Here is a 57343-nt window from a genome sequence, read left to right as displayed (position 1 = left end):
CCAAGATCACCATCGGCCGCAACGCCGCCGAAGGCAGCGGGCAACTCTTGCCGTTCATCATCTACACCCTGACCAACGTGGTGCTGTCGAACGTCAGCGTCAGCGGCGGTACCGGAGGCAAACCGGTGGAAACCGTTTCCCTGAACTTCACCAAGATCAAATGGGAACTCACCGCGCAGAAGGACGACGGCACCAAGGAAGGCACCGCCGCGTCGACGTGGGACATGGCCGCCAACAAGCTGGTCAGCTAACCCGGCGCCCCGGCCATGGCAGGCACCGGCATGCTTCCCCCGCTGTTCGAACGCCTCGCATCCAGCGAGGCTGAGGGCGCGCGGGAATTTGATCGCCAGGATTTGCTCGACTCGGTGCACGCCGAGCTCGGGCGCCTGTTCAACACCCGCCGTGGCCCGCGCACACTGACCACACCCCCGAGCGTGATCGACTACGGCGTCGCTGACTGGAGCGCTCTGCAACAGCAGCGCAGCGACGACCGACGTCGACTGGCGCGAGACATTCGCGAAGCCATTACACATTTTGAACCGCGCCTGCGTCTGGGCGATGTTCAGGTCAATCCGTTGCCCGAACACCCGCAGCAAATGAGCATTCGCCTGCTCGGCGAGTTGCGCAGCGGCCACCAGCACTGGCCGGTGGCGTTTGTCATCGAGCCTGGCGGCCAAGGGCTGGAGGTGCGCCATGAGCGACTCGATTGACCCGCAACTGCTCGACTACTACCAACGCGAACTGACCTGGCTCAGGCATGCCGGCAGCCAGTTTGCCGAGCGCTATCCAAAAGTCGCACGGCGCTTGGAACTGTCCCCCGGCGAATGCCCGGACCCGCATGTCGAGCGATTACTGGAAGGTTTTGCGCTGCTGGCGGCGCGTCTGCAACGACGACTGGACGATGACTACGCCGAGTTCAGCGACGCACTGCTCGAACAACTTTACCCGTTGGCCATGCGCCCGTTGCCGTCCTGCGCCATCGTGCAATTCGAACCGGATCCGAGCAAAGGCAACCTCGACGAAGGCTATCCCCTGCCCCGCGACACGCCGTTGTTCGTCACCACCAGCAAAGGTGAAAGCATCCACTTTCGCACCAGTGCTGCGGTACTTTTGTGGCCGGTTGAAGTCACAGAGGCCTTGTTGCTTGGCAGCGATGAAGCCCAAGCCCTAACGGGTGTGGCGCAGTCTCGCTCAGCGTTGCGCCTGAGTCTGCGCTGCCTGGGTGACAGCCAATGGGCGGAACTGGGCATTGAGCAGTTGCGTATTCATCTGGCGGCTTCGCCGGTGATCAACGCGGGGCTGTATGACTTGCTCGGCGCCCATGCAGTGCAGGTGCTGGCAGGGTCGCCGGGCAGCGTTCCGGTGACCGTTGAAGGCTTGCCGAAGATCGTCGGTTTCAGCGACGACGAAGTGCTGCTACCCGACGAAGACGGCGTGCATCCGGGCATGCGTCTGCTGGCCGAGTACTTTGCCTTCCCGGACAAATTCCACTTCTTCGATCTGCCACTCAGTGGCGTTTCCAGCGACAGTCAGACGCTGTATCTGTACATCGTTTTCGACCGTGCGCCCACCAGCCGCCTGCATTTGCAGGCCAGCGACATCGCCCTCGGTTGCGCCCCCGCCATCAACCTGTTCCCGCGCACCTCCGAGCCGCTGCGCCCCGATGGCACCCGCAGCGAATACCGCTTGATCGCCGACAGCCACCGCGAGAACAGCGTCGAAATCCACAGCATTCGCGGCATGCGTGCCAGCTCCAGTGCCGGCGTGCAGCGCCTGCCGGCGTATTACGGCAGTCAGCACAGCGGCGGTGATCAACAGCGTTACTGGCATGCCCGGCGAGTCAGCGGCATGACCCCGAACCGGCTCGGCAGTGACCTGCTGGTGAGCGTGGTCGACACGCGTTTCGAGCCGCAAACGGATCTGCCCGACTACAGCCTCACTGCCGAATTGCTCTGTACCAATCGTCATTTGGCTCAGAGCCTGGCCGCCGGCACACCGCTGGGCTTCGAACGCCCCGGCCCGGTCGCGTGGGCACGCCTGCGCAATCCGCCAAGCCCGCAGAGCATGCCGCGACTGGACGGTGATTCGCGCTGGCGGCTGGTGTCGCAACTGACCCTCAATCACTTGTCGCTGGTCGAGGGCCCGCAGGCACTCGACGCATTGAAAGAGATTCTGCATCTGCACAACCTGCGTGACGAAGCCAGCGCTTTGCGCCAGATCGAAGGGTTATTGAGCCTGAGTTGCGAGCGAGTGATCGGCCATGTCGGCGTCGATGCCTGGCGCGGTTGGCGCAATGGTCTGGAGGTGCAACTGCAGCTTGATCCGCAGCATTTTGTCGGCAGCAGCGCAGTGCTGTTTTCGGCAGTGCTCGCGCAGTTTTTCTCGGTGTACGCCACGGCCAATCGCTTTGTGCGCACGGTGTTGATGCAGGCCGACAAGGAGGTCAAGGCATGGCAACCCCAAGCCGGCATGCCCCTGTCGCTCTGACCCTGAGCCAACGACTGCGCCGCGATCCGCAAGCGTTCGAGTGGTTGCAGGCGCTGCTCTTGCTGGAGCGCGAACAACCACAGGCCGAAACCCTCGGCAGCGGCACTTCGCCCCAAGCGGAGGCCTTGAAACTGCGAGGACCGTTGACGCCGTTGTTTCCCACCAGCCAGATCGAAAATCTGTGCGAAGAGCCCGGCGAACCGCTGACCCTCGACACGCCGATCTTCGGCCTCGGCGGCCCCGACGGCCCGCTGCCCTACGCCTATCAGGAATGGCTGCAACAACGCGCCCGGGCCAAGGATCATGCGCCGGCCGAATTCCTAGATCTGTTTCAGCATCGCCTGCTCAGCCTGCTGTACAAGGTGATGCGCAAACACCGGATCGCTCTCGGTTTTGTCACGCCGGGTGCTTCGCCGGTACAGGCGCAACTGCGCGCACTGACCGGTTTACTGCCCAAATCCTTGCAGGAACGCCAAGCGGTTCCCGACTGTGCGGTGTTGGCCTGTACGGCGTTGTTTGCCGATGGCCGCCGCTCACTGGCCGGGTTCGCCGCGATTGTCCGCGAGCAGTTTGAAGTGCCGGTCGAACTGAACGCTTATGAGGGTGCCTGGCGCGAGATTCCGCCCGCCAGCCGCAGCGTGATCAAACCCGGTGGACGCAATCTGCAACTGGGGCGCACGGCCGTGGCCGGCATTCGCGTCTGGGATGAACACGCTGGCATTCGCCTGACGCTGGGGCCGTTGCTGTCGGCGCAGGCCGGACGTTTCCTGCCGGACGGTGAGGCGCACCCGGCGCTGGCGAGCCTCGCCGCGTTGTACTTCGGGCCAGACCTGGATGTCACGCTGGTATTGCTGGTGCGCGGTTCCGGGCCGATGAAACTGGGGCGTCAGGCCCCGGCGCTGTTGAGTTGGAACGGTGGTTTGCAACGTCAGGCCAGCCTTGCAGTGCAACGCATCGAAACCCGCCTGCGTCAGCTGGAGATCACCTGAAATGGAACTGGCCAGCCTGATCGGACGCCTCAACCCGGACAACCGCCGCGCCCTCGAACGCGCCGCGCAACGGTGCCTGCAACGCGGGCATCACTTTGTCGAGATTGAGCATTTGCTGCTGGAGTTGCTGGATATCGAGGGCGGCGACTTTGCCTTTTTGCTGCCGCGCTTCGGTCTGGAGCGTGATGCGCTGAGCGCTGAAATCAACAAGGCGCTGGAACTGTTCAAGGCTGGCAGCACGCGCACGCCAGCGCTGTCGTCGCACACCTTGGGCTTGCTCGAAGATGCGGTGGTGCAGGCCAGTGTGCTGGGACTCGACAGCATTCGTTCGGGGCTGCTGCTATTGGCGTTGATTGACCGCGATGAGCGCCGCAGCCTGCTGCTCAACAGTGCCTCGTCGTTACTGCGCATTCCCAAAGAAGCGCTGCGGGCGAACTTGCTGGAGTGGACCGAAAACTCCCGTGAACATGTCGGCCCACGTTCCGCGGTTTCCTCTGGACATCCTGCGCCACGACAGGATTCGGTGCTGGATCAATACACCCAGGACCTGACCGCCGACGCCCATGCCGGGCGCATCGATCCCATCGTGGGTCGCGATGGTGAGATTCGCCAATGCATCGACATTCTTTTGCGGCGCCGGCAGAACAACCCGATTCTGGTCGGCGCACCGGGCGTGGGCAAAACCGCCGTGGTCGAAGGCCTGGCCCTGCGCATCGCCGCCGGCGACGTGCCGCCGTCGTTGCAGGAAGTCAGTTTGCGCGTGCTTGATCTCGGTCTGTTGCAGGCCGGCGCCGGGGTCAAAGGCGAGTTCGAACAACGGCTCAAAGGCGTGATTGACGCGGTACGCAGCGCCGACAAACCGATCATTCTGTTCATCGACGAAGCCCACACCCTGATCGGCGCCGGCGGTGCCGAGGGCGGCAGTGATGCGGCCAACCTGCTCAAACCGGCATTGGCCCGAGGCGAGTTACGCACCCTCGCCGCGACCACGTGGATGGAGTACAAAAAATATTTCGAGAAAGACCCGGCCCTCGCCCGCCGCTTTCAGTTGGTTCAAGTGGAGGAACCGGACGAAATCACCGCCGTGGAAATGCTCCGCGGTGTCGCCGCCAAACTTGAACAGCACCACGGCGTGCAGGTGCTCGATGCGGCGATCCACGAAGCGGTGAAACTGTCGCACCGCTACATCTCCGGCCGTCAGTTGCCGGACAAAGCCATCAGCGTGCTCGATACCGCGTGCGCCCGCGTTGCCCTCGGCCAGCACGACGTGCCCCCACCACTGGAAAGCCTGCGCCACCGGCAAAACAGCCTCAAGGATGAAGTCGAGCGCTTGCGCCGCGAACAGGCCACGGGGCTGGATCACCGTGAGCGCATTACCCTGCTGGAAAGCGAATCTGGCGGCAACGTTCAAGCCATCCGAGAACTGGAAACCCGTTGGGGTGAAGAGCGTGTAGCCGTGCGCGAGCTGCTCGACACTCGTCGTGAGTTGCTCGACTTGAGCGAGCGCGCCGACAGCGACAAACCCGACGAAGCGACTGACAGCCGCATCGATCATCTGGCCGCTGAACTGCTGCGTCTGGAAGCCGGTCTCGATGCGATTCGCCAGGACGATCCACTGGTGCCCGAGCAGGTCGATACCAAAACCGTCGCCGCCGTGATCGCCGGATGGACCGGCATTCCTGTCGGCAAAATGCTCGCCGACGAAGCCCATGCCGTGCGCACACTTGGCACCCGCATGGGCCAACGCGTCATGGGGCAAAGCACCGCGCTCAACACTATCGCCCAACGCTTGCAGGCCTATCGCGCCGGCCTCACCGACCCGCAAAAACCGGTCGGGGTGTTCCTGCTGGTCGGCCCTACCGGCGTCGGCAAAACCGAAACCGCTTACGCGCTGGCCGATGCGTTGTACGGCGGCGAACGCAACCTGATCAGCATCAATCTTTCCGAGTACCAGGAAGCCCACACCGTCAGCCAACTCAAAGGCGCGCCGCCCGGTTATGTCGGTTATGGCAGCGGTGGCGTGTTGACGGAAGCGGTGCGGCGCAAACCCTATTCCGTGGTGTTGCTCGATGAGATCGAGAAGGCCCATCCCGATGTGCTGGAGGCGTTCTACAACGTTTTCGACAAAGGCTTGATGGAGGACGGCACCGGATTGGTGGTGGACTTCAAAAATACCGTGATGCTCGCCACCAGCAATGTCGGTGCCGAGTTACTGCTCGACACGCCCGTGGCACAACTCGGCTGCGAAGCCTTCAACGAAGCCCTGCACAAAGTCCTGCTACAAGCCTTCCGCCCGGCATTTCTGGCGCGCATGACCGTGGTCGCGTATCGACCACTGGATGAGGCGACACTGGAAGGGATTGTGCTGGCGAAACTTGAGAAGTTGCGCGGGCGCTATAAGGCGGCGACCGGCAAGCAGTTTGAGTTTGATGCGGGGATTGTCAAAGCCGTGCTCGCCAAGTGCAGTGCGGCGGGTGCGCGGGATGTCGAGAATGTGTTGATGACGCAAGTGACGGGGAAGTTGGCGGAGTGGGTGTTGGAGTAGTCCCCATCGCCCTTCGCCGATGTACGAAAACCGTGATGAAAGGAAGGTACTCTTCCAAAACTGACAAGGATAATGTCATGAAAAAAAGCCTGAAATTACCGATGAGTCTGCTGGGAGCCTGTGTCGCAATACCGTTGTCCGCACCAGCGGACACCCGACATTTGGAAAACGAGTTGGTGGGCAAGGTGTCCTTCCTGACCTCTACGGTCGAAAAACTCAATGGCGCGAACTTGCAGATTGACCCCTTTCTGACCTCGCCCATTTCCCCGCCGCCGAACTACAAGGGGCCGCTGTTCACACTCAGCCATGATTATCCGACCCAATTACCGACCGGCACTTCCTTCCCGTGGAGCAAGACGACCGGCAACGGCAAGATCACCCAGGCCAACGCCGGTGCCTACGTTCAGGCGCTGAAAGATTACGTCTCCCCGGACATGCGAAAAATCGTCTACGACTACACCAACTGGAACTACAAGGGCAGCGGCTGGTACGACTCGATCTGGCTGGGCATAGAGCGTGAGCCCATTCGTGGCGTGTATGTCGGGTCAGGGTTTCCTGCCGGCACACTGACGGATCAGACCCTGCCCGTGACCACTTATGTGCTGACACTGTACGACACCCGTGCGGCGAAAACCCTCGGCGATATCTGGGGCAAAACCCCTGAACGCGCAATGAATCCGGTGCTGGAAACGAGCACCACGCAGTTTGCCGAAGGCAGCGTCATCATCAAATTTGCCATGGTCAGTGCCTGTGGCAGCGATTGGGCCCCCATGGAAGGCGCCGCCCAATGGGAAATCTACGCACCGGTGAACACCAGCAATGGCAGCGCGCTGAATAAAACACAATGCGTCGGCAAAGACTTCAAGGGCACCACCACTCAACCGGCGATGACCAAGGTGTCGCTGATGCAGTTCGACATCATCGTCAAGGACAGTGTCGCGGCCCCGCAAACCGGATGGGTGTTTTCGACCCTGGTCTACGACAAGAACGCGCCGGGCAAAGACGCCTGGGACAAGATGATTCCGCTGGGCGCCACCTGGGGCGGTAACCCGGACGTCATCAACACGGCGCCAACCGCGCTGACGCCGCCCGTCACGGTCAATCCGAAGCTCAGCGAAAACTGGATCAATCCCCAGTCGCCGGCTTATTCGGTCTCAACCCTGGGATGGGACGGCCGATTGTCAGGCCCGAACGACGGTGCCGTCGTGACACCAGCCTGGACCGGTTCGCACTATTACCCGGCCGGTCTGGCCAGTGCCGGATGCCTGGGATGCCACAGCAGCGCCCAATATCCGATGACCTCGTTCTTGCTGCCCACCTCCAGCCAGCCACCACAAACCATCGATCCGCCACTTTCGGGCAGCGACCCTGACGCGGCACTGGTCATGGCCGAACCCGGATCGAAACTCTGGATGAGCTGGTTCCAGAGCCGCGACGGCAAGACCCCGATGGGCCCCGACACCTCAGCAGGTGCAAAACCGGTGGCGCTGGATTACGACATGGTCACTGCGTTCAAGGCGATCCCGATGTGGCAGCAGGCCAAGGCCGCTGAGGCTAAAAATGCCGGGAAGTGACTGAATCAAAGGGGACGTATCCACGGGGACGGATGGGTGTTGGCCGTTTGCCAGACAAATAAATCCGTCCCCTTTTTAAGAGATAGGCTTTCAAGGGAGTGCGTGACGTGGCCGAGTATGTATTCACCGTGAAGTTGCCAGCCGCTCGCAGTGGCGGAACACCGGATTGTGATAAATGGACCTTCCACCACGTGCTGCCGTGGAAATATTTTTATTGCCTTGGCAGCCTGCTCGGGTATTACCAGACGGCGGTGATCCTTAACTACAGCCAGTTGACCGGTGGTCCCCCCGATGTAGCCAACCGCACGACACTCAATACCAAGTTCAAGGACATCGTCCAGTGCAATAAAGAGATCACCTTGGTGAAAAGCCTGCTGGGTATGGTTGAGGCACAGAGGTTGCTCAATGGTCTCACGCGGACATCCAACGGGGTGGCCGATCGACTGGCCACGGAAACCGTTTCCGCCAATATTTCCAAGTTGTTCGTCGAATGCACCAGCCCGGTGTTCGGCGGTTTTCCAGGCATGGAGGGCAAGCAGCGCAACGACGATCCTGAATCGACCATGGAAAAGAACCGACCTTTCAACGGCAATGCCACATGGTGGTCGGCGCTCCAGGCCATCGGGGCAAAACTCGAACTGTCCAGTTACTGGGCACCTAACGAGCGAAATGGCTGTAAGGACATCAAAAGCGCCGGTTACGGCGACAAGGTGAAGTTCAAACTCACTGACGCGCATTTCAACGATGAAATCTTCGCCCACCTCAGAACACTGGTCACCCCCGGTTTCAACACCACAGTGCTCCCGTTCGATGCCAAATCCTGGCTCAGTCACTACAACGGCTCGACATGGTCGTTCAACATCACCGACAACCAGTTTCAGGTTCCCGAATATGGAGCCGATCTCTCGGGCCTGCGCTTCTCGGTATCTACGATCGACAGCCATGCCGGGCGGAAAAAACATGTGGCGTTCACCCGTTGCCCCACCATCAACAACGAAATGAACCAGCTGCGGCCTACCAAGGAGACATTGAAAACGTTGAACAACCACGCCTGAAAAAATCAGCCGGATGACAAACGCTTTGCAGCAAAGAAGGTCCTAGTCATGAGAATCGGAAGCTTCAATGTCGAGAAAAACGGCAAGTCCTCAACGTTGGACAAACAGACTCAGGTCGACGTTTTTGTCTACAACTGTTGCTCAAGCAATTGCTGGAACGCCGACATTGTTTTCCTGTGCGAAATACATTCGGCGCAAATCGACAATTACCGACAGAACCTTGCGGCCATATACCCTTCCTACAACGTTTACTCTTTCACGGGAGGCTATTCCAACGGCTATATCGTCATGGTCAAAGGCTTTGAAGAACTGCGTGTAATCAGCCAAGGCAGCCTGTTTGCCCTCAACAGGGATCTGATCGCCGTGGAAGTGCATGGTGTCGGGGGCTATACCGGTTACGTGTTCCTGGCGCACTTCAAATCCGGACAAAGCGGGGTGACCAAGAGCCAGCTCAAGTCCTGCACCGCTCTGGGCGGTAAGTGGGTGGCGACGGGGGACCTGAACCTCGACTACAAGAACGTTGGCAAACTCGACAGCGCCGGACTTGCCTATGAATGTTGGGGAGGCCTGCAAACACAGAATAAGGGCGGAATTCTCGATTGGGTGCTGGCGTCGGCGGATGTAACTGTGACGCCTGTTGACCTCACCGGGCTGGCGCAAGTATTCGATATGTCTGGCCCCGACCACCGACCTATTCTGTTTGACGTCACCGGTTGAGTTCACCCTGCACTGTCAAAGAGGATCGTCGATGCCCCGCTCCACCGACAGCAACACCACCCTCTCCCTCACCGCTACCTCGCTGTCGGCGCTTTATCCTGAGTCATTGTCCGGCGATGAAGCGCTCAATGTGCTCGGCTCGCAAACCCTCAACGGCCTCAACGACGGCACCGCCCTCACCCTGACCAGCGCCGTTGCCAGCCACGTCACGACTACCCTGCACAACGACGCGCAACTGCGTCCGTTCGATGCGCTGGTCGCTGAAATCCGCCAGCTCCCCGCCGACGCCACCGCCGAGCGCTATCAGCTTGTACTCAGGCCATGGCTCTGGTGGCTGACCCTGGCCAGCAACAACCGCGTGTTCCAAAACCTCGCCACCTCGGACATCGTGACCACGATCTTCAACGCACACGGCTTCAGCGATTTCAAACTGTCGCTGACCGGCAGCTACACCCCACGCGAATACTGTGTGCAATACGGCGAAACCGATTTCGCCTTCGTCTCGCGGCTGCTGGAAGAAGAAGGCATTTTCTGGTTCTTCACCCACGACGACGGCAAGCACACGCTTGTACTGGGCGACAGCAACGACGCTTTCGTGCAGATCCCTAATGGGCCGAAGGTCAAGTATCTGGGCCAGCAAATGGGCGGGCGCGAGCTGCACGGCATCCGCTCAGGCCAGGTGTGTTTGCAAGCGGTGGCCGGGGTGTACAAGGCGACGGATTACGAGTTCACAACGCCCGCCACTTCACTGTACGGCCAGGCCGAAGCGGTCGCCGGGCCGCGTGCGATCTACGAACATCCGGGCGGCTACAACACCAAGGCGCGCGGCGATACGTTGACCAAGCAGCGCGTCGACGGTTTGCGCAGTGAAGAAAAACGCTTTGTCGGCGAAAGCGACTGTCGCTGGCTGATTCCGGGGCACTGGTTCACCCTCGACGGCCACGACGATGCAAGCCTGAACATCGATTGGGTGGTGACGCGGGTCACCCATGACGTCAGCCATGAAAGCTATCGCAACCGTTTCGAAGCGATTCCCAAAGCCACGCCGTTTCGCCCGCAACGGGTCACACCAAAACCGCGCATGCACCCGCAAACTGCAATTGTGGTGGGCAAGTCCGGCGAAGAAATCTGGACCGACGAATACGGCCGGATCAAGTTGCAGTTCCCTTGGGATCGTGATGGCAAAAATGACGAAACCAGTTCCTGCTGGGTGCGCGTGGTGTTGCCGTGGAGCGGCAAGGGCTTCGGTATGCAGTTCATCCCGCGCATCGGTCAGGAAGTCATCGTGACCTTTATCGACGGCGATCCGGATCGGCCGCTGGTGACCGGGTGCGTCTACAACGGCGACAACGCCCTGCCCTACGCCTTGCCGGCCAATCAGACGCAATCGGGGATCAAGACTCAATCGTCAAAGGGTGGCGGCGGTTTCAACGAACTGCGCTTCGAGGACAAGAAAGACGCCGAAGAGGTGTTTTTGCAGGCGCAGAAAGATCTGAAGATCAACGTGCTCAACGACACCACGGCCACCGTCGGCCACGACGAAACCCTCACCGTGCAGAACGCCCGTACCCGCACGGTCAAGGACGGCGACGAGACCGTGACCCTGGAAAAAGGCAAACGCAGCGTGACGATCCAGACCGGCAGCGACACGCTCGATGTGAAGGACAGTCGCACGGTAAAAGTCGGCGCTGACCAAGATCACAGCACGGGCGGTAATTACACCGACAAGGTCACGGGCGATTACAGCCTGACCGTGGACGGTAACCTGACGATCAAAGTCAGCGGCACCCTGACCCTGCAAAGTGGCGGCAGCTTCACCATCAAGAGCGGCGCCGATCTGGCCACTTCGGCCAGCACCTCGATCACCCACAAGGCCGGCACTGCCTTGACCAATCAGGCCGGTACATCGCTGGACAACAAGGCCGGAACCACCCTGACCAACGATGCCGGGATCAGCCTGACCAACAAGGGCGCGGCCTCGCAGACCGTGGACGGCGGCGGCATGCTGACCATCAAGGGCGGGCTGGTGCAGGTCAACTGACAGGGAGCAACCATGGCGATCACACCGCTGGACTTGCAGCAGACTGACAAGCAGCTCAAGGGGCGTTTGCAGGACGGTCAACTCGATGGCCCGTTGCAAATCAAGGATGACGGGCGCAAGCAGGCCGATTTGAATTACAGCCAGGGCGAGTTGCAGGGTACGTCGCTGCTCTATCACCCCAATGGCAAGGTCTCGGCGCAGATGCCGTTTGTGCGCGACAAGCTGCAAGGGGTTGCCAGTTTTTACGCGCCGCAAGGTTTTTTACAACGCAAGGCAACGTATCGGAGCGGGTTGTTGCACGGTGAGGCGTTTAATTACTTTACAGACGGGCAAGTGGCCGAGGCGGAGTTCTATCGCGATGGCGTGCGTGAGGGACGCTATCAGCGCTTTCATCCCAACGGCAAACCGGCGGTGCAAGCGCGGTATATGAATGGGCAGTTGATCGAGCCGGAGCAAGGATTCGCCGAGGATGGGCGGCCGTTGGGCGCGGATGGCAAGCCGATTTCGCGGGTGCGCTGGTGGTATCAACGCTGGATGGATCCGCAGCAGGCCTGACGTTTCAGGGTGTATTGACTGGCCCTTTCGCGAGCAAGCCCGCTTACCCATTGGAATGCAATCAAACGTGGGAGCGGGCTTGCTCGCGAAGAGGCCGGTACATCCAACGCAACAATCAGGGAATCAGCATCTGCATCTGCCCCGGCATGACGATCTTGATCACCCCCGCCCAGGTGCACATCAACGTACTGTTGGCATCGATCGCTGGCATCCCGCCGAGCAGCAAGGTCGGCGCGCCGCCGGGAATCCATGGCGAAGCGGTTGCCGGAATGCACGGCATCGGCGTCAGTACGCCCAGCGCAGCAGCGGTCGCGGCCGCCACCGTCGGATTGGCCATGCTCATGCACACCCCGAACGGCAGGATGTTGACCAGCGGAATGTAATCCATGATGTTCGCCGCCGGCATCCCGCCGGTCAGCGTGCGATTGACCGGCAACACGTTGAGCGCCGACGGTGCGGCGCCGAAGCTGCATTGCAAAGTGGCAGTGGCACAGACTTGCGGACAGCCCATTTCCCGACTCCTTGTTGGACACGGCATACCCGCTAAACCTTAGCCTGCTGCGGCCCACCCTGCACATTCCCAAAGGTGATTATCCGGCAACACGCTAACCTATAAGACCGACCCGCGCTTGTGACCGCCCGAGCGCCCCATTAGATTAGCCAATGATGTCTGGCCTCCAAAATAAGCAGAAGGGATAAGCATGGCGCTTACTGACCAGTCCACCCGTATCCGCTCTGGCGAAGAACTCGATGCCAGCCTGATTGATCCGTACCTCAAGGCACACATTCCGGGCCTGAGCGGCTTGCCTGCGATCAGCCAGTTTCCCGGCGGCGCGTCGAACCTGACTTACCTGCTGGAATACCCCGAACAGGAGTTCGTGCTGCGCCGGCCGCCGTTCGGTCACAAGGCCAAATCCGCCCACGACATGGGCCGCGAATTCCGCATCCTCAATCAATTGCGCGACGGTTTTCCGTATTGCCCGAAAGCCTACGTGCACTGCACCGACGAATCGGTGATTGGCGCCGAGTTCTATGTGATGGAACGGGTCAACGGGATCATCCTGCGCTCGGAACTGCCGCCGGAACTGGGTCTGGATTCAGCGAAAACCGAGGCGCTGTGCAAGAGCTTCATCGACCGTTTCGTCGAACTGCACCGTGTCGATTACAAGGCCTGTGGTCTCGGTGATCTGGGCAAGCCTGAAGGTTACGTTGCCCGCCAGATCAAAGGCTGGAGCGAGCGCTACGAAAAAGCCTTGACCCCGGACGCACCGCACTGGGAAGCGGTCAAAGCCTGGCTCAACGACAAGATGCCAGCCGACCACCCGACGTCGAGCATCGTCCACAACGACTACCGTTTCGACAACGTGATCCTCGACCCGAACAACCCGATGCAGATCATCGGCGTACTCGACTGGGAACTGACCACCCTCGGCGATCCGCTGATGGACCTGGGCAACACCCTCGCCTACTGGATCGAGGCGGGCGACCCGGCGCCGGTGCAACTGATGCGCCGCCAGCCGAGCCACGCCCCGGGCATGCTGACCCGCCGCGAGTTCGTCGACTACTACGCCGAACGCTCAGGCATCCAGATCGACAATTTCGACTTCTACTACACCTACGGCCTGTTCCGTCTGGCCGGGATCGTGCAGCAGATCTACTACCGCTTCTACCATGGCCAGACCCAGGACAAACGCTTCGCGCAGTTCATTCACATGAACAAACTGCTGGAGCAGATGAGCTTGCAGGTCATTTCGAAATCGAGCCTCTGACGGCCCACACCCAGGAACCCTTATGTCCAAGACTCAGTTGTTCGACCTCGACGGCAAGATCGCTTTCGTCTCCGGCGCCAGCCGTGGCATCGGTGAAGCCATCGCCAAACTGCTCGCCCAGCAAGGCGCCCACGTCATCGTTTCCAGTCGCAAACTCGACGGCTGCCAGCACGTCGCCGACGCCATCATCGCTGACGGCGGCAAAGCCACCGCGGTGGCCTGCCACATCGGTGAAATGGAACAGATCAGCCAAGTGTTCGCCGGGATCAAGGAACAGTTCGGGCGTCTGGACATTCTGGTGAACAATGCCGCCACCAACCCGCAGTTCTGCAACGTGCTGGACACCGATCTCGGCGCGTTCCAGAAGACCGTCGACGTGAACATCCGTGGCTACTTTTTCATGTCCGTGGAAGCGGGCAAGCTGATGCGCGAAAACGGTGGTGGCAGCATCATCAACGTCGCCTCGATCAACGGCATCTCACCGGGGATCTTCCAGGGCATCTACTCGGTGACCAAAGCGGCGGTGATCAACATGACCAAGGTATTCGCCAAGGAGTGCGCGCAATTCGGCATCCGCTGCAACGCCCTGCTGCCGGGCCTCACCGACACCAAGTTCGCCTCGGCGCTGGTAAAGAACGACGCGATTCTGAAACAGGCGCTGACGCAGATCCCGCTCAAGCGTGTGGCCGACCCAAGTGAAATGGCCGGTGCGGTGCTGTACCTGGCCAGTGATGCGTCGAGCTACACCACAGGCGTTTCACTGAACGTGGACGGTGGGTTCCTGTCCTGATCCTGGCGGTCAATCAATAACCCTGTGGGAGTGAGATTGCTCGCGCCCACAGGGGATCTGTATCAGGCCAAGACCCTTGGCAATTGCCCGCCGACATTCAACACCACCCTGCCCACCTGGCCTGCCACCGGCACAATCCACCCAACCCGGGAATTGCGCCCCACCGGCGCTATTGGGTGATGCAACGGGTAGTGGTGATGTGACGAGTCACTTGCCCGTCGGCATACACATCACCGGCTACCTCAGTGTTCTCGAGGACCTGGCAGGTACGTTCCGGCGGCGGAGGTGGCATTACCGGTGGCGGTGGCGGCGCACTGGCACAACCGGCCAACAGCGCCACAGAAAAAACCAACGACAACGGCGAACACACGCGTTTCCCAAGATTGTTCATAGGACGACCCGCGAAAAGAGAGACAAACTCCCGCGACCAAACCGAACACGGAAGACCTGACCACTCATTCTTTATAGCCGAGCCCCTCGCAAGCGCCAGTAAACCGGCCACATCAGGGAAGATTGGCTGTCGATTTTGCGTTGAGCTCCCGGCGCAGATAGCGATTAGAACCTGCTTCGCCAGTCAGGTCGCTTTCGTGAGCAAGCCCGCGCCCACAGGGACCGGGGGCATCTGATAGAGATTGGTCGGCTACCACAGCTGCTATTTGTGCGCCCCGAAACGAAGGAACCCCGAGCCCAAGCCAGCAGCCCGCCCACACAAAAATCTATGCCAGATCAGGATCCCGCGAAGTCCCCAAAGAATTGCTCTCCAGCTCATACCGCAACTCTTCAATCAACGCCTCGACAGACTCCGGCGTGCGCAAGGTATTGAGTTTCAAACCACTGATCACCAAATCCACCTGCCCGGAAACCGGGTGATAAAGCTTCACCGTCAGCGAATGATCACCATCCACCGAACACTCACAAGCCAGCGGCGAAAAACTGTGTTCAAGCCGCGCGCGCAACTGCGCAAGATTCATCATTGGGGGCTGTTCCTTAAGCTGCCTCACAGGGACACGATCCCAAGCCATAACAGGCTCGTATCGCACCCCACCAGACTAAGAACAGCCTCCTCACAGCAACACACGAATTTGCACCTGTCGAGCTAGTGCATTTGCACCTTATCGCTGGCCCTTGCTGCGCCAATCGCCCGAAAACAAGCCACGCTCGCGCGCCCAGACAATCGCCTCACTGCGGCTGTGCACATCGAGTTTGGAATACACCGTCGCCACATGATTACGCACCGTGTTCGGTGCCAGTTTCAGCCGCGCCGCGATCTCCTTGTCCGCCAGCCCCTCGCAGATCAGCCCCAGCACATCGCGCTCGCGTGCGGTCAGATCGGTGAACGACACACTCGGCAATTGCGGCGAATTGACCTTCTTCACATTGGCCAGTTTTTCGATCAGCGTGCGACTGAACCACGAAGCGTCCTTCATCACCTCTTCAATCGCCGCCACCAGTTCAAGCTCGGTACGCTTGCGCTCGGAGATGTCCATCAACACCAGCAGATAGCACGGCATGTCCTGAATATTGACCGTGTCGGCAGACAGCGCGCATTCGAGCAGATCCGCATCCTGCTTGCGCACGCTTACATCGACCCGATCAACCCGGCCATTTTTCTCCAGCGCCGCCAGCAACCGTTCGCGCTCACCGGTGTCGTTGATAAAGTTCAGTTGCGTCACGGTTTTGCCCGCGACGTCATCGCTGGCATAGGCCAGGGTATCGAGGAACGCTTGATTGACGTCGATGACCCGTTGCTCGTCGGCGCTGCAGATCAGAATCGGCACCGGTGTCAGGCGAAAAGCCTTGGCAAACCGCTCTTCACTCTGGCGCAGCGCCACTTCAGCCTTGCGCCGCGACTCCATGTCGACGAAGGAAAACAACATGCATTGCTCGTCATTGAGCAGCAGCGGTTGCCCGGCAACGATCACTTGCTTGGTTGAGCCATCGGACAATCGCAGTTCAGCCTGCATCTGCGGAATGGTCGCAACATCGCGCAGGCGCTGGATGGCCAGGTCTTTATGCTCGGCCTGCTCAAGGATGTCGATTTCATAGGCCGAGGTGCCAATCACCTGATCGCGGGTGTAGCCAGTCATCTCCAGAAACCCCGGATTGACCTTGATATAACGCAAATCGCTGAGACGGCAGATCACCGCCGGCGCTGGATTGGCGTTGAAGGTCTTTTCGAAACGCTGCTCAGCGTTGGCCCAATCAGTAACGTCACTCATGATCAGCACCAGCGACTCGGGCTGGCCATCACGGTCGGTCAGCACCATGCTGCGCACGCTGTGAACCCAGATGCGCTCGGGGTCATCCACGGCGAACACCTCGATCAACACGTCGCTGAAGGCTTCGCAACGCGCGGCACGGCTGATCGGATAGTTCTCGGGCGGCACCGGGTGATTGTTGCGGTAACGCAGGCTGAAGCGCTGAGCGTACTCATCGGCGTTCTTGCCCAGCTCACCGATCCGGTTGACGCCGTGCATGGCCAACGCCGCTTCATTTGCCCAGAGGATGCTCTGATCAAGCTCAAGCAGAATCACCCCGTCGGACAACCCGGCGATGATCTGTTGCAACTGACGACGATTGGTTTCGCGGGTCAGGACTTCCTGGCTCATTGGATCTCCACAAGTGATACGGCCATGTGAAGATTACGACCGCAGCGGCGCGTGATCGTGCGAAGCACCTGCGAGGGTCCGTCATAAGACTGCATGCTGATTTATCCGGCCTCCTCGCGGGCAGGCCCGCTCCCGCAGGGATCAGTGTTCCACCCACTCACGCAACGTATCGAGAAACAGCTTGAGCACCGGCGAAGCATCGTCCGCCCGATAGGTGGCGTACAGCGGCACTTCCGGCAGCGGTGGCGTCAGCGCCTTGAACACCAACCCCGGCGGCGACAGTTGTTCGATGGACGCCGGCAACAGCGCCACGCCAAACCCGGCCTGAACCAGACTGAGCAAGGTCTGCACCTCGATGACCTGCTGACGAATCTTCGGGGTGAACCCGGCGTGGAGGCAGCACTGATAGAGAAAATTGGCAAACCGCGACTGTTTCAGCTCCAGCGCAACAAACGGCTCCTGCGCCAGATCCGCCGGGGCCAGTACTTTGCGACGGGCCAACGGATGATCCACCGGCATCACCACATGAATCGGTTCATAGATCAGCAGCTCATTGCGCAACTGCGGATCGTCATAACCCACGCGAAAAACACAGGCATCGATGCGTTTCTCCTTCAACGCCTTGACCTGCGCCGCCGGAGTCATCTCATGTAAACGCCAGGAAACCTGCGGATAGCGCTCGCGAAACAGATGCAGGGCTTTGGGCAGCACACCCACCATGACCGAACTGATCATGCCGATTTCCAGTTCACCCAACTGACCGCGCCCAGTCTGACGGGTCAAATCCAGCGCCCGCTCCAGCTGTTCGAACACCAGCGGCGCCTGCTCCTTGAGCATTTGCCCCGCCGCTGTCAGCTCGACTCGGTGATGACTGCGTTCGAACAACGGCGTGCCGAGCTCTTCTTCCAGCAGGCGAATTTGCTGGCTCAGCGGGGGCTGACAGATGTGCAGCCGTTCGGCGGCGCGACCGAAGTGCAGTTCATCGGCCAATGCCATGAAATACCGCAGCAGGCGCAGGTCCATGGCGGCTTATCCCAGGCTCAGTGGCGTTGAACGTTGACGAACGCCGGTCAGCGCGAACAACGCGTTAGCGATGGCTGGCACCACCGATGGACTGCCCAGTTCACCGACACCCCCAGGTTTACCTGGCTCGCCATCCAGCACGACGATGTCGGTGGCCGGCATGTCGGACATGCGCGTCACCCGGTAGTCGTGGAAATTGCTCTGCACCACCCTCCCCTGTTTGATGTCGAGCCGATCAAACAATGCATGCCCAAAGCCCCACATCAGGCCGCCGTAGATCTGCTCTTCAACGCCGCCCGGCGACACCGCCAAACCGCAATCGACCACACAAGTCAGCTTCTGCACTGTGGCCTTGCCATCGACTGTCGCCACCCGTGCCACAACGGCGATAAAACTGGTGTAGCCCTGATTGGTGGCGATCCCCAGCGCGGTGCCCGGTGGCAACGGCTGGCCCCATCCAGCGCGCTCGGCAGCTTGTGTGAGCACCGCCACATGCCGTGGCCGCGCCTGCATGTTCGCCAACCGGAATGCCAACGGATCGGCACCCGCCGCATGGGCCAGTTCGTCCATGAAGCTTTCCACGGCGAACACGTTAGGGATGAAACTCACCGAGCGATACCAGCCGCTGGGCACGTTGCTCTCATGCCTGACCCAGTTCAGTTCCAGGTGCGGCGCACGATAGGCGAAGTCCCACGCGGTAATCGCTTCGGTGGTGCTGTAATCCATGTGATCCGGGCGCTCGAAGTAACCCGGTTCCCACTGTTCCGGCGAGGCTGGCGACACCGCATGCAGTTGCAGCGCGGCGAGTTTGCCCTGGGCGTCCAGCGCACCTTTGACCCGGTGCAGGGTTGCCGGGTGATTGAACAGCGCGTGCATTTCGTCTTCACGGCTGTTGAGCAGCTTCACCGGCACACCGGTTTTCTGCGCCAGATAGGCCACTTCAAACAGCCAATACTTGGCCTCCCGCGCACCGAAACTGCCGCCGGACACCCACTCATGGATGGTGACGTTGGCCTTATCGATACCGCACACAATTTGCGCGGCCTCCAGGGCCGAGGACGGCACCTGCACACCGCCCCAATAGGTGATCGCTTTGTCCTTGACCTGCGCAGTGATACAGATCGGTTCCAGCGGGTTTTGCACCTTGTAGGGCATCGTGTAATCGGCTTCGATCAGCTTCGCAGCGGCCGGCCATTGACCACTGACATCGCCATGGATCATGGCTTTGACGGTTTGCGCTGCCGGATCGCCGATGGCTTTGGCCTGCGCACTAAACAACTGGTCGCTGTCGAACCCGGCCAGCGGCGAATCGCTCCACTGGACCTCCAGCAGCTTGCGCCCCTGCTGCGCCGCCCAGAACGTATCGGCCAGCACCGCGACACCCTCCAGATTGCCGCCGAGCACATCGGGTCGCCCTGGGACGGCAATGACTTTGCGCACACCCGGCACCTGCAAAGCCGCCGCCGAATCTATGCTGAGCACCTTAGATCCAATCACTGGCGCACGCTGGATCACCGCCACCAGCATCCCCGGCAACTCAACGTCGATGCTGTACTTGAAACGTCCGCAGACCTTGGCCGCCGCGTCGCGTTTATGGCGCAGTTTGCCGATGTACTTGAACTGCGATGGATCCTTCAGCGTGACCTTTTCAGGTGCCGGCAGATGCGCCGCCACACCAACCAGTTCGCCGTAACCGAAGCTGCGTTTGCTTGCTGCATGAACGACCCGGCCTTCTTCGGTGGCACAGCTGTCGGGGCTGACTCTCCACTGTTTCGCTGCCGCAGCGATCAACAACGCCCGCGCCGTTGCACCGGCCATGCGCAGGCGGTCGTATTCCAGCGACACACTGGTGCTGCCACCGGTGGAGAAGACTTTCCAGATCGGGTGAATGTAGGTTTCGAAGAACGGATCTTCCGGGGTGATCACCTGCACAGTCATCGGGTTGACGTCCAGTTCCTCGGCCACGCACGCGGCCAGCGCCGTTTGCGTGCCGGTGCCGGAATCGTGCTTGTGCACCACCAGTTTCACCGTGCCGTCGGGGAGTATTCGCACCCAGGCGTTGGGTTCGAATTCGCTGGCCGATGCAGGGGCTTTCGGATCAGTCTCCGCGACGCCGGACGGCAGATACAAAGCAATCGCCAGCCCAGAGGCAACCGTCGCCGCTTGCTTGAGAAATACCCGGCGCGGCAGTTCGATACCGCGATCGTCGATGAGGCTCATCAGGCCTCCTTCGGCGCATTCGCCGCACGCTTGATCGCTTTATTGATCCGCCCGTAAGTGCCGCAGCGGCAGATATTCCCGGACATCGCGTTGCGAATCGAATCGTCGGTCACTGCCGCGCCCGTGTTGAGCAACGCGGCCGCGGACATGATCTGCCCGGATTGACAGTAGCCACATTGCGGCACATCTTCGGCGACCCAGGCCAGTTGCAGCGGATGCGTTTCCGTTGGCGACAAACCCTCGATGGTGGTGATGCTGTGGCCCGCGACGGCGGCCACGGGCAACTGGCAGGAACGCACCGCGACACCGTCAAGATGCACGGTGCAAGCACCGCACAGGCCCATGCCGCAACCGAACTTGGTGCCGGTAAGTTTCAACTGATCACGCAGTACCCATAACAAGGGCATGGAGGGGGATGCCTCATCCAGCTCGCGTCGTTCGCCGTTAACCGTGAATGCAATCATTGTCAGGCTCCAAAAGAGCGGCCCGTCTTTGTGCGGGCCTGGTGACCGATTATTGGAACCCTTGGCAACACGCGGCCAGCGACGATTTCTGCCAACCGGTGTAAGCAGGACTAACAACATGTACAAGCGATACCCGTCGGTGCAGTCCATGAGCGCGTTTATCCACGCAGCGCGCAGCGGCAGTTTTTCCAGTGCTGCACGCAAACTCGACCTGACTCATAGCGCTATCAGCCAGCAAATCCGTACGCTGGAAGATTTTATCGGCCAGCCACTGTTCGTGCGTGAAGGTGGCGGTAGCAATCTGACGGACGCTGGGCAGTTGTTTGCCAGTGTGTTGTCGGACGGTCTGGCGCAGATCGACCGCGCATTGTCTTCGGTAAAAAATCGCAGCATGGCGCAGCGGCTGACACTGGATGTGGACACTGAGCTGGCGCAGAGCTGGCTCAATCCGCGCTTGCCGCAATTGCTCGATGGGCTGCCAGACTACGAGGTGACACTGCTGTCGATGCCACGCAGCGATCGCAGCACGTTCGAGCGGGTGGACCTGGCGCTGCGTTATGGCTATGGCGATTGGGATGACTGCGAGATGACGCAGATTTGTGGCGACCGGGTGCTGGCGGTGGCCTCGCCCGAGTTGCTGGAACGACATGGCTTGCAGTTGTCGCTGAGCCCGGCGCAGGTTCTTGAGCTGCCACTGTTGGGCTACACGCGGCGTTCGTGGATCCCGTGGCTGGATGCGGCGGGCTTGCCGCCGACTGAGCCGCCGGCGCGGATAATTTTCGATAATGCGGCCAATCTGATCGCCGCCGCCGAGGCTGGCGTGGGTGCCGGACTGGTGCGCGGTTTACTGGCCGCCGATGCATTGCGCAGTGGACGGTTGGTCGCGCTGAACGAGGCGCAGATTGCGGCGCATTACAACCTCTATGCAGTGTGGCCGCAGGGGCAGGCTGAGCGGGTGGCGCCAGTGGTTGAGGTGATCAAGCAGTTGGCGTTGCACACCCCGTCATGACGCTATCGATGGCAGGCCCCACACACATTTTGAGCGCTGGACTCAGGTAAAAAACCGGCGGGGGTCTTTGGGGCCGCCGCCGGGAAGGTAACCTAAATGCCGAAACGGTCGCGTAGTGAGTAGTAAACGGCGCCGAGGGCGGTCAATGGTGCGGAGAAGGTGCGGCCGCCGAGCATGGGCATGTGTGGCAGGGAGGCGAAGGCGTTGAAGCGTTCGGCGTCGCCACGGATCATTTCCGAGATCAGTTTGCCGGCCAGGTGCGAGCAGGTGACGCCGTGGCCGCTGTAGCCTTGCATGTAGTAGGCGTTTTTCTCGATGCGGCCGAATTGCGGCATGCGTGACATGGTCAGCAGGAAGTTGCCGGTCCAGCGGTAGTCGATTTTCACGTCTTTGAGCTGCGGGAAAGTCTTGAGGATCTTCGGGCGGATCAGCTGTTCGATGTCGTCCGGTTCACGCGCGCCGTAGACTACGCCGCCGCCGTAGAGCAGGCGGTTGTCGGCGGTGAGGCGGTAGTAATCGAGCAGATAGTTGCAGTCTTCGACGCAGTAGTTGTTGGTGATCAGGCTGCGCGCCTGCTTCTCGGTCAACGGTTCGGTGACGACGATTTGCGAACCGCACGGCATGCTTTTCGCGGTGACGCGGTTGTCGAGACCTTGCGGCAGGTAGGCGTTGCCAGCGATCAACAGGTACTTGGCGCGCACCAGGCCTTTGGCGGTGCGCACGACATTCGGCTCGCCGTAGGTGATTTCCACGGCAGCCGATTGCTCGTAGATCTTGCCGCCCAGACGCGTGATTGCGGCGGCTTCACCGAGGGCCAGGTTCAACGGGTGTACGTGGCCGCCCTGCAAGTCGAGCAGGCCGCCGACGTAGGCGTCGGAGCCGACTTCACGACGGATGTCCGCCGCGCCGAGCATCTTCAGATTACGGTTGCCGTAGCGTTCCCAGTTGCGCTTCTGCTCGGCCAAACCGTTGAGCTGCTTCTTGTTCATCGCCGCGAAAATGCCGCCCGGGCGGTAGTCGCATTGGATGTCGTAGTCTTTGATGCGCGAACGGATGATGTCAGCGCCTTCGAAGATCATGCTGCCGAGGATTTCTGCGGTCTTGTCGCCATAGCGCTCTTCGATTACGTCGACGTCGCGGCTGTAGGAATTGACCAGTTGACCGCCATTGCGGCCGCTGGCGCCGTAGCCGACTTTCGCCGCTTCCAGCACCGTGACTTTATAGCCGGCTTCGGTCAGGAACAGCGCCGAGGACAGGCCGGTGTAACCGGCGCCGATGATGCAGACGTCGCAGTCCACCGCTTCTTCCAGTATCGGGAAGTCGATGACTTCGTTACGGGTGGCGGCGTAGTAGCTGTTTACGTGTTGTTGTTTCATACGTTTCTCCGATGGCCGCCAGGCACTGGCGACCGCCGCTGTAAAAGAATTAGAGCTTGATCCAGGTCGCTTTCAGCTCGGTGTACTTGTCGAACGCGTGCAGCGATTTGTCGCGACCGTTACCCGACTGTTTAAAGCCACCGAACGGCGCGGTCATGTCGCCGCCGTCGTACTGGTTGACCCACACACTGCCGGCGTGCAGGCCACGAGCGAAGGTGTGTGCCTTGCTCAGGTTGCTGGTCCAGACCCCGGCGGCGAGGCCGAAGATGCTGTCATTGGCGATGTGCAGTGCTTCATCCACAGTGTCGAAGGTGATCAGCGACAGCACCGGGCCAAAAATCTCTTCTTGGGCGATGGTCATGGCATTGGTCACGCCGTCGAAAAGCGCCGGTTGCACGTAGAGGCCACCGGTTTCTTCGAGGGTGCGTTGGCCGCCAGCGATCAGCTCGGCGCCCTGCTCGCGGCCGATGCTGATGTAGCGCAGCACGTTGTCGAGTTGACGCTGATCGACCAAGGCGCCGACGGTGGTGGCCGGGTCGAGGGAGTGACCGGGTTTCCACGCTTGCAGCGCTTCCACCAGCAGCGGGATGAATTGCTCGCGGATCGAACGCTCAACCAGCAGACGCGAGCCGGCAGTGCAGACTTCGCCCTGGTTGAAGGCAATGGCGCCAGCCGCCGCTTGTGCTGCTGCGCGCAAGTCCGGTGCGTCGGCGAACACCACGTTAGGGCTCTTGCCCCCGGCTTCGAGCCAAACGCGTTTCATGTTGCTTTGGCCTGCATAAATCATCAGTTGCTTGGCAATCGCCGTGGAGCCAGTAAAGGCCAGCACGTCGACGTCCATGTGCAACGCCAGCGCCTTGCCGACGGTGTGACCGAAGCCCGGCAGGACGTTGAACACCCCCTTCGGAATGCCCGCGTCCAACGCCAGTTGAGCGATGCGGATGGCGGTCAGCGGCGACTTTTCCGAAGGCTTGAGGATGAACGAGTTACCCGCTGCCAGCGCAGGTGCGAATTTCCAGCTGGCCATGATCAGCGGGAAGTTCCACGGCACGATCGCGGCGACTACACCGGATGGCTCGCGGGTCACCAGACCGAGTTGGTCGTGGGGCGTGGCGGCGACTTCGTCGTAGATCTTGTCGATGGCTTCGGCGCTCCAGCGGATCGCGTTGGCGGTCGCCGGGATGTCGATGCTCATCGAGTCGCTGATCGGTTTGCCCATGTCCAGGGTTTCGAGCAGCGCCAGTTCTTCCTGGTGTTGCAAAATCAGATCGGCGAAGCGGATCAGGATGCGCTTGCGCTCGGCCGGGGCTTTTTTCGCCCACACGCCGGATTCGAAAGACTGGCGCGCGACTTCAACAGCGAGGTTGGCGTCGGCTTCGTCGGTGCTGGCCACGGAGGCGAGGAAACGGCCGTCCACGGGGCTCAGGCATTCGAAGGTGTCGCCGCTGATGGCCGGGCGGTATTGGCCGTTGATAAAAGCGCGGGATTCGATGGTCAGGGACTGGAAGCGTTGTTCCCAGTCGTTGCGGGTTGTAGTCATTGTTGTGGCTCGACAAGGGGGGATTGGGGTGATGGCAGGCGGTCGCCCACTCATCAAAACCTGGTAACCGTATCCCCTGTGGGAGCGGGCTTGCTCGCGAAAGCACCATGCCAGACAAAATGATTTTGAATGACACACCGCATTCGCGAGCAGGCCCGCTCCCACATTGGGTCGGTGTTGGTCTGCAAATCAGACCGTATGCAGATACCAGTTGTACTCAAGGTCAGAGATCGAGTTTTCGAACTCGGCCAGCTCGCTTTCCTTGCACGCGACAAACACGTCGATGTACAGCGGGTCGATGTAGCGGGCCATGACTTCGCTGTCGTCCAGCTCACGCAATGCGTCGCGCAGGTTGTTCGGCAAGCTCTGCTCGTTCTGCTCGTAGCTGTTGCCTTCCACCGGCGCGCCTGGCTCGATCTGGTTGGTCAGGCCGTGGTGAATACCGGCCAGCACCGACGCCATCAGCAAGTACGGGTTGGCATCGGCACCGGCCACACGATGCTCGATGCGCACAGCATCGGCGGAACCGGTCGGCACGCGCACGGCCACGGTGCGGTTGTCGATGCCCCAACTCGGCGAGTTCGGCACGTAGAACTGTGCACCGAAGCGGCGGTACGAGTTGACGTTCGGGCAGAGGAAAGCCATTTGCGCAGGCAGGGTCTCCAGCACACCGCCGATCGCGTGTCGCAGCGCGGCGTTCTGCTCGGGATCCTCGCTGGCGAAGATGTTGTTGCCTTCTTTGTCCAGAATCGAAATGTGTACGTGCAGTCCGTTGCCCGCCTGGCCCGGATACGGCTTGGCCATGAAGGTGGTGTCCATCTCGTGGTCGTAGGCAATGTTCTTCACCAGACGCTTGAGCAGGACGGCGTAGTCGCACGCCTTGATCGGGTCGGAGACGTGATGCAGGTTGACTTCGAACTGCGCCGGGGCGCTTTCCTTGACGATGGCGTCAGCCGGGATGCCCTGCTCTTTCGCGCCTTCGAGGATGTCTTGCAGGCAGTCAACGTACTCGTCGAGGTCGTCGATCAGATACACCTGAGTCGATACCGGACGCTTGCCGGAAACCGGTGAACGCGGCGATTGCGGACGGCCGTTCACGTTGTCCTGGTCGATCAGATAGAACTCCAGTTCGAACGCCGCGCAGAGGGTCAGGCCCATTTCATCGAACTTGCGCACGACATTGGCCAACACTTCACGCGGGTCAGCGAAGAACGGCTGGCCTTCGATCTCGTGCATGGTCATCAACAATTGTGCGGTTGGGCGCTTCTGCCACGGCTCGATGCTCAGGGTGCCGGGGATCGGGTAGCAGATGCGGTCAGCGTCGCCGATGTCCAGCCCCAGGCCAGTGCTTTCGACCGTGGAGCCATTGATGTCGAGGGCGAAAAGCGAGGCCGGCAGGTTGATGCCTTTCTCGTAAACCTTATGAAGACTGGTGCGTTCGATGCGCTTGCCGCGCACCACACCGTTCATATCCGCAATCAGAAGGTCGACGTACAAAACCTCAGGATATTTCTTAAGGAATGCGTTTGCTTCGTTGAGTTGAACGGCACGCAGAGGGACCGACATGATGCACCTATTTAGCTGTTAATTATTATGTTCACTGCTGTTTCGCCGAGCCAGTCAATCCGAAAGGCAAAGTGAAGTCAATAGCGAACACTCGACCGTTCAGCCTTTATTTTTAGGGTTTTATTTAACACTTACGTGCCAACACAGGCGCCAGACACCCATAAACCGTGAAGACTGGACGAGCGGCGTTTAGAATTTTTTACATGGCAGTTGTTAATTAAAATCAACGAGGCTAAGCTCCGGAAAAGCTCGTTCAAGTGTCAAACTTCGAGGTGAATAAAAATGGCATTCAAGCCATTGATCGGCGTTACAGCGTGCGTCAAACAGATTGGCCTGCACCCCTATCACATCAGCGGCGACAAGTACTTGCGTGCTGTCAGCGTCGCGGCTTTGGGGCTGCCGGTGGTCATTCCTTCCCTTGGCAAGCTGACTGAAATCGAAGACCTGCTCGGTCAACTCGACGGTCTTTTGCTGACCGGCTCGCCCTCGAATGTGGAACCTTTCCACTATCAAGGCCCGGCCAGCGCCCCCGGCACGGATCACGATCCGGCGCGGGACGCCACCACCCTTCCTCTATTGCGTGCAGCCATCGCGGCGGGCGTTCCGGTGCTGGGCATTTGCCGTGGCTTCCAGGAAATGAACGTCGCGTTCGGCGGCAGCCTGCATCAGAAGGTGCATGAGTTGCCGGGCATGCTCGATCACCGCGAAGCCGACAGCCCGGATGTGGCCGTGCAATACGCACCGGCCCATGCGGTCAGCGTCCTTGGCGGTGGCGTGTTCGAAGCACTGGCGTTGCCGGGCGAGTTCCAGGTCAACTCGATTCACAGTCAGGGCATCAACCGCCTCGCTCCCGGCCTGCGTGCCGAAGCGGTGGCGCCGGATGGCCTGATCGAGGCGATCTCGGTGGAGCACAGCCCGACCTTTGCCCTCGGTGTGCAATGGCACCCGGAATGGCAGGTACTCGATAACCCGAACTACCTGAGGATTTTCCAGGCGTTCGGCGAGGCTTGCCGGCAACGGGCGGCGCGACGCAACCAACGCTGACCCAACCCAGGATTTCATCACTGTTTACTGCCCCCACGGGGTCGGCGGCTGCGCGTGTGTGCATCCGTCATCCGTGAAAACAACAAACCGTAATAACAACAAGTACGACCCAGGCAGCCAGGACGGCGGCGCCAACCAAGCCGGATCGGTAAGAGCAGTGCCCGTCAGGACAACGCAAAACCCTGTGGGAGCGGGCTTGCTCGCGAAAGCGGTGTGTCAGGCAACAACGATGTCGATCGACACGACGTATGCGCGAGCAAGCCCGCTCCCACAAGGGGATGTGATCCGACAGGCAATGCACTTACAGCTCTGCAATCCACTTTTAAGCCAGGCCACATTGGCCCGGCGACTGAAACCTGTTGGGAGTTTCACATGGCAAACGCCTCCAGCACTTACAGGAAGGCTCTTGAAGGTCATCAGCAACCGAAAAAGGTTCTGGTGAAAGTCGATCGCGTGACCAAGAAGTTCGACGAAACCACCGCCGTGGACGATGTTTCCCTGGAGATCCATCAGGGCGAAATCTTCGCCCTGCTCGGCGGCTCCGGTTCGGGCAAATCGACCCTGCTGCGCATGCTCGCCGGTTTCGAGCGCCCGACCGAAGGGCGGATTCTGCTCGACGGCGTGGACATCACCGACATGCCGCCGTATGAGCGGCCGATCAACATGATGTTCCAGTCCTACGCGCTGTTCCCCCACATGACCGTCGCGCAGAACATCGCCTTCGGCCTCAAGCAGGACCGTTTGCCGGCCAGTGAAATAGACGCCCGCGTCGAAGAGATGCTGCGCCTGGTACACATGACCCAATACGCCAAGCGCAAGCCGCACCAGTTGTCCGGCGGTCAACGCCAGCGCGTTGCCCTCGCCCGCTCGCTGGCCAAGCGTCCGAAGCTGTTGCTGCTCGACGAACCGATGGGCGCGCTGGATAAGAAGCTGCGTTCGCAGATGCAGCTTGAGCTGGTGCAAATCATCGAACGCGTCGGCGTAACGTGCGTGATGGTGACGCATGACCAGGAAGAAGCCATGACCATGGCCGAACGCATCGCGATCATGCACCTGGGCTGGATCGCGCAGATTGGTAGCCCGATTGACATCTATGAAGCCCCGGTCAGCCGCATGGTCTGCGAATTCATCGGCAACGTGAACGCTTTCGACGGCACCGTGGTGGAAGACCTGGAAGGTCACGCAATCATTCACAGCCCGGACTTGCAGCAAAAAATCTACGTCGGCCATGGCGTCAGCACCTCAGTGCAGGACAAGTCGATCACCTACGCGATCCGCCCGGAAAAAATGCTCGTCAGCACCACCCAACCGGAGTTCCGCTACAACTGGTCCGAAGGCAAGGTGCATGACATCGCCTACCTCGGTGGCCACTCGGTGTTCTACGTTGAATTGCCTGGCGGCAAGATCGTCCAGTCGTTCATGGCCAACGCCGAACGCCGTGGCGCGCGACCAACCTGGGACGACAAGGTCTACGTCTGGTGGGAAGACGACAGCGGCGTGGTACTGCGCTCATGAGAACCTTCAATCAGCAATTCCTGCGCCTGGTGCCCAGCGGGCGAAAACTGGTGATCGGTATTCCGTTCGTCTGGCTGTTCCTGTTCTTCATGCTGCCGTTCTTTCTGGTGATGAAGATCAGCTTCTCGGAAGCAGCCCTGGCCATTCCGCCCTACTCGGAGATCTACACCTACGCCGAGCAGAAATTCCAACTGTTGCTGAACATCGGCAACTACACCCTGTTGGGTGAAGACGACCTTTATCTGTCGGCCTACCTCGGTTCGCTGAAGGTCGCGGCACTGAGCACGCTGATGTGCCTGGGGATCGGTTTCCCGATGGCTTACGCGATCACCAAGGCGAGCAAGGAAGCGCAAAACGTCTTGCTGCTGCTGATCATGATGCCGACCTGGACGGCGATCCTGATCCGCGTGTATGCGTGGATGGGCATTCTCAGCAACAACGGGTTGCTCAACGCGTTTCTGATGTGGACGGGGCTCACCGATCACCCGATCGAAATCCTCAACACCAACACGGCCGTCTATATCGGCGTGGTTTACGCCTATCTGCCGTTCATGGTGTTGCCGCTGTACGCCAACCTCGTCAAACACGATGGCAGCCTGCTGGAAGCCGCGTCAGACCTGGGCTCGAGCAACTTCAACAACTTCTGGAAAATCACCGTGCCGCTGGCCAAGAACGGCATCATCGCCGGTTGCATGCTGGTGTTCATTCCGGTGGTCGGTGAGTTCGTGATTCCTGAACTGCTCGGTGGCCCGGAGACGCTGATGATCGGCCGTGTGTTGTGGCAAGAGTTCTTCAATAACCGCGACTGGCCGGTGGCGTCCGCCCTGGCGGTGGTGATGCTGTTGATCCTGATTGTGCCGATTCTGCTGTTCAACCGCAGCCAGGCCAAAGAGATGGAGGCACGGGGATGAAACGCTTCGGTTTTGCAAAGTTCATGCTGATCTTCGGCCTGATGTTCATCTATCTGCCGATGCTGATCCTGGTGATCTACTCGTTCAACGCCTCGAAACTGGTAACCGTGTGGGGCGGCTGGTCGGTGAAGTGGTACGTCGGCCTGCTCGACAACACGCAACTGATGGGCTCGGTGCTGCGCTCGCTGGAAATCGCCTGCTACACAGCGATTGCCGCCGTCGCACTCGGCACCCTGGCCGCGTTTGTGCTGACGCGGGTGACGCGTTTCAAGGGGCGCACGCTGTTTGGTGGTTTGGTCACCGCGCCGTTGGTGATGCCCGAGGTGATTACCGGTCTGTCGTTGTTGCTGCTGTTCGTGGCGATGGCGCAGCTGATCGGCTGGCCGCAGGAGCGTGGCATCGTCACCATCTGGATCGCCCACACCACGTTTTGTGCAGCCTATGTGGCGGTGGTCGTTTCCGCCCGACTGCGTGAACTGGATCTGTCGATTGAAGAAGCGGCGATGGACCTGGGGGCAAAGCCCTTCAAGGTGTTTTTCCTGATCACCATTCCGATGATTGCGCCGTCGCTGGCGGCGGGCGGGATGATGTCGTTTGCCTTGTCGCTGGATGACCTGGTGTTGGCAAGCTTCGTGTCGGGCCCGGGTTCTACCACCCTGCCGATGGAAGTGTTCTCGGCGGTGCGCCTGGGCGTGAAGCCTGAGATCAACGCCGTGGCCAGCCTGATTCTGCTGGCGGTGTCGATCGTGACCTTCCTGGTCTGGTATTTCGGCCGCAAGGCAGAAGCCAACCGCAAACGTGCGATTCAGGAAGCGATGGATCAGACCGCCAATGAATCGTGGCAACAGCCGCAACGCGCCGCTGCTAACGCTTGATAACTGATGTTGTGGCGACGGGGTTTGTCCCCTCGCCACAGGTTTACCGTGTTGAGTTTTTGAACAAGAACAATGGAGTTGTACCGATGAAAATGTTTGGCAGGACTCTGCTGACACTGTCCTTAATGGGCGCAATGGTTATGGGCGCCCAGGCCAACGACAAGGTGCTGCGTGTTTATAACTGGTCCGATTACATCGCCCCGGACACCGTCAAGAAGTTCGAAGACGAGACCGGCATCCGCGTGACCTACGACGTCTTCGACAGCAACGAAACCCTTGAGGCGCGTTTGCTGGCGGGCAAATCCGGCTACGACATCGTCGTGCCGTCCAACAGTTTCCTGGCCAAGCAGATCAAGGCCGGCGTCTATCAGCCGCTGGACAAATCAAAACTGCCGAACTGGAAGAATCTCAACCCGGTGCTGCTGAAAAACGCCTCCGCCAGTGATCCGGACAACGCTCACGCGTTCCCGTACATGTGGGGCTCGATTGGCATCGGTTTCAACCCGGCCAAGGTCAAGGAAGTGCTCGGCGCCAACGCCCCGACCGATTCCTGGGACTTGCTGTTCAAGCCCGAAAACGCCGAGAAGCTCAAGGCGTGTGGCATCAGCTTCCTCGACTCGCCGACCGAAATGCTCCCGGCCGCCCTGCACTACTTGGGCTATCCGGTGAACGACAAGGACAAGGCGCACCTTCTGGAAGCCGAAGCGCTGTTCATGAAAATCCGCCCGTCTGTGGCGTACTTCCACTCTTCGAAGTACATCTCTGACCTGGCCAACGGCAACATCTGCGTGGCCGTCGGTTATTCCGGTGACGTGCTGCAGGCCAAGGCCCGTGCGGTGGAATCGGGCAACAACGTGAAGATCGACTACAGCATTCCCAAGGAAGGCGCCGGCAGCTTCTACGACATGGTCGCCATCCCGCGCGATGCGGCGAACGTCGACAACGCGTACCTGTTCATGAATTTCCTGATGCGTGCGGACATCATCGCCGAAGTCACCAACAATATTGGCTACAGCAACGCCAACTCGGCGGCGACGCCACTGGTGGATGAAGCGATCCGCAACGATCCGGGCTCGTACCCGTCGCAAGCGGTGATGGCGACGCTGTATGCGGTGCCGGATCAGCCGATTGCCACCCAGCGGATCATGACCCGTGGCTGGACGCGGGTGAAACTCGGTAAGTAACCGAATCCCCTGTGGGAGCGGGCTTGCTCGCGAAAGCGTAGTGTCAGGCACCTGTGAATTGGCTGACCTGACGCCTTCGTGAGCAAGCCCACTCCCACAGGGGATAGGTGTCGGCTTGAAGGTTTATGATTTCCCGTTCACGCAGCGCCTTACCACCGCTGCACCCTGCATATGAACGGCCTCACCTGGCTCCCTCGGCTCAGGTGAATTTCAGGCGCCCTCGGGCGCCTTTTTTTGTCGCTCAGGTCAGCGGCCAATCTTGCAAAACGCGGTAGCGCCCCTTGTGCGATTCAAACAGGGCAAAGCGCTCGGCACGCAGGCAGAACTCCGGCGGTGTGGCGGCTTCCGGCTCGGGTGCGCGGTAATCACGGGCCAGCGTCAGATGCGGGCGAAACGCGTGTGACGGCGCCTCAAAACCAAACGGCAACATGGCCTGCTCAAGCGCATAGACCAGACGTAATAACGCCTGCGGTGCCTGCTCGGGCGCCAACGACAACACCCCGGCGCGGTGCCAGACCTGCAAGCGATCCAGCGAAATCCGCACGGCCTCTCCCGGCGTGCGTACCTTACTGGCGGCTTCGCAGACTTCGCCGATCTGCGCCAATGGCACCGCACCGAGAAACAATAACGTCAGGTGAAAATTGTCGGCGGGCACGGGTTTGCCGGCTCTCAAGCCCAACTCCGCGCGCCATTGAGCCATCGCCTTGCGCTGCGCCACTGGGCAGTCCAGGGCAAAGAACAGCCGCTTGGAGGGCAGATCCCCGTGTTTTTCATCCGTCATGGCCTGGCTCCTTAGAGGGTCGTGATAGCCGATTCTACCTGCCCCTTTCTGACGACTCGCCGCACACGTCTATAGTTCAAGGATTGCCATCAACCGGAGGTCGCCATGCGCGAGATCCTCAGCAAAGAACCGTGGTGGGCCAGACCACCCAACCCCGGGCAGGATGAAAACGAACTGGAATGGGGCTGGCTGGTGCATTACCGCGAGGGCGATCCGCGATTCGAGTTTGTCCGAGAGCGGCCAACGGATGAGCAGATTCGTCATCGCAAAGGCTGTCGGATTACGCCATCGGCAGAGTGAAATACAAAACCTGTGGGAACGGGCTTGCGTGAGTTTCAAGGTTCGATGAGGTATTTGAACCCGGCGAAGATCATTCGCTGCCCATCGAACGGCATCGGGTTGACGTCCGGTTGCATGCGTGGGTCGTCCATCATTTTCGCCATGCCCGCATCGCGGGTGGCCTTGTCCGGCCAGATCAGCCAGCCCGACGCCACGGTTTCACCTTCCTTGAGTTTCACCGCCATCGGGAAAGAGGTGAGCTTGCCGTCTGGCACGTCATCGCCCCAACATTCGGCCACGCTCAGGGCGCCGTACTCCTTGAACAGTTCGGCCGCGATCTCAGCGTGTTTTTTGTATTGTTCACGATGGGCAGTCGGGACCGGGGCAACAAAAATATCGATGTAAGACATGATCATTCTCCTTGTACGGTGGGTTCGTTCTGCTCAATGGTCGATTGCGGCGGCTGCCATTCGACACGATTCACGCCCAACCCGACCGGCGGTTGCTCTACCCCGCCTAGATGGCGCTCGATCTGCCCAGCGATGTGCAGTGCACCGGCCATCACACCCGTATTCGGGTTCTGCACCAGTTTCAGCCAGGCTTTATCGAATGTATTGCCCAAGCTGCTACGGATCAGCGCTTCGCTGTCGGGACGGTCATTGGCCTGAATGATCGCGCGGATGCCCGCCACGCCTACCGAAATCATCGCGCCGGCCAGTTTGCCCGCCGCTGCCGCCACGGCACTGGCGGCGCCGCGTGGTGCCATCTCCGCTTCGATGCGTTGGCTGGCGCGTTTGGCGACGGGCGCCATACCGGCATCAGTCGAAGCGATGCCCTGGGCACCACCATCGGTGTGAATCTTGTCGATCAACGCAGCGTAAGCGGGCAGTGTGTTCAAAGGCTGCGTGCTGACAATTTGATAGAGCGACGCGTCCCGAGCGGTTGGCGGCCCGAGCGCTATCGCCGGAGTTTTCTGCAGATGTCCATTAAGTTGCGCGACCGGCACACCGTGACGCAGAGCGATGAGCGGCATCTGCCGGGCCATCAGTTGCGCATAGAACGCCGTGGCCTGGCCAAGGATCGCGTCCGGATCGATCTCCACGGCCACCGGCGCCAACACCTTTTCCTGATATTGCTCAAGCAGATACGCCGCCAGACGCTTGGCCGACGCGTCCTCCTCGCCACCAGCGCTGATCGTGTACCAACTGACCTTCATCGACAGCCATTCCTGGGTCCAGTAACTGCTGAACCACGGGATGAAATTTTCTTCAGTTTGCTGATAGACGCGAGTGCGCCAATGTTCCATCGAGCCACGGGCGAACAGCTTGACCTGCTCGGTGGACTGTTGCGAGGCGTTGACGATTTCGCGGTCGATTTGCTGCCAGGTTGCAGGTGAAACCACCACCGCTGGCGCCGTCACCGGGGCCCGCGCCGAAGAGGCGCAGCCAGCCAGCAAAAACAGTGCGGCGACGAACAGCGCGCGCGGTTTCACGGTGATGGTCTCCTAGAGTAAGGAGCAGCAAATTTGAGTATAGGTGCAGGAGATGGGCCGTTTGTCTGGTATTGGGTCAAATACAGCTCCCACAAGGGGTCTGCGCCAACCATCAATACCGTCGATATCCAACATCGCGACGATTGCGTTCCGCCCGCCGCACATCAAAGGCACGATTGCGCCATCCGAACCACAACGAGGCGTTCACATCATGATTCACACCATCACGCTCTCCGTAAGTTTCCCGGTGTTCGGCAGCAACTACTACGAGCAGCACGTTGTGCAACGCAAGGCGCAGGCGTTGGTGTTCAACGACGATTTCGACGATTTGCTGATGCCCGCCGCGACCCATCATTTCAGCAATGAAGTGGTCGGCATCAACGATCAGTTTCGCTTTCTGAGCGACATTCTCGCCACCCATTTGCTGGATCTCGAGGCCTCGACGCCTGCGCGATCCCGCGTCCAGGCGAGCGCTCATTTTTTATAACGCCTGAAGGCAAACCCCGTGGGAGCGGGGCTTGCTCGCGAAAGCGGTGGATCATTCAACCTCTCGTTGATTGAAACGTCCCTTCGCCAGCATGCCCGTTCCCACAATGAATCTGAAGATTCATGAGCCATGCGCATAACTCTATAGCGCAAATCCGCAAAAACCTTTTCCTCTCTCCGGCGGTCATTCCTGAAACGAGACTGGCAAACATGCCGGCGCGCCCCTATGGGCCTTTTGTGACCCTGCTGCCCTGATGAGAGTAAAGGAATCGAACCATGCCGATTTCCCGACGTAAATTTCTGATCCTCGGCGCCGTGACCGCGACGGCGTTTGCGATGCCCCCCTTTATCAGCCTCAAGGCCTATGCGGCCAACCTGGAGCAATCGGCCATGAGCAAAATAACCTTAAACGTCAATGGCAAACCTCAGACCCTTGAGGTCGACAATCGCACCACCCTGCTCGATGCCTTACGCGAAAACCTGCAGATGACCGGCAGCAAAAAAGGCTGCGACCATGGCCAGTGCGGCGCCTGCACGGTGATCGCTGATGGCCGTCGAATCAACGCCTGTCTGACCCTGGCGGTGATGCAAGAAGGCAGCGACATCACCACCATTGAAGGCCTCGGCATGCCGGACAATCTGCATCCGATGCAAGCTGCGTTCATCAAACACGACGGCTATCAGTGCGGCTATTGCACACCGGGGCAGATCTGTTCGGCGGTGGCGGTGCTCAAGGAGATCCGCGACGGCATTCCCAGCCACGTCAGCGCCAGCCTGACCGAGCCACCGCAAATGATCGCCGCAGAATTTCAGGAACGCATGAGCGGCAACATCTGCCGCTGCGGCGCCTACTCGAACATCATCGAAGCCATCACTGAAGTCGCAGAGGTACCGGCATGAGAGCGTTCAATTACAGCCGCGCCGACTCCCCCGCCACAGCCGCAGCGCAAGCCGCGCAAGTCGAAGGCGCACAGTTCATCGCTGGCGGCACCAACCTGCTGGATTTGATGAAACTTGACATCGAAACCCCGCTGCACCTGATTGATATCAATCACCTGGGGCTGGATCAGATCGAAGCCACGCCCGAGGGCGGTTTGCGTATCGGCGCACTGGTGCGCAACAGCGATCTGGCGGCCGACAACCGCGTCAGAAAGGACTACGCCCTGCTCTCCCGCGCCTTGCTTGCCGGGGCATCGGGACAGTTGCGCAACATGGCGACCACGGCTGGCAACCTGCTGCAACGCACCCGTTGCCCCTACTTCTACGACACGAATCAAGCCTGTAACAAACGCAACCCCGGCAGCGGTTGCGCGGCGATTGGCGGGGTCAGTCGGCAACTGGGGATCATCGGCGTCAGCGATGCCTGCATCGCCACCCACCCAAGCGACATGGCGATTGCGATGCGCGCCCTCGATGCACAGATTGAAACGGTCAAACCCGATGGCAGCACCCGTCGCATCGCCATGGCGGACTTTCATCAGTTGCCGGGGCACACGCCGCACATCGAAACCAGCCTGACCGCTGGCGAGTTCATCACCGCAGTGACTTTGCCGGCGCCGGTGGGCGGCACCCACATTTATCACAAGGTGCGTGATCGCTCGTCCTACGCGTTTGCCCTGGTGTCCGTCGGTTTGATTCTGCAAAAGGACGGTAGCGGCCGCGTCGCCGTTGGCGGTATCGCGCCAAAACCGTGGCGGGTGGAAGCGGCTGAAGCCCTGTTGCCCCAAGGCGCAAAAGCCGTCAGCGCGCGCCTGCTCGATGGCGCCACGCCGACCCACGACAACGCATTCAAACTGACCTTGGTAGAGCGCACACTCGGCTCGGTGTTGGCGCAAGCGAGGGATCAAGCATGAAATTCGACACGCCCGCCACCACCAACCCGATCGACCAAATGAAGGTCATCGGCAAACCCACCGACCGTATCGAAGGCAAACTGAAAACCTGCGGCCAGGCGCCTTACGCCTACGAGCAACATGAAGCGGTGGCCAATCAGGCTTATGGATTTATGGTCGGTGCGGCCATCGCCAAGGGCCGAATCAACCACATTGATCTGGATGAGGCGAACGCAGCGCCAGGGGTTTTGGCGATCGTCACCGCGGCCAACGCTGGCAAACTCGGCAAAGGCAAATTCAACTCGGCGCACTTGCTGGCCGGCCCTCAGGTTCAGCACTATCACCAGGCCGTGGCGCTGGTGGTGGCCGAAACCTTTGAACAGGCACGGGCCGCCGCGCAATTGGTCAAAGTCGATTACGTCGCGACCAAAGGCGAGTTCGATCTGGCCAGCGTGCGCGACCAAGGCGTCGAAGCGAAGGACGAATTGCCGGACGTCACCCACGGCGATTTCGCCAAGGCTTTCGCTGCCGCGCCGGTGCAGTTCGATCAGACTTACACCACCCCCGATCAGTCCCACGCGATGATGGAACCCCACGCGACATTGGCCGCATGGAAAGGCGATCAACTGACCCTGTGGACCTCCAACCAGATGATCGCCTGGAGCGTCGGCGACGTTGCCGAAACCCTCGGTCTGCCGAAGGAGAACGTCCGTTTGATCTCGCCATACATTGGCGGTGGCTTCGGGGGCAAACTGTTTATCCGCGCCGACGTAATCCTCGCGGCCCTCGGTGCGCGCATGGCCAACCGCCCGGTGAAATTCTCCATCGCCCGCCCGCAGGTCGCCAACAACACCACCCACCGCCCCGCCACCCTCCAGCGCATTCGCATGGGCGCGACAGCGGACGGCAAACTCACGGCCATCGCCCACGAAGGCTGGTCTGGCAATCTGGAGGACGGCAAGGTGGAAGTCGCGGCGCAACCGAGCCAATTGCTCTACGCCGCCGAAAACCGTCTGGTCACCATGCGCCTGGCGCCGCTGGACCTGCCCGAAGGCAACTCCATGCGCGCACCTGGCGAAACCCCGGGGCTGATGGCGCTGGAAATCGCCATGGACGAAATGGCTGAGCAGCTCAAACTCGATCCGGTTCAGTTCCGCATCCTTAACGACACGCAAGTCGACCCGGTGAACACCCAACGGCCCTTCTCCCAACGTCATTTGATTGAATGCCTGCAAACTGGCGCCGAAAAATTCGGCTGGAACAAGCGCAATACGCAACCCGGTACGCGCCGCGAGGGCCGCTGGCTGATCGGCATGGGCGTCGCTGCGGCCATCCGCAACAACCTGCTGTTGAAATCCGGCGCGCGGGTGCGACTCGAGCGCGACGGCAAGGTCACGGTGGAAACCGACATGACCGACATCGGCACCGGCAGTTACACGATCATTGCCCAGACCGCCGCTGAAATGATGGGCGTTGGACTCGAGGACGTGACCGTACGGCTGGGCGACTCGAGTTACCCGGTGTCTGCCGGATCAGGCGGCCAGTTCGGTGCCAACTGCTCGACGGCCGGGGTGTATGCCGCGTGCATGAAACTGCGCGAAGCGGTGGCAGGCAAGTTGGGCATGGCTGCCGACAAGGCTGAGTTTAGCGACGGTCTGGTGCGCGTCGGCGACCAGCAGGTTGCGCTGCGCAACGCCGCACAGGATGGTGCGCTGCAGGCTGAAGACAGCATCGAGTTTGCTGACCTCGCCGAGCAATATCAGCAGTCGACGTTTGGAGCGCACTTCGTTGAGGTCGCGGTGGATGCCGCTACGGGAGAGGTTCGTGTTCGGCGCATGCTGGCGGTGTGTTCGGCCGGACGGATTCTCAACCCAAAAGCGGCGCGCAGTCAGGTCATCGGCGCGATGACCATGGGCGTGGGCGCAGCGTTGATGGAAGAGTTGGCGGTGGACACGCGACTGGGGTTTTTCGTCAACCATGATCTGGCCGGATATGAAGTGCCGGTGCATGCCGACATCCCGCATCAGGAGGTCATTTTCCTTGAAGAAACCGATCCGGTTTCATCGCCGATGAAGGCCAAAGGTGTCGGTGAATTGGGGATTTGCGGTGTGAGCGCGGCGGTGGCGAATGCGATCTACAACGCCACCGGTGCCAGGGTGCGTGAATATCCGATTACGCTGGACAAGATTCTTTCGTCATTGCCGGAAATGATCTGAAGACCCCCTCGACCCAGGCCTCTCACTCAGGGAGAGGCCTGGGTCGAGGGCCATGGGTTCACTCGCTGCGCGGATACTGCGCCTCACCGACCTGCTCCATCCACTGGACAACTGTTGCATCCTGCATTTCAGCAATGGCGATATGCGTCATCGCCGTGGTGGGTGCGGCGCCATGCCAGTGCTTGGCGCCGGGCGCGATCCACACGGTATCGACAGGGCGAATCTGCCGCACCGGCTGCCCCCACTCCTGCACAAACCCCGCTCCGGCCGTGACGATCAACGTCTGCCCCAGCGGATGGGTGTGCCACGCCGTGCGCGCACCCGGCTCAAACGTCACGGTAGCGCCACTGACCCGCGCCCGATCAGTGCCCTTGAACGGCGCATCGATCCGCACGGTTCCGGTGAACCAATCCGCCGGCCCCTGGGCCGACGGTTGTGAGCCGTTGGGCGTAACGGTGACTCGTGGGGTTTCGTTGGCTTGGGCGTCGGCGGCCAGCAAGGAAAGGGTCAACGCAGAAGCGGCAATCGGGTTCATGGCGGTCTCTCCAGCAAGTGATGTCTGAACTTTACCGGCGCCGACTCTTCAGATAATCAACTAGAGTTCGAAATAACTTATGCAGGAAACTCATTAATGCTTCGCGAAAACGCCAGTGACCTGCTCGCCTTCCTCGCCGTGGCGCGCGCGCGCAGCTTCACCAAAGCCGCCGCCAAACTTGGCATCTCGCAGTCCGCGCTCAGCCACACCATCCGCGCCCTCGAAGCGCGCCTTGGTCTGCGCCTGCTGACGCGCACCACTCGCAGCGTCTCCCCCACCGAGGCCGGCGAGCACCTGCTGCAAACCATCGGCCCGCGCTTCGAAGAGATCGAACTGGAACTCGCCGCCCTGAGCAACCTGCGTGAAACCCCGGCGGGCAAGATTCGCATCAGCGCCACCGATCATTCGCTGGACTGGCTGCTGCGCCCGGTACTCAAGGCGTTCCTGCCGAAATACCCCGACATCGCCGTCGAAGTCTGCTGCGATTACGGCTTCGTTGACATCGCCGGGCAAGGGTTCGATGCCGGCGTGCGCTTGGGCGAAGACGTCGCCCAAGGCATGATCGCCACGCGCATCGGCCCGGACATGCGCATGGTGGTCGTCGGCTCACCGGCCTACTTCGCCAGCCGTCCACCGCCACAAACGCCACGTGACCTGACCGACCACGCCTGCAACAACCTGCGCCTGCCCACCAATGGCGGGCTGTACACCTGGGAGTTTGAAAAGGACGGCGAAAGCCTCAAGGTGCGGGTGTCCGGGCAGATCACGCTGAATGGTGTCTACCCGTTACTCGACGCGGCACTGGACGGTTTTGGCCTGAGTTACATCCCGCAGAACCTCGTCACGGCGCATCTGGCAGAGGGTCGGCTGGTGCAAGTTCTGCAAGACTGGTGCCCGCGTTTCGCCGGTTATCACCTCTACTACCCGAGTCGGCGCCAGGCGGCACCGGCGTTTGCGTTGTTGCTGGAGGCGTTGCGCTTTCGCGGTTGAATGGGCCTAACCGACCCACGCAATCAACTGATGCCGTTGCGCATCAGTCAACATCGGGCCGAAACCGGCCTTGACGTTATCGGCCATATAACGCGGATTACCGGTACCCGGGATGACGCAAGTCACCGCCGGGTGAGCCAGCAAAAACTTCAGCGCCAGTTGCGGCCAACTGTTGACCTGCACATCCGAGACCCACGCCGGGAGTGGTTTACCTTTGAGCCGGGCGAGCAAACCACCGCCGCCGAATGGCCGATTACAGATCACCGCCACCCCGCGTTCGCGGCACAGTGGCAGGATGCGTTGTTCCACGCCCCGGTCGTCGAGAGCGTAGTTGATCTGGAGGAAATCCAACGGCTCAGCCTTGAGTACAGCCTCCACTTCGTCATAGGCCGACGCCGTGTAGTGGGTGATCCCGATGTAGCGAATGCGCCCCTGCGCCTTCCATTCACGCAGTGTGGGCAGGTGGGTTTGCCAGTCGAGCAGGTTGTGGATCTGCATCAGGTCGATTTGCTCGGTGCGCAGCAGACTGAACGACTGTTCCATCTGCGCGAGACCCTCCTCGCGGCCTCGCGTCCACACCTTTGTGGCCAGAAACGCCGGCGAGCGCGGTTCGTGGATCGACAGCAATTCGCCGGTGGTCTCTTCGGCGCGGCCATACATGGGTGAGCTATCGACCACCGTACCGCCCTTGGCGAACAATTCATCGAGCACCGCCGGCAGTTGCTTGTAGGCCAGATCGCCCGGCGCAACATCAAAACCGCGATAGGTGCCCAGTCCCACCATCGGCAGGGGTTCCGAGCTTGAAGGGATGACACGGGTCTGCATGGCTTGGCCTCCGGTAGCGGCGCACGATGGGACAGCGGCCAGCGCACGTTCAAAGGTGAAGACCGCCGAAACCCCGGCAGCCAGCGTGAGCAATCGGCGACGGGAGTAACCCTCAGTGTGGCTCATGCTGCCTCCCCCGCTGCGTGAGTCTGTTGCATGTTGTGTTGGAGGGCTGCCGGGGCGAACCGCTGGACTACACTGCGACAGCAAACCCTCACACCCCGTTAAAAGTAGCCGAATGTCCCGAACCCTGATGTCACTCGTCGCATTGATCGTCGCCGTTTACGTGGTGCTGTGCGCCGCGCTGTTCTTTTTCCAGCGCTCGCTGATCTATTTTCCGCAGCCCGCTGCCATCGAGATCGCCGATTCGCGTTTGAAACTGTCGATGCCGGACGCCGACATCTGGGTCGCTACGCGCGAGCGCGTCGGGCCTCGGGCGCTGATCTATTTCGGCGGCAATGCCGAGGATGTATCGCGCAATCTGCCGGCGTTTGCCGAAGCGTTTCCCGATTACGCGCTGTTTTTCCTGCACTATCGGGGCTTTGGTGGTAGCGGCGGTTCGCCATCCGAAGAAGCGATTGCCGAAGATGCGCTGGCGTTGTTCGATCAGGTATCTGCCCGCCATCCGCAGATTGCCGTGGTCGGGCGCAGTCTGGGGTCGGGCGTCGCCGTGCGCCTGGCCAGTGAGCGTCCGGCGGCGCAGTTGATCCTGGTGACGCCGTACAACAGCCTCGAAGAAATTGCGGCGCGGCAATACCCGTGGGTGCCGGTGAAGTGGTTGCTCAAGGATCGTTTCGAGTCGGGCAAGTACGCTGCGCATATTCGTGTGCCGACGTTGCTGCTGGCGGCGAGTGATGACGAGGTAATTCCCCGGGCCAGCACCGAGCGCTTGCTGGGGTATTTCCCCAAGGGCGTGGCCGTGCTCAAAGTGGTGCCGGATTCGGGGCATAACTCGATTTCCGAGCGCAGGCAGTATCTGGAGTGGATGGGGGATGTGTTAAATCGGTGAGGATGGTGGGCCTGGGATTTGTGTTACCGGGACTGGCCCCTTCGCGAGCAAGCCTAGCGCGCAGCGATGCAGGGGTTTACTGGACGATGCTGTTTGGCGCGCCTTGACTGGCAGCAAAAAGCCCCAGTTTCAACAATTCCTTGCGCAGCATTGAAGGCACTACAACAGCCACTCCAGCCTCCCAATCGAGAGCCAACAACCTATTCAATTTTTGTTGGCTAACGGTGGATGGCGCCAGAAAACAGCTTTTCCTGTCGCGGATACCGATGACATTCAGCACCCCGTCCTCGCCCTGCTCTGCCATCCAGCATTTGATCGTCGAGCGATGTTTTTGCAGCAAGGCATCGGCATCCCACACCGTCATTTGCGCGAAGTTATGTGGCAAATGGCTGTCGGGCTTCATCCGTTTCAAATCGGCTGCCAACGCAGCGGCGAGGTCGGCTTCGATGCCGGCCTGGCATTCAAGGAAATACTGTTCGGCCCAGTCAGCACAAAGCTTGGCTCTTGGCGCAAGTTCGGCATACGCCCCGATATCTGCCGCCGTAGTCGTCTGCCCGGTGAAATTGAGCGTGTTATCCAGAATCGCCGTAGCCAATAACGCGGCGCTTTGCTCGCTGATCTGCGACAACAAACCTGCCGCCTGCCAACGCTGAAAAACCTGCGTCGCCGCCGCGCCAATCGGTCGGATATCGGCGCCAGTGCCAAGCTTCTGCGCCCAGTAATGTTCATAACCCGGATGATGGTCGATCACTTCCACCACCTGATCGAGCACCACTATTGGGTCGACATGGTGATAGTCGGACACGTCGACCAGGACGAATTCGTCGTTCGGCTTCGCGGGGTAAACGTGCAGACCGGGGCCCCAACCGAGCACGGTTTTCGACACGCTGGCGTTGGGTTGTGTGCTGCTGACGGCACGAGCGGGAATGCCTTGCAGGTTCAACAGTTCTGCGTAGGCGATACAGCAGGCATAGGCATCGATATCCAGATAGGCCGCGCCCGAGGTGATGATTTTCATGGGCGGCAACATCGCATGGATTGATGACATTTGGGTGACAGCAAAAAGATCGCAGCCTGCGGCAGGCTGCGATCTTTTGATCTTCAAGCCGCCCGCGGCCCTTGCGCCACCATCGCCGAAGCCGCGAGCATCGCCCGCAACAACACCGCACAGCCCGCCGCCAGATCATCCGGTGCAGCGTTTTCGATTTCGTTGTGGCTGATGCCGCCTTCGCACGGCACGAAGATCATCCCGGCAGGCCCCAACTCGGCAAGGAAGATCGCGTCGTGGCCGGCGCCGCTGACGATGTCCATGTGCGACAGCCCCAAACCTTTCGCCGCGCCGCGTACGGCTTCGACACAGCCCTTTTCGAAGTACAGCGGCGGGAAGTCGGCCGTTGGGGTCAGCTCATAAGTGAGGCCGTGTTCTTCGCATGTGGCGTCGATGACGTGCTTCACTTCGGCGATCATCGAGTCCAGCCGTGCTGGTTCCAGATGACGGAAATCGAGGGTCATGCGCACCTCGCCCGGGATGACATTGCGCGAACCGGGATAGGCTTGCAGGCATCCGACCGTGCCGCAGGCATGAGGTTGGTGGCCGAGGGCGGCGCGGTTGACGGCGCCGACGATCACCGAGGCGCCGACCAGTGCATCTTTGCGCAGGTGCATGGGCGTCGGGCCGGCGTGGGCTTCAACGCCACGCAGCTTGAGGTCAAACCACTTTTGCCCCAACGCGCCGAGCACCACGCCGATGGTTTTCTGTTCGTCTTCAAGGATCGGGCCTTGTTCGATGTGCGCCTCGAAATAGGCGCCGACCTTGTGCCCGCTGACCTTGCGCGGGCCAGCATAGCCGATGGTATTGAGCGCCTCGCCGACGGTGATGCCATCGGCATCGACTTTGGCCAGGGTTTCTTCGAGGGTGAATTTTTCTGCAAACACGCCAGACCCCATCATGCACGGAGCGAAACGCGAGCCTTCTTCGTTGGTCCACACCACCACTTCCAGCGGCGCTTCGGTTTCAACGCCGAGGTCATTGAGGGTGCGCAGCACTTCGACGCCGGCGAGTACACCAAAGCAACCATCGAACTTGCCGCCGGTGGGTTGGGTGTCGATGTGGCTGCCGGTCATCACCGGTGGCAGATCAGGATTGCGGCCCGGGCGGCGGGCGAAGATGTTGCCGACGGCATCGACGGTGACGCTGCATCCGGCGTCCTGGCACCACTGCACAAACAGATCGCGGGCCTGGCGATCAAGGTCGGTAAGGGCCAGGCGACAGACGCCGCCCTTGACCGTGGCGCCGAGTTTGGCCAGTTCCATGAGCGACGCCCACAGGCGGTCGCGGTTGATGTGCTGATGGTTCGATTGCAGAACGTCTACAGCTGCGTTCATGGGGATCTCCTCAGGCTGCTTTCTTATGAGTTTCTCAGCTATATCTCGGTGTCAGTCAGACCGATTTCGCGAGCAAGCTCGCTCCCACAGGGGAACGCATTCCAATGTGGGAGCGAGCTTGCTCGCGAAAGGGCCCTGCGCTACACCGCCGATTTCACGACAGAAGGCTGTGCCCGCATCACGCACACCCCGTAATAAATCACCCCACCCAGCGCCGAACCGGTGAACCAGCCGTAACTGTAGAACCAACTGAACGCATCGCTGCCCAGCGACAGCACAGTCAGCGCCACCGGCACGCCGAATGCGAGGAACCCGGCCCAGTTCCACGCCGGATAGACGTCGTCGCGGTACAACCCGGCCAGATCCAGTCGTTGTTTCCTGATCAGGAAATAATCCACCACCATGATCCCGGCAATCGGCCCGAGCAGGCTTGAGTAACCCAGCAACCAGTTGGAGTAGACGGACTCCAGGCTGACATCGGAAACGATCCAGCCGAGTTTTTTCAGCAGTTCATGGGCCATCAGCGCGAGGCCGACAACCCCCGTCAGCAACACGGCTTTGGTGCGGTTGATCACCTTGGGGGCAATGTTCTGAAAATCGTTGGTTGGCGAAACGATGTTGGCGGCGGTGTTGGTAGACAGCGTGGCGACGATGATCAGCGCCATGGCCACCGCCACCCACACCGGGCTCTGGATATGGCCGATCAACGTGACCGGATCGGAGACCGTGACGCCGACCAGTTTGACCGACGCGGCGGTCATGACCACACCGAGTGCCGCGAACAGAAACATGGTCAACGGCAGGCCGATGATCTGCCCGAGAATCTGATCCTTCTGGCTCTTGGCGTAACGGCTGAAGTCAGGAATGTTCAACGACAGCGTGGCCCAGAACCCGACCATGGCGGTCAGCCCGGCAGCGAAGTAACTGACCACGCTTGCCCCCTCTGGACGCTTGGCCGGGATCGCCATCAGCTCGGTCATCGATACATTGGGCATCGCCCACACCAGCAAGCCGATGCCGACCGCGACCAGCAACGGCGCAGATAAGGTTTCCAGCCACTTGATCGACTCGGCACCGCGGATCACCACCCACAGGTTCAACGCCCAGAAAATCATGAAGCCGATCACCTCCCCGGTTCCGCCGAGGGATTTCCAACCGTCGAACACCGAACCGAGAAACAGGTGAATGGCCAACCCGCCAAACATCGTCTGAATGCCAAACCAGCCACACGCCACCAGCGCACGAATCAGACACGGCACGTTGGACCCAAGGATGCCGAAAGATGAGCGCAGCAACACCGGAAACGGTATGCCGTACTTGGTGCCGGGGAACGCATTGAGGGTCAGCGGGATGAGCACAATAAGGTTGGCAAACAGAATCGCCACCAGCGCTTCGCCCACCGAGAGGCCGAAATACGCGGTGAGCACGCCGCCCAGGGTGTAGGTCGGCACGCAGATCGACATACCGACCCACAACGCGGTGATGTGCCATTTGTTCCAGGTTCGTTCGTGCACCTTGGTCGGTGCCATGTCGTGGTTGTAACGGGGACTGTCGAGGACGTCGCTGCCGGCTTCGAGTTCAAACAAGCCGTCGCGCTCGGTCACTTGCGATCTGTTCTGTTGCATGGCCGCTCCACTGTTCTTCTGATTATTTTTTGCTCATCAGGCGGCTGGCGTATGAACGCGCAAGCCGGACGATGGCCGGAGGAACTGACAACTTTCAGGCACCGGCCATGGTGTCAGCGGCGGCATCAATAAACGTGCCGGGTACTCCGCTTGCCCCTCGCGCCGTGCTTCAAACGTTGTGCAACTTTCTGATATTCATCAGTTTTAATTATTCACCCGAGGTGTCCGGAAAAACTTGTCTGAGCGCTCAGGCTAAACACTTGGCAAGTAGGCCGAATTGTCAGGACTCAATCTGGTGCACTGCATTTTTTTCTTCATGAGCGATCAACCGCAGCTCAACTTCAAGCGGCTGATTTCACATAAGAAATCTTGACCATATTTCCATCCTGTCAAGTGCGTCAAAATGGTGAGCGGCCTCACCATTTTGGTGATTTTTGTTTTTTATTCTTATTTTTCAATACTTTATATAGGCAATAAGCTTATAAAAAATTATCTTGAACTATTGCAAAACTGCGACTAGTTTCTATTCCTGACAGCGATGACAGGAATACACCGATCAACGCTGTACATCAATAAAACATCTAGAACCGACACAAGTCGGTCATGCCTGCGAGGAACTCGGAATGTCTCTGTTGATCCGTGGCGCCACCGTTGTTACCCATGATGAAAGTTACCGCGCCGACGTCTATTGCGCTGATGGCGTGATCAAAGCCATGGGTGAAAACCTTGATGTTCCCGCCGGTGCCGAAGTGCTCGACGGCAGCGGCCAATACCTGATGCCCGGCGGCATCGATCCGCACACCCACATGCAACTGCCCTTCATGGGCACCGTGGCCAGTGAAGATTTCTTCAGTGGTACGGCGGCCGGCCTGGCCGGTGGCACCACGTCAATCATCGACTTCGTGATTCCCAACCCGCAGCAGTCGCTGATGGAGGCGTTTGATCAGTGGCGCGGCTGGGCGGAAAAATCCGCCTCGGACTACGGCTTTCACGTTGCAATCACCTGGTGGAGCGAGCAGGTGCGTGAGGAAATGGCCGAACTGGTCAGCCATCACGGGATCAACAGCTTCAAGCATTTCATGGCTTACAAAAACGCGATCATGGCCGCTGACGATACCTTGGTGGCGAGTTTCGAACGCTGCCTGGAACTGGGTGCAGTGCCGACCGTCCACGCGGAAAACGGCGAACTGGTTTATCACCTGCAACGCAAGTTGATGGCGCAGGGCATTACCGGGCCGGAAGCGCATCCTCTGTCGCGTCCTTCGCAGGTCGAAGGTGAGGCGGCAAGTCGCGCCATTCGTATCGCCGAAACCCTTGGCACGCCGTTGTATCTGGTACACGTTTCAACCAAAGAAGCCCTCGACGAAATCACCTATGCGCGCAGCAAGGGGCAACCGGTGTACGGCGAAGTGCTCGCCGGGCATTTGCTTTTGGATGACAGTGTCTATCAACACCCGGACTGGCAGACCGCCGCCGGTTACGTGATGAGTCCGCCGTTCCGTCCGCGTGGTCACCAAGAGGCGCTTTGGCACGGCTTGCAAAACGGCAACCTGCACACCACCGCCACCGATCACTGTTGCTTCTGCGCCGAGCAAAAAGCCGCCGGGCGCGACGACTTCAGCAAGATTCCCAATGGCACCGCCGGCATCGAAGACCGCATGGCCGTGCTTTGGGATGAAGGCGTGAACAGTGGGCGTTTGTCGATGCAGGACTTCGTCGCCCTCACCTCCACCAACACTGCAAAAATCTTCAACCTCTACCCGCGCAAAGGCGCGATTCGCATCGGAGCCGATGCCGACCTGGTGCTGTGGGATCCGCAAGGCACCCGTACCATCTCCGCCAAGACCCACCATCAGCAGGTGGACTTCAACATCTTCGAAGGCAAGACCGTGCGCGGTGTGCCCAGCCATACCGTCAGCCAGGGCAAAGTGGTCTGGGCCGATGGCGACCTGCGCGCCGAGCGTGGTGCCGGGCGGTATATCGAACGACCGGCGTATCCGGCGGTGTTTGATTTGCTGAGCAAGCGGGCTGAGATGCACAAGCCCACTGCGGTGAAACGCTGAGAACCAGGCCTTCGGCCTTCCCGAGCAAGCCCGCTCCCACAGGGGAACGCATTCCAAATGTGGGAGCGGGCTTGCTCGCGAAGGGGCTGGTCCAGACACCACAAAAACCACTGCCCATCAGAGGCAGAGCACCTCAATAACCGTGAGGCAAAAAACCGTGATCGAGACCCTGAACCATCTACCGCATCCGCACGAAAGCGCAGCCGCCCTCGCCGGCCACTTCACCGATCTGGCGCCGCCGCTCAATGCCCGGCAGGCGCATCTGGAAGCGTCGCGCTGCCTGTATTGCTACGACGCGCCCTGCGTCAATGCGTGCCCGAGCGAGATCGACATCCCGTCGTTCATCCGCAATATCCATCAGGACAACGTGCCCGGCGCGGCGCAGAAAATCCTCTCGGCGAACATCCTCGGCGGCAGTTGTGCGCGGGTTTGCCCGACCGAGATCCTTTGCCAGCAAGCCTGCGTGCGCAACAACGCTCAGGAATGCGCGCCGGTGCTGATCGGCCTGCTGCAACGTTACGCCGTGGACAACGCACACTTCAGCGAACACCCGTTCCAGCGCGCCGCCACCACCGGCAAACGCATTGCCGTGGTCGGTGCCGGCCCGGCCGGGTTGTCCTGCGCGCACCGCAGCGCGATGCACGGCCATGACGTGGTGATTTTCGAAGCCCGGGAGAAGGCAGGCGGCCTCAACGAGTACGGGATCGCCAAGTACAAACTGGTCGACGACTATGCGCAAAAGGAATTGGATTTCCTCCTGCAGATCGGCGGCATCGAAATCCGTCACGGGCAGAAACTCGGCGACAACCTGACTCTGAGCGAACTGCATCAACAGTTCGATGCGGTGTTCCTTGGCCTCGGCCTCAATGCCAGCAAACAACTCGGCCTGCACCACGAAGATGCGCCTGGCCTGCTCGCCGCCACCGATTACATCCGCGAACTGCGCCAGGCCGATGACCTCACACAACTGCCATTGGCTGAGCGCTGCATCGTCCTCGGCGCTGGCAACACCGCCATCGACATGGCCGTGCAAATGGCCCGTCTCGGTGCTCGCGACGTCAATCTGGTGTATCGCCGTGGCGTCGCGGACATGGGCGCGACCGGTCACGAACAGGACATCGCCAAAGCCAATCAGGTACGCCTGCTGACCTGGGCACAGCCGGAAGAAGTCTTGCTCGACGATCAGGGCAAGGTGCGCGGCATGCGTTTCGCCCGTACCGATCTGGTCGACGGTCGCCTGCAAACCACGGGCGAAACCTTCGAACTGGCCGCTGATGCAATCTTCAAAGCCATCGGCCAGGCCTTCGACAGCAGCGCCCTCACCGACCCGCTGGCTCGCGAACTCAAGCGTCAGGGTGAACGGATTCAGGTCGACGCCAATCTGCGCACCAGCATTCCCGGCGTGTATGCCGGTGGCGACTGCACCAGCCTCGACCAGGATCTGACCGTGCAAGCCGTGCAGCACGGCAAACGGGCCGCCGAGGCCATCAACGCTCAACTGATGCTCAATGTGGAGGCTGCTTAAATGGCCGATCTCTCGATTGTCTTCGCCGGCATCAAAGCCCCCAACCCTTTCTGGCTGGCCTCCGCGCCGCCGACCGACAAGGCCTATAACGTGGTGCGCGCCTTCGAGGCAGGCTGGGGCGGCGTGGTCTGGAAAACCCTGGGGGAAGACCCGGCGGCGGTCAACGTGTCGTCACGGTATTCAGCCCATTACGGCAACAACCGCGAAGTGCTGGGCATCAACAACATCGAGCTGATCACCGATCGCTCGCTGGAAATTAATCTGCGCGAAATTACCCAGGTGAAAAAGGACTGGCCGGATCGCGCACTGATCGTCTCGTTGATGGTGCCGTGCGTGGAGGAGTCGTGGAAACACATCCTGCCACGGGTGGAAGCCACCGGCGCCGATGGCATCGAGCTGAATTTCGGCTGCCCTCACGGCATGCCCGAGCGTGGCATGGGCGCGGCGGTCGGTCAGGTGCCGGAATATGTCGAGCAAGTGACCCGCTGGTGCAAGACGTATAGCTCGTTGCCGGTGATCGTCAAACTGACCCCGAACATCACCGACATCCGCGTCGCCGCCCGCGCCGCCCATCGCGGTGGCGCCGATGCGGTGTCGCTGATCAACACCATCAATTCAATCACCAGCGTCGATCTGGAACACATGGTCGCCCTGCCCACCGTCGGCAGCAAAAGCACCCACGGTGGTTACTGCGGCTCAGCGGTCAAGCCGATTGCGCTGAACATGGTCGCGGAAATCGCCCGCGATCCGCAGACTCAAGGCCTGCCGATCTGCGGGATCGGCGGCATCGGCAGTTGGCGCGATGCGGCGGAATTCATGGCGCTGGGCAGCGGCGCGGTACAGGTGTGTACGGCGGCCATGCTGCATGGTTTCCGGATCGTCGAGGAGATGAGGGACGGCTTGGCGCGGTGGATGGACAGTCAGGGTTACGCCAACATCGCCGAGTTTTCCGGGCGTGCGGTGGCCAATACCACCGACTGGAAGTACCTGGATATCAACTATCAGGTCATCGCGAAAATTGATCAGGAGGCGTGCATTGGTTGTGGGCGTTGCCATATTGCTTGCGAGGACACTTCACATCAGGCGATCAGCAGCCTGAAGCAGGCTGACGGGACGCATAAATACGAAGTGATCGATGACGAATGTGTGGGCTGCAATCTGTGTCAGATCACCTGTCCGGTGGCTGATTGCATCGAGATGGTGCCGATGGAAACAGGCAAGCCATTTCTGGACTGGAATCATGATCCGCGCAATCCGTATCACGTTTCGGCTTGAGGCTTGAGGCTTGAGGCTTGAGGCGTCTGATCTGACGCCTTCGCGAGCAAGCCCGCTCCCACAGTTGGAATGTATTTTCCTGTGGGAGCGGGTTTGTTTGCGAAGAGGCTGGCAGCCGCGCCCCACGTCTCAAGGCTCCAAGCCGATCCCGCGCAAGATCACGCTGGTCACCGTCTGCACGGCCCGCTCGAACTGCATGTCCGACAGCGGCTGGTGATCGTTGAGAATGTTCACCTGATGGTCGAAGTCGGCGTAGTGCTGGGTCGAAGCCCAGATCATGTACAGCAGGCTCGACGGTTCCACCGGCAAAATCCGCTTGTCCTCGACCCACTGCCGAATCTTCGCTTCCTTCATCTTCGCCCAGTCGTACAGGCTGGCGTCCAGCGCTTCGCCCAGCGTCGGCGCGCCGTGGATGATTTCGTTGGCCCAGACTTTCGAACCGTACGGCCGGCTGCGCGAGTGGTTCATCTTGGCGCGGATATAGCTGCTGAGCACCACACGCGGGTCGTCGAACATCTCGAAGCACAACGCATCCTGCTTCCACACTTCCAGCAGGTCGAACAGCACGGCGCTGTACAACTCACTCTTGGTACTGAAGTAGTAATGCAGGTTGGAGCGCGGCAGTTGCACTTCGGCGGCGATGTCGGCCATGGCGGTGCCACCGAAACCTTTTTCGGCGAAAACCTTTTCCGCCGCCAAGAGAATTTTCTCGACGTTACTGCGACGAATCTCGATCTTGTGATTGCCCATGTGGGCTCCCTGACAACAACGTTGTTGCAGACTAGCACCCGCTCTGCCACTGGGGCGACCGCTGAAAACAAAACTTCGTATAGACGCAGTCGCATGGCTAAACTGCCCCCTTCTTCGATCCTGCCCCAGAGGTACCTGCGATGCTGTTCAAGAACGTTCTGACCACCACGGCCCTGCTCGCCTCGCTGTTCGCCGCCTCTTCGGTATGGGCCCACGCCCACCTGAAAAGCCAGACCCCGGCTGCCGACAGCACCGTCGCCGCACCTGCGGATCTGCGCCTGACGTTCTCCGAGGGTGTGGAAGCCAGTTTCACCAAAGTCACTCTGACCAAGGATGGCGTGCCGGTCGCGGTCAAAGCGCTGACCACCCAGGACAAAGACAAGAAAACCCTGATCGTCACCCCAGCTGCACCGCTGACTGGCGGTGAGTACAAAGTCGAATGGCACGCGGTGTCCGTCGATACGCACAACAGCGAAGGCGCCTATCAGTTCAAGGTTGGTCAGTAATTCATGAGTGAAGCGCTGGTGCTGTGCCGGTTCCTGCATTTCAGCGTGGTGTTGATGTTGTTCGGGGTCTGGTTGTTCAGACCGTTGCTGCTCAAGGTCGAAGCGCGGGTGCTAGACCTTCGTACCGCGCGACTGGCCCGTTGGCTGGCGACCGTTGCGCTGCTCAGCGCCGTGGCCTGGGCGTTGCTGATCACCGCGAGTATGGCCGGTTCAACGGCGGCGGCATTCGATCCGGACACGCTTGCGCTGGTGTTTGGCAAAACATTTTTTGGTCAAGTCTGGCGCTGGCATTTGCTGCTCAACGCAGCGCTGCTGGCGTTGCTGTTTACACCCTGGCGTTCAAGCACACCCTTGCGGCTGGGGCTGAGCGCGCTGCTGGTGGTGACACTGGCGCCGGTCGGTCACGGCGCGATGCTGGAGGGTCTGAGCGGACAACTGCTGATCCTCAATCAGGCCCTGCATTTGATTTGTGTGGCAGCGTGGCTCGGCGGGCTGTTGTTGTTGCTGGTGATGCTGCTGCGCGCGCCAAGCGAACCCATGGGCCAGATCCTGCGGCGCTTCAGTGGTGTCGGCTATGCGCTGGTTGCAGGCCTGTTGATCACCGGGTTGATCAACGTTCGCGTGCTGACCGGCCAGTGGTGGCCAACACCATTGTTCAGCGGGTTCGCCCTGATTCTGTTGATCAAGGCATTGCTGGTGCTGGGAATGCTGGGGTTGGCGTTGTTCAATCGCTCGCGAAGCGAGGATTGCGAACAGCGGATCGGCGCGCTCAGACGCAGTGTGATGATCGAATGGTTGCTGGGGATCGGGGCAGTTGCCGCCGTCTCGCTGCTCGGTACCCTGCCGCCGATGATCAAAGGATGAACACTGCCCGCTCTCACAGGGGATTTTGAGCCTGATTTGTGATCGTTCCCATGTAGAGGTATTACGTATTCAGACTCGCAATCGAATCTGCCGCCCCACATATCCATCACGCAACAACATCGCCGCCACATGGGCCAATTGCTTAACATCGGCACCCTTGGCCGCCGTGATATCGAGGCTGGAGACCAGCAACACGGGAGTGCTGTCTTGCGTTATGGTTCTCCAGACATGCGAATTCGTGCTTGAGCCTTAACGGCATGCAATCCGTCGTGCGTGCGGAAGCGGTATTTCAATCAATATTATCTTTGAATGGTATACCGTCTTCGCGAGCAGGTTCGCTCCCACAAGGTGTTTGAACTCGGTCCCAGACGCCATGCCCCGCCGAGTCAGTCGCCGGTTGTAGACTGAGTGGGTGACCTTGAAATTTATGAATACTTAAGGTCACTCCACTCAGGCTGATATTGTCATTGCATCTGCTAAGTACAGATTCTCCTGCTTGAGTTTATCTTGATTACTCATAGCCGCAGGTTATCTTGGTAATGTTATAAATTATATCAAAATTGGGTGTTGGCGCTTTATCCTGAATGATTTCAATGCTGCTGTACGAGTTGTTCGTTAGTTTGGCGTTGATCGTTTGCTCGTGTGTGAGGCTGGTTATTTTTTGTGTGTGAACAATGCCTTGAGGGCCCAAGAGATTGATCGTCCCTATGACTGCTCCATCGTGGTCGGTGCCTACAACTAGGTAGGCGCTGAATTCCATTGAGAACGTCTTGAGGGGGCGGTTTTTTAAATCAATGATTACTTTGTGTTGGCCAAGTCCTGGGTTCGCGAACCCTACGCCATTGACCAGGCTTAATAAGTTTTCCCCTCCGCCGCAATAAGTTGGGTTTCCGCTAATAATTCGATAGGTGAGAGTGCTCGACTTAATGGCAACGGTCTGTCCATTTCTAAATTGTGTATCTGGGCCGAAGTTGGTGATAACAATCTCTGCTTCATTAACTGTTAGAACCCGCGGGGGCTGCGACACCTGCCCAGTCCCATACAATGCCTGGGCGGTAAAACTGTGACTTGCCACAGTCAGCCCCGAAATGGGAAGTGTCCATTCACCGGTAATGGCATCCGCTTTTGTCGGACCTTTGGAAGAGATAGTGATCGAGCGCGCGGTCGGCGGCTTCGTCGAGCTTTTTTGAATCGATGGACTCGTAGGACGATGTGGGGGCGGGTTGGGTATTGGTTTGATCATGGTGAACCTCCCAGAGTCGATGGAGCCGCCACATTTCGCTGCGAAACGAAGAGAGGTGGCAACTGTACGCGGGTTCGCAGACAGGGAATCAAGGAACCCGGCATACCCGAAGGTATCGCGCGCATAGCCGCCATGAAGCACCGTTACGATAAATCTTGAGAGCAACGATTTGGAGCGCTGTGCGCCTTGATTAATCCGGGGCTGCGAAACCCGATCACTGATTCGTCAGCGACCGAACCACAATAGAGTCCACCCCTAAAGCGCCAAAGCCGGCGGATTCTGGCGTAGCTGTAGGCAAAAACGCAAGGATTCGTAGCCTGGAAGGCGTATCGGTAGGTGTCTTTTAAACATCGTGGTTTAAAAGCTAAGGATCGCAGCGGGCGAGGGGGGGCGGTTATAGGTGCCGTGGTGGAAGAAACCCGCCACGGCAGCGCGCTTATTTCGATTTGGATTGGGCATTCAAATCTTTATTGCCAGGAGGCGTCCCATAAGTTGTTGTCTAAATAATTGCAGATGTATACGCGCTGGCCATCCTTGCTAAAAGCAACTGCGGAAGGCGAGCGGTCAGTAAGTGTGGGGCGAGCATTCAGTGTGGTTGTATCGAATATCGTGCCTTCGTAATGGTGGGAGGACTCGGCACCGTACAAGTATCTTCCATCTGGCGTGATTGCCAATCGATCTAGTTTTAATTTGGTTGGTATGCGGCGCGTAATACTATTTGTGCGAGTACTGATTTCGATTAGTTCGTTGTAATGCGATCTTGCAACATATATAAATTCCCAGTCCGGTCTTACGGCCATGGTCGAGGGATTATCTCCAGTGTCAATGGATGCGATAAGACGGAAAGTGCTGGTATCAATTACGCCAACTCCTCCCTTCGCAGTGCCAATGCTATTGTGGCTTAGAACGTAAAGGCGACTGCCGTCGGGGTTCATGAGGGACTGACGCGCGTTAAATCCTAAGTCAATGGTTTTAACAGTCTGGCCGCTGGGGGCATAAATTAATTCCAGCTTTCCAGGGGGCATAGATGCGGCGTTAACAATTACACAATAGAATTGAGTGTTATCGGTGCTTAAAGCCAAGGATGCAGTGTAGTACGTGCGACTGTATGTGCGTATAACTGTTAAGTCAGTCGCGTCGTACTCGATGATGTTGTAGTTGCCAAATAAACCATAAATGCGCCTTCCATCTGGAGAGAGCACCGTACCACTGGAGGTGCCCGAAGTTGGGACGGATGTCGTTATTGTCTGTGTCGCGAGATCGATTATGTTCAGCGAGTTATTACCTATATTGGTTGAATCGCCAAAACAGACTACATAGGCGAGCTTTCCATCGGGACTGATCGTCATGTGTCGCGGGTTTCGAATGTGTGTGATTCTCAATTCGTCTGCCACGGTGAACGTTCTGACTTCCGACTCTTTACCCGAGCCGTACAGGGCCTTGGCTTTGAAGCTGTGCGCGGCCACGCTCAGATTTCTCACTTCTAATTTCCACTCGCCATCGTCGGCATCAGCGTTCGCTATCCCTTGGGGGCTGTCGCCATCAAAGATCTCAACTTGCAGGCTGCGTGTGGCGGTGCCGCTCAGTGTGATGGCGGTTTCTACGGTGGTTCCGCCCGGTGGGATATCGGCCCCGCTCGGCGAACCCTTGACCGAGGTGATTTCAGGTCTCACATCTTCCACGGCCTTAACTGTGTAAATGCGCTTCTTGAAAGTCGTCGCCTGCCTTTCGTCTTGACTCCCCCCCAGCCCGACCTTGAACTCCATTATCAATTCACTGCCGTCTTTCAGATCCTGCAGGTCAAGGAGCGGGATCGAGTGCGTGTAGAAGCCTTGACTGATCCACGTAGAGTTGGTTTGGGAGGTCGGTGGTTGCCAGAATGTCTTGTCGTAGTTTTTTTCATTCTTGTCAGTGCCAGTCACGCGCAGCCAGACGTACTGCCTCAGCGCAATTAGCGGATAGCTGTTGACCCGCATGGTCCCGGCAGCGGTCAACGCGCTGACGTTAAGCTCGGGGCCAGCGCCGTTGTTGGCGGCTTGCGTGATCAAAGGCATACCCATCGCGGGATCTTCATCGGCAATCGGCAGCACCGCCAGACTCAAGGGCTTCGAAGGATTCGACGGTATGCCATTGCGGGTAACGATGTAGGTGACCGTCACTGCTTCATCAAGATTGAAGGCCACCACGGCATTGCTCAGGGGGATGGTTTGATCCCCTTGTATGGACACATCAATGGGCCCGACGGTTTGACTGCCCGGGCCATCGGTTCCTTTCCAGAACACGGTGATCTGGGTGCCGATGGTGTGGGGTCCTGGAATCAAGGCCGTTAAGGCATCCTTGGCGGCGAAGGGGCTTAGTGATGTGTTGTTGGGAGCCTCCTTGATGCTTGGCGGCTGAAGGATCTCCTCCTCCGTAACCTTGATGATCCATGCCTCTGATTCCGGCATCGCAGAGTAACAAGCCTTGGCCGTATACCGGCGATCCCCCATGGGCTGGTCATCCAGCGCATGTTCCCATGTGCCATCCGACTTGACGGTGAGGGTGTCCAGTACCTCGCCATCGTCGCGCAGTTCGATGCTCAGGCCAGCGCTAGCCTTGCCGCTGAACGTGAAGGCGGTCTCGGTGGTGGAGGTGTTGCTCGGGATCTCCCGATTACTCACTGAGCCTTTTACCGATTCGATGGTCGGCGGATCAAGTTTCACAGCCTCCCCCACCACAAACTCCAACGCATCCGAATAACTCGTGGTGTTGGTCGCCGCCCGCAAAATCCGGTAGTTCACCGTCACCTTTTTCCCGCGGTTCGG

52 protein-coding genes (1 of these 52 cut by a window edge) are annotated in these 57343 nt (G+C 59.8%); 30 read left to right on the top strand and 22 right to left on the bottom strand.

Annotated features, from left to right (window positions below):
- From ACIOU6_RS16085 to ACIOU6_RS16040, 10 genes are all read left to right on the top strand, one after another.
- Nucleotides 1-251: the 3' portion of an Hcp family type VI secretion system effector gene (locus ACIOU6_RS16085; protein ID WP_221732671.1), read on the top strand. The gene continues 247 nt to the left of window position 1, outside the view; the window shows 251 of its 498 coding nt (coding positions 248-498); the start codon falls outside the window, past its left edge; it ends in the stop codon at nt 249-251.
- A 15-nt stretch (nt 252-266) separates the two neighbouring features.
- On the top strand, nt 267-710 hold the full coding sequence (gene tssE, locus ACIOU6_RS16080; RefSeq protein WP_401137795.1) for a type VI secretion system baseplate subunit TssE: 444 nt from the start codon (nt 267-269) through the stop codon (nt 708-710).
- Nucleotides 694-2487: a type VI secretion system baseplate subunit TssF gene (tssF, locus tag ACIOU6_RS16075; RefSeq protein WP_401137792.1), complete on the top strand. Its 1794-nt coding sequence runs from the start codon at nt 694-696 to the stop codon at nt 2485-2487. The genes tssE and tssF overlap by 17 nt, the downstream gene beginning before the upstream one ends.
- Nucleotides 2451-3476 (top strand): type VI secretion system baseplate subunit TssG, encoded by a 1026-nt coding sequence (gene tssG / locus ACIOU6_RS16070; protein WP_401137789.1) that lies wholly within the window; start codon nt 2451-2453, stop codon nt 3474-3476. Before tssF ends, tssG begins: the two co-directional genes overlap by 37 nt.
- Nucleotide 3477: 1 nt before the next feature.
- A complete protein-coding gene (gene tssH, locus ACIOU6_RS16065) occupies nt 3478-6021 on the top strand; it encodes a type VI secretion system ATPase TssH (protein ID WP_221732675.1) in 2544 nt (847 codons plus the stop codon).
- A gap of 77 nt (nt 6022-6098) precedes the next feature.
- Complete coding sequence (locus ACIOU6_RS16060) at nt 6099-7595, top strand: hypothetical protein (protein ID WP_401137785.1); 1497 nt, start codon at nt 6099-6101, stop codon at nt 7593-7595.
- A gap of 98 nt (nt 7596-7693) precedes the next feature.
- The gene (locus tag ACIOU6_RS16055; protein ID WP_401137782.1) at nt 7694-8650 is read left to right on the top strand and encodes a hypothetical protein; all 957 of its coding nucleotides are present in this window, start codon (nt 7694-7696) and stop codon (nt 8648-8650) included.
- A gap of 48 nt (nt 8651-8698) precedes the next feature.
- Nucleotides 8699-9367, top strand: coding sequence for an endonuclease/exonuclease/phosphatase family protein (locus ACIOU6_RS16050; RefSeq protein WP_221732678.1), 669 nt, complete (start codon nt 8699-8701; stop codon nt 9365-9367).
- A 31-nt stretch (nt 9368-9398) separates the two neighbouring features.
- On the top strand, nt 9399-11408 hold the full coding sequence (tssI, locus tag ACIOU6_RS16045; protein WP_401137779.1) for a type VI secretion system tip protein TssI/VgrG: 2010 nt from the start codon (nt 9399-9401) through the stop codon (nt 11406-11408).
- Nucleotides 11409-11420: 12 nt separating this feature from the next.
- A complete protein-coding gene (locus ACIOU6_RS16040) occupies nt 11421-11963 on the top strand; it encodes a toxin-antitoxin system YwqK family antitoxin (protein ID WP_401137776.1) in 543 nt (180 codons plus the stop codon).
- A gap of 115 nt (nt 11964-12078) precedes the next feature.
- On the opposite strand, the gene ACIOU6_RS16035 is transcribed toward ACIOU6_RS16040, so the two are convergent.
- The gene (locus ACIOU6_RS16035; protein ID WP_221732681.1) at nt 12079-12474 is read right to left on the bottom strand and encodes a DUF4280 domain-containing protein; all 396 of its coding nucleotides are present in this window, start codon (nt 12472-12474) and stop codon (nt 12079-12081) included.
- 190 nt (nt 12475-12664) lie between these two features.
- Between ACIOU6_RS16035 and ACIOU6_RS16030 the strand changes: the two genes are divergently transcribed.
- Both ACIOU6_RS16030 and ACIOU6_RS16025 read left to right on the top strand, forming a co-directional pair.
- Nucleotides 12665-13732 carry a phosphotransferase family protein gene (locus ACIOU6_RS16030; protein ID WP_221732682.1) on the top strand — a complete coding sequence of 356 codons (1068 nt, stop codon included), beginning with the start codon at nt 12665-12667 and terminating at the stop codon, nt 13730-13732.
- Between the two features lie 22 nt (nt 13733-13754).
- Nucleotides 13755-14522 (top strand): SDR family oxidoreductase, encoded by a 768-nt coding sequence (locus ACIOU6_RS16025; RefSeq protein ID WP_221732683.1) that lies wholly within the window; start codon nt 13755-13757, stop codon nt 14520-14522.
- A 169-nt stretch (nt 14523-14691) separates the two neighbouring features.
- On the opposite strand, the gene ACIOU6_RS16020 is transcribed toward ACIOU6_RS16025, so the two are convergent.
- The 6 genes from ACIOU6_RS16020 to ACIOU6_RS15995 all read right to left on the bottom strand — a co-directional run bounded on the left by ACIOU6_RS16020 (nt 14692) and on the right by ACIOU6_RS15995 (nt 20838).
- On the bottom strand, nt 14692-14913 hold the full coding sequence (locus tag ACIOU6_RS16020; RefSeq protein WP_221732684.1) for a hypothetical protein: 222 nt from the start codon (nt 14911-14913) through the stop codon (nt 14692-14694).
- A gap of 325 nt (nt 14914-15238) precedes the next feature.
- Nucleotides 15239-15496, bottom strand: a complete 258-nt coding sequence (locus ACIOU6_RS16015; RefSeq protein WP_221732685.1) for a DUF1652 domain-containing protein — start codon at nt 15494-15496, stop codon at nt 15239-15241.
- A gap of 138 nt (nt 15497-15634) precedes the next feature.
- Entirely contained in the window at nt 15635-17131 is a 1497-nt protein-coding gene (locus tag ACIOU6_RS16010; protein ID WP_221732686.1) for a helix-turn-helix transcriptional regulator, read from the bottom strand.
- Nucleotides 17132-17272: 141 nt separating this feature from the next.
- Entirely contained in the window at nt 17273-18154 is an 882-nt protein-coding gene (locus ACIOU6_RS16005; RefSeq protein WP_401137770.1) for a LysR substrate-binding domain-containing protein, read from the bottom strand.
- Nucleotides 18155-18160: 6 nt separating this feature from the next.
- Entirely contained in the window at nt 18161-20374 is a 2214-nt protein-coding gene (locus tag ACIOU6_RS16000) for a molybdopterin cofactor-binding domain-containing protein (protein ID WP_401137768.1), read from the bottom strand.
- Entirely contained in the window at nt 20374-20838 is a 465-nt protein-coding gene (locus tag ACIOU6_RS15995; protein WP_221732689.1) for a (2Fe-2S)-binding protein, read from the bottom strand. The genes ACIOU6_RS16000 and ACIOU6_RS15995 overlap by 1 nt, the downstream gene beginning before the upstream one ends.
- A 118-nt stretch (nt 20839-20956) precedes the next feature.
- Here ACIOU6_RS15995 and ACIOU6_RS15990 point away from each other — a divergent pair, with 118 nt between their 5' ends.
- Complete coding sequence (locus ACIOU6_RS15990; RefSeq protein ID WP_401137764.1) at nt 20957-21847, top strand: LysR substrate-binding domain-containing protein; 891 nt, start codon at nt 20957-20959, stop codon at nt 21845-21847.
- 92 nt (nt 21848-21939) lie between these two features.
- Here ACIOU6_RS15990 and ACIOU6_RS15985 read toward each other — a convergent pair whose 3' ends face one another.
- The 3 genes from ACIOU6_RS15985 to ACIOU6_RS15975 all read right to left on the bottom strand — a co-directional run bounded on the left by ACIOU6_RS15985 (nt 21940) and on the right by ACIOU6_RS15975 (nt 26329).
- Entirely contained in the window at nt 21940-23223 is a 1284-nt protein-coding gene (locus tag ACIOU6_RS15985) for an NAD(P)/FAD-dependent oxidoreductase (RefSeq protein WP_401137761.1), read from the bottom strand.
- Nucleotides 23224-23272: 49 nt separating this feature from the next.
- Nucleotides 23273-24763 (bottom strand): aldehyde dehydrogenase, encoded by a 1491-nt coding sequence (locus tag ACIOU6_RS15980; RefSeq protein WP_401137759.1) that lies wholly within the window; start codon nt 24761-24763, stop codon nt 23273-23275.
- Between the two features lie 189 nt (nt 24764-24952).
- The gene (locus ACIOU6_RS15975; protein WP_221732693.1) at nt 24953-26329 is read right to left on the bottom strand and encodes a glutamine synthetase family protein; all 1377 of its coding nucleotides are present in this window, start codon (nt 26327-26329) and stop codon (nt 24953-24955) included.
- Between the two features lie 282 nt (nt 26330-26611).
- Between ACIOU6_RS15975 and ACIOU6_RS15970 the strand changes: the two genes are divergently transcribed.
- The 5 genes from ACIOU6_RS15970 (at nt 26612) to ACIOU6_RS15950 (ending at nt 31858) form a co-directional block, all read left to right on the top strand.
- Entirely contained in the window at nt 26612-27373 is a 762-nt protein-coding gene (locus ACIOU6_RS15970; RefSeq protein WP_401137756.1) for a gamma-glutamyl-gamma-aminobutyrate hydrolase family protein, read from the top strand.
- A gap of 372 nt (nt 27374-27745) precedes the next feature.
- A complete protein-coding gene (locus tag ACIOU6_RS15965) occupies nt 27746-28888 on the top strand; it encodes an ABC transporter ATP-binding protein (RefSeq protein WP_221732695.1) in 1143 nt (380 codons plus the stop codon).
- A gap of 29 nt (nt 28889-28917) precedes the next feature.
- On the top strand, nt 28918-29799 hold the full coding sequence (locus ACIOU6_RS15960; RefSeq protein WP_221732715.1) for an ABC transporter permease subunit: 882 nt from the start codon (nt 28918-28920) through the stop codon (nt 29797-29799).
- Nucleotides 29796-30674 carry an ABC transporter permease subunit gene (locus tag ACIOU6_RS15955; RefSeq protein WP_221732696.1) on the top strand — a complete coding sequence of 293 codons (879 nt, stop codon included), beginning with the start codon at nt 29796-29798 and terminating at the stop codon, nt 30672-30674. Before ACIOU6_RS15960 ends, ACIOU6_RS15955 begins: the two co-directional genes overlap by 4 nt.
- Before the next feature lie 86 nt (nt 30675-30760).
- Nucleotides 30761-31858 (top strand): polyamine ABC transporter substrate-binding protein, encoded by a 1098-nt coding sequence (locus ACIOU6_RS15950; RefSeq protein ID WP_401137753.1) that lies wholly within the window; start codon nt 30761-30763, stop codon nt 31856-31858.
- A gap of 241 nt (nt 31859-32099) precedes the next feature.
- On the opposite strand, the gene thpR is transcribed toward ACIOU6_RS15950, so the two are convergent.
- Entirely contained in the window at nt 32100-32639 is a 540-nt protein-coding gene (thpR, locus tag ACIOU6_RS15945; protein ID WP_221732698.1) for an RNA 2',3'-cyclic phosphodiesterase, read from the bottom strand.
- A gap of 105 nt (nt 32640-32744) precedes the next feature.
- Here thpR and ACIOU6_RS15940 point away from each other — a divergent pair, with 105 nt between their 5' ends.
- Nucleotides 32745-32939 carry a hypothetical protein gene (locus tag ACIOU6_RS15940; RefSeq protein ID WP_221732699.1) on the top strand — a complete coding sequence of 65 codons (195 nt, stop codon included), beginning with the start codon at nt 32745-32747 and terminating at the stop codon, nt 32937-32939.
- A gap of 35 nt (nt 32940-32974) precedes the next feature.
- Here the strand turns inward: ACIOU6_RS15940 and ACIOU6_RS15935 are convergent, their stop codons facing one another.
- The gene (locus ACIOU6_RS15935) at nt 32975-33328 is read right to left on the bottom strand and encodes a DUF1428 domain-containing protein (protein ID WP_221732700.1); all 354 of its coding nucleotides are present in this window, start codon (nt 33326-33328) and stop codon (nt 32975-32977) included.
- Nucleotides 33329-33330: 2 nt separating this feature from the next.
- Complete coding sequence (locus tag ACIOU6_RS15930; protein ID WP_221732701.1) at nt 33331-34410, bottom strand: hypothetical protein; 1080 nt, start codon at nt 34408-34410, stop codon at nt 33331-33333.
- Between the two features lie 211 nt (nt 34411-34621).
- Here ACIOU6_RS15930 and ACIOU6_RS15925 point away from each other — a divergent pair, with 211 nt between their 5' ends.
- The 4 genes from ACIOU6_RS15925 to paoC all read left to right on the top strand — a co-directional run bounded on the left by ACIOU6_RS15925 (nt 34622) and on the right by paoC (nt 38944).
- Entirely contained in the window at nt 34622-34897 is a 276-nt protein-coding gene (locus tag ACIOU6_RS15925; protein WP_339432736.1) for a hypothetical protein, read from the top strand.
- A gap of 275 nt (nt 34898-35172) precedes the next feature.
- A complete protein-coding gene (gene paoA / locus ACIOU6_RS15920) occupies nt 35173-35796 on the top strand; it encodes an aldehyde dehydrogenase iron-sulfur subunit PaoA (protein ID WP_401137747.1) in 624 nt (207 codons plus the stop codon).
- Nucleotides 35793-36749 carry an FAD binding domain-containing protein gene (locus ACIOU6_RS15915; RefSeq protein WP_401137745.1) on the top strand — a complete coding sequence of 319 codons (957 nt, stop codon included), beginning with the start codon at nt 35793-35795 and terminating at the stop codon, nt 36747-36749. Before paoA ends, ACIOU6_RS15915 begins: the two co-directional genes overlap by 4 nt.
- A complete protein-coding gene (gene paoC / locus ACIOU6_RS15910) occupies nt 36746-38944 on the top strand; it encodes an aldehyde oxidoreductase molybdenum-binding subunit PaoC (RefSeq protein ID WP_401137742.1) in 2199 nt (732 codons plus the stop codon). The genes ACIOU6_RS15915 and paoC overlap by 4 nt, the downstream gene beginning before the upstream one ends.
- A 58-nt stretch (nt 38945-39002) precedes the next feature.
- Here paoC and ACIOU6_RS15905 read toward each other — a convergent pair whose 3' ends face one another.
- Entirely contained in the window at nt 39003-39479 is a 477-nt protein-coding gene (locus tag ACIOU6_RS15905) for a cupin domain-containing protein (RefSeq protein WP_401137739.1), read from the bottom strand.
- A 96-nt stretch (nt 39480-39575) separates the two neighbouring features.
- Between ACIOU6_RS15905 and ACIOU6_RS15900 the strand changes: the two genes are divergently transcribed.
- Nucleotides 39576-40469: a LysR family transcriptional regulator gene (locus ACIOU6_RS15900; protein ID WP_221732706.1), complete on the top strand. Its 894-nt coding sequence runs from the start codon at nt 39576-39578 to the stop codon at nt 40467-40469.
- Nucleotides 40470-40475: 6 nt separating this feature from the next.
- Here ACIOU6_RS15900 and ACIOU6_RS15895 read toward each other — a convergent pair whose 3' ends face one another.
- Entirely contained in the window at nt 40476-41420 is a 945-nt protein-coding gene (locus ACIOU6_RS15895) for an aldo/keto reductase (RefSeq protein WP_401137736.1), read from the bottom strand.
- A 112-nt stretch (nt 41421-41532) separates the two neighbouring features.
- Between ACIOU6_RS15895 and ACIOU6_RS15890 the strand changes: the two genes are divergently transcribed.
- Nucleotides 41533-42303 carry an alpha/beta hydrolase gene (locus tag ACIOU6_RS15890; protein ID WP_401137733.1) on the top strand — a complete coding sequence of 257 codons (771 nt, stop codon included), beginning with the start codon at nt 41533-41535 and terminating at the stop codon, nt 42301-42303.
- Nucleotides 42304-42379: 76 nt separating this feature from the next.
- Here ACIOU6_RS15890 and ACIOU6_RS15885 read toward each other — a convergent pair whose 3' ends face one another.
- From ACIOU6_RS15885 to ACIOU6_RS15875, 3 genes are all read right to left on the bottom strand, one after another.
- A complete protein-coding gene (locus ACIOU6_RS15885; RefSeq protein WP_401137730.1) occupies nt 42380-43321 on the bottom strand; it encodes a bifunctional oligoribonuclease/PAP phosphatase NrnA in 942 nt (313 codons plus the stop codon).
- 83 nt (nt 43322-43404) lie between these two features.
- Nucleotides 43405-44688: a Zn-dependent hydrolase gene (locus ACIOU6_RS15880; protein WP_401137727.1), complete on the bottom strand. Its 1284-nt coding sequence runs from the start codon at nt 44686-44688 to the stop codon at nt 43405-43407.
- A gap of 140 nt (nt 44689-44828) precedes the next feature.
- The gene (locus tag ACIOU6_RS15875; RefSeq protein WP_221732711.1) at nt 44829-46313 is read right to left on the bottom strand and encodes an NCS1 family nucleobase:cation symporter-1; all 1485 of its coding nucleotides are present in this window, start codon (nt 46311-46313) and stop codon (nt 44829-44831) included.
- 623 nt (nt 46314-46936) lie between these two features.
- On the opposite strand from ACIOU6_RS15875, the gene hydA reads away from it, so the two are divergent.
- The 3 genes from hydA (at nt 46937) to preA (ending at nt 51176) form a co-directional block, all read left to right on the top strand.
- The gene (gene hydA / locus ACIOU6_RS15870) at nt 46937-48376 is read left to right on the top strand and encodes a dihydropyrimidinase (protein ID WP_221732712.1); all 1440 of its coding nucleotides are present in this window, start codon (nt 46937-46939) and stop codon (nt 48374-48376) included.
- A gap of 157 nt (nt 48377-48533) precedes the next feature.
- Nucleotides 48534-49901 (top strand): NAD(P)-dependent oxidoreductase, encoded by a 1368-nt coding sequence (locus tag ACIOU6_RS15865; protein ID WP_221733595.1) that lies wholly within the window; start codon nt 48534-48536, stop codon nt 49899-49901.
- The gene (gene preA, locus ACIOU6_RS15860; RefSeq protein ID WP_401137723.1) at nt 49902-51176 is read left to right on the top strand and encodes an NAD-dependent dihydropyrimidine dehydrogenase subunit PreA; all 1275 of its coding nucleotides are present in this window, start codon (nt 49902-49904) and stop codon (nt 51174-51176) included.
- A gap of 129 nt (nt 51177-51305) precedes the next feature.
- On the opposite strand, the gene ACIOU6_RS15855 is transcribed toward preA, so the two are convergent.
- Nucleotides 51306-51926: a TetR/AcrR family transcriptional regulator gene (locus tag ACIOU6_RS15855; RefSeq protein ID WP_221733597.1), complete on the bottom strand. Its 621-nt coding sequence runs from the start codon at nt 51924-51926 to the stop codon at nt 51306-51308.
- 140 nt (nt 51927-52066) lie between these two features.
- Here ACIOU6_RS15855 and copC point away from each other — a divergent pair, with 140 nt between their 5' ends.
- Entirely contained in the window at nt 52067-52432 is a 366-nt protein-coding gene (copC, locus tag ACIOU6_RS15850) for a copper homeostasis periplasmic binding protein CopC (protein ID WP_401137721.1), read from the top strand.
- A gap of 3 nt (nt 52433-52435) precedes the next feature.
- Nucleotides 52436-53296 carry a copper homeostasis membrane protein CopD gene (copD, locus tag ACIOU6_RS15845; RefSeq protein WP_401137718.1) on the top strand — a complete coding sequence of 287 codons (861 nt, stop codon included), beginning with the start codon at nt 52436-52438 and terminating at the stop codon, nt 53294-53296.
- Nucleotides 53297-53365: 69 nt separating this feature from the next.
- Here the strand turns inward: copD and ACIOU6_RS15840 are convergent, their stop codons facing one another.
- The 3 genes from ACIOU6_RS15840 to ACIOU6_RS15830 form a co-directional block, all read right to left on the bottom strand.
- Nucleotides 53366-53491 (bottom strand): hypothetical protein, encoded by a 126-nt coding sequence (locus ACIOU6_RS15840; protein WP_401137716.1) that lies wholly within the window; start codon nt 53489-53491, stop codon nt 53366-53368.
- 316 nt (nt 53492-53807) lie between these two features.
- Nucleotides 53808-54539, bottom strand: a complete 732-nt coding sequence (locus ACIOU6_RS15835) for a hypothetical protein (RefSeq protein ID WP_401137714.1) — start codon at nt 54537-54539, stop codon at nt 53808-53810.
- A gap of 467 nt (nt 54540-55006) precedes the next feature.
- On the bottom strand, nt 55007-57343 hold a 2337-nt coding region (locus ACIOU6_RS15830; RefSeq protein ID WP_401137711.1), incomplete at its 5' end, for a YncE family protein.

This window comes from Pseudomonas sp. NPDC087615, assembly GCF_044743445.1.
GTDB lineage: Bacteria > Pseudomonadota > Gammaproteobacteria > Pseudomonadales > Pseudomonadaceae > Aquipseudomonas > Aquipseudomonas baetica_A.
This window is presented reverse-complemented; position numbering and strand designations above follow the sequence as displayed.

Bases quoted from the DNA above. Each gene is read 5' to 3' on its own strand.
- paoA (WP_401137747.1), top strand. From the start codon at position 35,173: ATGCCGATTTCCCGACGTAAATTTCTGATCCTCGGCGCCGTGACCGCG.
- ACIOU6_RS15950 (WP_401137753.1), top strand. From the start codon at position 30,761: ATGAAAATGTTTGGCAGGACTCTGCTGACACTGTCCTTAATGGGCGCA.
- copC (WP_401137721.1), top strand. From the start codon at position 52,067: ATGCTGTTCAAGAACGTTCTGACCACCACGGCCCTGCTCGCCTCGCTG.
- ACIOU6_RS16035 (WP_221732681.1), bottom strand. From the start codon at position 12,474: ATGGGCTGTCCGCAAGTCTGTGCCACTGCCACTTTGCAATGCAGCTTC.
- hydA (WP_221732712.1), top strand. From the start codon at position 46,937: ATGTCTCTGTTGATCCGTGGCGCCACCGTTGTTACCCATGATGAAAGT.
- ACIOU6_RS16030 (WP_221732682.1), top strand. From the start codon at position 12,665: ATGGCGCTTACTGACCAGTCCACCCGTATCCGCTCTGGCGAAGAACTC.
- ACIOU6_RS16040 (WP_401137776.1), top strand. From the start codon at position 11,421: ATGGCGATCACACCGCTGGACTTGCAGCAGACTGACAAGCAGCTCAAG.
- ACIOU6_RS15925 (WP_339432736.1), top strand. From the start codon at position 34,622: ATGATTCACACCATCACGCTCTCCGTAAGTTTCCCGGTGTTCGGCAGC.
- tssG (WP_401137789.1), top strand. From the start codon at position 2,451: ATGGCAACCCCAAGCCGGCATGCCCCTGTCGCTCTGACCCTGAGCCAA.
- ACIOU6_RS16015 (WP_221732685.1), bottom strand. From the start codon at position 15,496: ATGATGAATCTTGCGCAGTTGCGCGCGCGGCTTGAACACAGTTTTTCG.
- tssF (WP_401137792.1), top strand. From the start codon at position 694: ATGAGCGACTCGATTGACCCGCAACTGCTCGACTACTACCAACGCGAA.
- ACIOU6_RS16000 (WP_401137768.1), bottom strand. From the start codon at position 20,374: ATGAGCCTCATCGACGATCGCGGTATCGAACTGCCGCGCCGGGTATTT.
- ACIOU6_RS15885 (WP_401137730.1), bottom strand. From the start codon at position 43,321: ATGAAAATCATCACCTCGGGCGCGGCCTATCTGGATATCGATGCCTAT.
- copD (WP_401137718.1), top strand. From the start codon at position 52,436: ATGAGTGAAGCGCTGGTGCTGTGCCGGTTCCTGCATTTCAGCGTGGTG.
- tssI (WP_401137779.1), top strand. From the start codon at position 9,399: ATGCCCCGCTCCACCGACAGCAACACCACCCTCTCCCTCACCGCTACC.
- ACIOU6_RS15985 (WP_401137761.1), bottom strand. From the start codon at position 23,223: ATGAAACAACAACACGTAAACAGCTACTACGCCGCCACCCGTAACGAA.
- ACIOU6_RS15905 (WP_401137739.1), bottom strand. From the start codon at position 39,479: ATGAACCCGATTGCCGCTTCTGCGTTGACCCTTTCCTTGCTGGCCGCC.
- ACIOU6_RS15880 (WP_401137727.1), bottom strand. From the start codon at position 44,688: ATGAACGCAGCTGTAGACGTTCTGCAATCGAACCATCAGCACATCAAC.
- ACIOU6_RS15975 (WP_221732693.1), bottom strand. From the start codon at position 26,329: ATGTCGGTCCCTCTGCGTGCCGTTCAACTCAACGAAGCAAACGCATTC.
- ACIOU6_RS16010 (WP_221732686.1), bottom strand. From the start codon at position 17,131: ATGAGCCAGGAAGTCCTGACCCGCGAAACCAATCGTCGTCAGTTGCAA.
- ACIOU6_RS15890 (WP_401137733.1), top strand. From the start codon at position 41,533: ATGTCCCGAACCCTGATGTCACTCGTCGCATTGATCGTCGCCGTTTAC.
- ACIOU6_RS15965 (WP_221732695.1), top strand. From the start codon at position 27,746: ATGGCAAACGCCTCCAGCACTTACAGGAAGGCTCTTGAAGGTCATCAG.
- ACIOU6_RS15895 (WP_401137736.1), bottom strand. From the start codon at position 41,420: ATGAGCCACACTGAGGGTTACTCCCGTCGCCGATTGCTCACGCTGGCT.
- ACIOU6_RS16020 (WP_221732684.1), bottom strand. From the start codon at position 14,913: ATGAACAATCTTGGGAAACGCGTGTGTTCGCCGTTGTCGTTGGTTTTT.
- ACIOU6_RS15970 (WP_401137756.1), top strand. From the start codon at position 26,612: ATGGCATTCAAGCCATTGATCGGCGTTACAGCGTGCGTCAAACAGATT.
- ACIOU6_RS15955 (WP_221732696.1), top strand. From the start codon at position 29,796: ATGAAACGCTTCGGTTTTGCAAAGTTCATGCTGATCTTCGGCCTGATG.
- thpR (WP_221732698.1), bottom strand. From the start codon at position 32,639: ATGACGGATGAAAAACACGGGGATCTGCCCTCCAAGCGGCTGTTCTTT.
- ACIOU6_RS16025 (WP_221732683.1), top strand. From the start codon at position 13,755: ATGTCCAAGACTCAGTTGTTCGACCTCGACGGCAAGATCGCTTTCGTC.
- tssH (WP_221732675.1), top strand. From the start codon at position 3,478: ATGGAACTGGCCAGCCTGATCGGACGCCTCAACCCGGACAACCGCCGC.
- ACIOU6_RS15995 (WP_221732689.1), bottom strand. From the start codon at position 20,838: ATGATTGCATTCACGGTTAACGGCGAACGACGCGAGCTGGATGAGGCA.
- ACIOU6_RS15980 (WP_401137759.1), bottom strand. From the start codon at position 24,763: ATGACTACAACCCGCAACGACTGGGAACAACGCTTCCAGTCCCTGACC.
- ACIOU6_RS15940 (WP_221732699.1), top strand. From the start codon at position 32,745: ATGCGCGAGATCCTCAGCAAAGAACCGTGGTGGGCCAGACCACCCAAC.
- ACIOU6_RS16050 (WP_221732678.1), top strand. From the start codon at position 8,699: ATGAGAATCGGAAGCTTCAATGTCGAGAAAAACGGCAAGTCCTCAACG.
- paoC (WP_401137742.1), top strand. From the start codon at position 36,746: ATGAAATTCGACACGCCCGCCACCACCAACCCGATCGACCAAATGAAG.
- tssE (WP_401137795.1), top strand. From the start codon at position 267: ATGGCAGGCACCGGCATGCTTCCCCCGCTGTTCGAACGCCTCGCATCC.
- ACIOU6_RS16005 (WP_401137770.1), bottom strand. From the start codon at position 18,154: ATGGACCTGCGCCTGCTGCGGTATTTCATGGCATTGGCCGATGAACTG.
- preA (WP_401137723.1), top strand. From the start codon at position 49,902: ATGGCCGATCTCTCGATTGTCTTCGCCGGCATCAAAGCCCCCAACCCT.
- ACIOU6_RS15855 (WP_221733597.1), bottom strand. From the start codon at position 51,926: ATGGGCAATCACAAGATCGAGATTCGTCGCAGTAACGTCGAGAAAATT.
- ACIOU6_RS15990 (WP_401137764.1), top strand. From the start codon at position 20,957: ATGTACAAGCGATACCCGTCGGTGCAGTCCATGAGCGCGTTTATCCAC.
- ACIOU6_RS15875 (WP_221732711.1), bottom strand. From the start codon at position 46,313: ATGCAACAGAACAGATCGCAAGTGACCGAGCGCGACGGCTTGTTTGAA.
- ACIOU6_RS15935 (WP_221732700.1), bottom strand. From the start codon at position 33,328: ATGTCTTACATCGATATTTTTGTTGCCCCGGTCCCGACTGCCCATCGT.
- ACIOU6_RS15915 (WP_401137745.1), top strand. From the start codon at position 35,793: ATGAGAGCGTTCAATTACAGCCGCGCCGACTCCCCCGCCACAGCCGCA.
- ACIOU6_RS15835 (WP_401137714.1), bottom strand. From the start codon at position 54,539: ATGATCAAACCAATACCCAACCCGCCCCCACATCGTCCTACGAGTCCA.
- ACIOU6_RS15900 (WP_221732706.1), top strand. From the start codon at position 39,576: ATGCTTCGCGAAAACGCCAGTGACCTGCTCGCCTTCCTCGCCGTGGCG.
- ACIOU6_RS16060 (WP_401137785.1), top strand. From the start codon at position 6,099: ATGAAAAAAAGCCTGAAATTACCGATGAGTCTGCTGGGAGCCTGTGTC.